The sequence below is a fragment of the Arthrobacter sp. ISL-48 genome, from assembly GCF_018613805.1.
Classification (GTDB): Bacteria; Actinomycetota; Actinomycetes; order Actinomycetales; family Micrococcaceae; genus Arthrobacter.
In genome coordinates this window covers 56,542-110,339 of the sequence record NZ_JAGGPL010000022.1, presented here as the reverse complement: position 1 = coordinate 110,339, position 53,798 = coordinate 56,542, and the positions used below count along the sequence as shown (strand labels likewise).

The 53,798-nt window shown below is 64.0% G+C and carries 51 protein-coding genes (1 of these 51 running past the window's edge); 28 read left to right on the top strand and 23 right to left on the bottom strand.

Features of this window, described 5'->3' with window-relative positions:
• The coding region (locus J7E83_RS18525; protein WP_214965123.1) for an ABC transporter substrate-binding protein at positions 1-543 on the bottom strand (543 nt) is incomplete at its 3' end.
• A gap of 211 nt (positions 544-754) precedes the next feature.
• Here J7E83_RS18525 and J7E83_RS18520 point away from each other — a divergent pair.
• The 3 genes from J7E83_RS18520 to J7E83_RS18510 all read left to right on the top strand — a co-directional run bounded on the left by J7E83_RS18520 (position 755) and on the right by J7E83_RS18510 (position 2,762).
• The gene (locus J7E83_RS18520; RefSeq protein WP_214965121.1) at positions 755-1,573 is read left to right on the top strand and encodes an HAD family hydrolase; all 819 of its coding nucleotides are present in this window, start codon (positions 755-757) and stop codon (positions 1,571-1,573) included.
• Between the two features lie 102 nt (positions 1,574-1,675).
• Positions 1,676-1,921, top strand: a complete 246-nt coding sequence (locus J7E83_RS18515) for a hypothetical protein (RefSeq protein ID WP_214965119.1) — start codon at positions 1,676-1,678, stop codon at positions 1,919-1,921.
• Between the two features lie 28 nt (positions 1,922-1,949).
• Positions 1,950-2,762 carry a glycerophosphodiester phosphodiesterase gene (locus J7E83_RS18510; protein ID WP_396020573.1) on the top strand — a complete coding sequence of 271 codons (813 nt, stop codon included), beginning with the start codon at positions 1,950-1,952 and terminating at the stop codon, positions 2,760-2,762.
• A 26-nt stretch (positions 2,763-2,788) separates the two neighbouring features.
• Here J7E83_RS18510 and J7E83_RS18505 read toward each other — a convergent pair whose 3' ends face one another.
• Complete coding sequence (locus tag J7E83_RS18505) at positions 2,789-3,211, bottom strand: hypothetical protein (RefSeq protein WP_214965117.1); 423 nt, start codon at positions 3,209-3,211, stop codon at positions 2,789-2,791.
• Positions 3,212-3,355: 144 nt separating this feature from the next.
• Here J7E83_RS18505 and J7E83_RS18500 point away from each other — a divergent pair, with 144 nt between their 5' ends.
• Positions 3,356-3,601, top strand: coding sequence for a DUF6480 family protein (locus J7E83_RS18500; protein WP_214965116.1), 246 nt, complete (start codon positions 3,356-3,358; stop codon positions 3,599-3,601).
• 46 nt (positions 3,602-3,647) lie between these two features.
• On the opposite strand, the gene J7E83_RS18495 is transcribed toward J7E83_RS18500, so the two are convergent.
• From J7E83_RS18495 to J7E83_RS18485, 3 genes are all read right to left on the bottom strand, one after another.
• Positions 3,648-4,637, bottom strand: a complete 990-nt coding sequence (locus J7E83_RS18495) for an EAL domain-containing protein (protein WP_251044088.1) — start codon at positions 4,635-4,637, stop codon at positions 3,648-3,650.
• Between the two features lie 253 nt (positions 4,638-4,890).
• Positions 4,891-6,420, bottom strand: coding sequence for a bifunctional diguanylate cyclase/phosphodiesterase (locus J7E83_RS18490; protein ID WP_214965114.1), 1,530 nt, complete (start codon positions 6,418-6,420; stop codon positions 4,891-4,893).
• Positions 6,421-6,441: 21 nt separating this feature from the next.
• Positions 6,442-8,067, bottom strand: coding sequence for an ATP-binding protein (locus tag J7E83_RS18485; RefSeq protein ID WP_311379777.1), 1,626 nt, complete (start codon positions 8,065-8,067; stop codon positions 6,442-6,444).
• 180 nt (positions 8,068-8,247) lie between these two features.
• On the opposite strand from J7E83_RS18485, the gene J7E83_RS18480 reads away from it, so the two are divergent.
• Positions 8,248-9,009 (top strand): class I SAM-dependent methyltransferase, encoded by a 762-nt coding sequence (locus tag J7E83_RS18480; protein WP_214965237.1) that lies wholly within the window; start codon positions 8,248-8,250, stop codon positions 9,007-9,009.
• 1,098 nt (positions 9,010-10,107) lie between these two features.
• A complete protein-coding gene (locus J7E83_RS18475; RefSeq protein WP_214965111.1) occupies positions 10,108-11,232 on the top strand; it encodes a glycerate kinase in 1,125 nt (374 codons plus the stop codon).
• 32 nt (positions 11,233-11,264) lie between these two features.
• On the opposite strand, the gene J7E83_RS18470 is transcribed toward J7E83_RS18475, so the two are convergent.
• The 3 genes from J7E83_RS18470 to J7E83_RS18460 form a co-directional block, all read right to left on the bottom strand.
• Positions 11,265-11,612 (bottom strand): LuxR family transcriptional regulator, encoded by a 348-nt coding sequence (locus tag J7E83_RS18470; protein ID WP_214965110.1) that lies wholly within the window; start codon positions 11,610-11,612, stop codon positions 11,265-11,267.
• 67 nt (positions 11,613-11,679) lie between these two features.
• Complete coding sequence (locus J7E83_RS18465) at positions 11,680-12,342, bottom strand: DUF6766 family protein (RefSeq protein WP_214965108.1); 663 nt, start codon at positions 12,340-12,342, stop codon at positions 11,680-11,682.
• 55 nt (positions 12,343-12,397) lie between these two features.
• Complete coding sequence (locus J7E83_RS18460; protein ID WP_214965106.1) at positions 12,398-12,910, bottom strand: DUF6328 family protein; 513 nt, start codon at positions 12,908-12,910, stop codon at positions 12,398-12,400.
• A gap of 212 nt (positions 12,911-13,122) precedes the next feature.
• Between J7E83_RS18460 and J7E83_RS18455 the strand changes: the two genes are divergently transcribed.
• The 5 genes from J7E83_RS18455 to J7E83_RS18435 all read left to right on the top strand — a co-directional run bounded on the left by J7E83_RS18455 (position 13,123) and on the right by J7E83_RS18435 (position 16,733).
• Positions 13,123-14,022, top strand: coding sequence for an SDR family oxidoreductase (locus J7E83_RS18455; RefSeq protein ID WP_214965104.1), 900 nt, complete (start codon positions 13,123-13,125; stop codon positions 14,020-14,022).
• Positions 14,023-14,070: 48 nt separating this feature from the next.
• Positions 14,071-14,589, top strand: a complete 519-nt coding sequence (locus tag J7E83_RS18450; RefSeq protein WP_214965102.1) for a hypothetical protein — start codon at positions 14,071-14,073, stop codon at positions 14,587-14,589.
• A 124-nt stretch (positions 14,590-14,713) separates the two neighbouring features.
• Positions 14,714-14,941, top strand: a complete 228-nt coding sequence (locus J7E83_RS18445; protein WP_214965100.1) for a hypothetical protein — start codon at positions 14,714-14,716, stop codon at positions 14,939-14,941.
• Positions 14,942-14,988: 47 nt separating this feature from the next.
• On the top strand, positions 14,989-15,864 hold the full coding sequence (locus tag J7E83_RS18440) for a GAF and ANTAR domain-containing protein (protein ID WP_214965099.1): 876 nt from the start codon (positions 14,989-14,991) through the stop codon (positions 15,862-15,864).
• Positions 15,861-16,733 carry an SGNH/GDSL hydrolase family protein gene (locus J7E83_RS18435; RefSeq protein WP_251044086.1) on the top strand — a complete coding sequence of 291 codons (873 nt, stop codon included), beginning with the start codon at positions 15,861-15,863 and terminating at the stop codon, positions 16,731-16,733. Before J7E83_RS18440 ends, J7E83_RS18435 begins: the two co-directional genes overlap by 4 nt.
• A 23-nt stretch (positions 16,734-16,756) precedes the next feature.
• On the opposite strand, the gene J7E83_RS18430 is transcribed toward J7E83_RS18435, so the two are convergent.
• Positions 16,757-18,109 carry a uracil-xanthine permease family protein gene (locus J7E83_RS18430; protein ID WP_214965098.1) on the bottom strand — a complete coding sequence of 451 codons (1,353 nt, stop codon included), beginning with the start codon at positions 18,107-18,109 and terminating at the stop codon, positions 16,757-16,759.
• A 269-nt stretch (positions 18,110-18,378) separates the two neighbouring features.
• On the opposite strand from J7E83_RS18430, the gene J7E83_RS18425 reads away from it, so the two are divergent.
• Positions 18,379-18,984, top strand: a complete 606-nt coding sequence (locus J7E83_RS18425) for a malonic semialdehyde reductase (protein WP_214965097.1) — start codon at positions 18,379-18,381, stop codon at positions 18,982-18,984.
• A gap of 119 nt (positions 18,985-19,103) precedes the next feature.
• Here J7E83_RS18425 and pgm read toward each other — a convergent pair whose 3' ends face one another.
• The gene (gene pgm / locus J7E83_RS18420) at positions 19,104-20,786 is read right to left on the bottom strand and encodes a phosphoglucomutase (alpha-D-glucose-1,6-bisphosphate-dependent) (protein WP_214965096.1); all 1,683 of its coding nucleotides are present in this window, start codon (positions 20,784-20,786) and stop codon (positions 19,104-19,106) included.
• Positions 20,787-21,035: 249 nt separating this feature from the next.
• Between pgm and J7E83_RS18415 the strand changes: the two genes are divergently transcribed.
• The gene (locus J7E83_RS18415) at positions 21,036-22,058 is read left to right on the top strand and encodes a nuclease-related domain-containing protein (RefSeq protein WP_251044084.1); all 1,023 of its coding nucleotides are present in this window, start codon (positions 21,036-21,038) and stop codon (positions 22,056-22,058) included.
• A 58-nt stretch (positions 22,059-22,116) separates the two neighbouring features.
• A complete protein-coding gene (locus J7E83_RS18410; protein ID WP_214965095.1) occupies positions 22,117-22,722 on the top strand; it encodes a DUF4190 domain-containing protein in 606 nt (201 codons plus the stop codon).
• A gap of 51 nt (positions 22,723-22,773) precedes the next feature.
• Here J7E83_RS18410 and J7E83_RS18405 read toward each other — a convergent pair whose 3' ends face one another.
• Together J7E83_RS18405 and J7E83_RS18400 are read right to left on the bottom strand one after the other, a co-directional pair.
• Positions 22,774-23,685: a glutaminase gene (locus J7E83_RS18405; protein WP_214965094.1), complete on the bottom strand. Its 912-nt coding sequence runs from the start codon at positions 23,683-23,685 to the stop codon at positions 22,774-22,776.
• A 79-nt stretch (positions 23,686-23,764) separates the two neighbouring features.
• The gene (locus J7E83_RS18400) at positions 23,765-25,378 is read right to left on the bottom strand and encodes a helix-turn-helix domain-containing protein (RefSeq protein ID WP_311379776.1); all 1,614 of its coding nucleotides are present in this window, start codon (positions 25,376-25,378) and stop codon (positions 23,765-23,767) included.
• A 377-nt stretch (positions 25,379-25,755) separates the two neighbouring features.
• Here J7E83_RS18400 and J7E83_RS18395 point away from each other — a divergent pair, with 377 nt between their 5' ends.
• A complete protein-coding gene (locus tag J7E83_RS18395; RefSeq protein ID WP_251044115.1) occupies positions 25,756-27,204 on the top strand; it encodes an amino acid permease in 1,449 nt (482 codons plus the stop codon).
• Between the two features lie 217 nt (positions 27,205-27,421).
• Positions 27,422-30,004 (top strand): ornithine decarboxylase, encoded by a 2,583-nt coding sequence (locus tag J7E83_RS18390; RefSeq protein WP_311379775.1) that lies wholly within the window; start codon positions 27,422-27,424, stop codon positions 30,002-30,004.
• 24 nt (positions 30,005-30,028) lie between these two features.
• On the opposite strand, the gene J7E83_RS18385 is transcribed toward J7E83_RS18390, so the two are convergent.
• From J7E83_RS18385 to J7E83_RS18350, 8 genes are all read right to left on the bottom strand, one after another.
• Complete coding sequence (locus tag J7E83_RS18385; RefSeq protein ID WP_251044082.1) at positions 30,029-30,496, bottom strand: lipopolysaccharide assembly LapA domain-containing protein; 468 nt, start codon at positions 30,494-30,496, stop codon at positions 30,029-30,031.
• Positions 30,497-30,576: 80 nt separating this feature from the next.
• A complete protein-coding gene (locus tag J7E83_RS18380; protein WP_214965090.1) occupies positions 30,577-30,936 on the bottom strand; it encodes a hypothetical protein in 360 nt (119 codons plus the stop codon).
• Positions 30,937-31,034: 98 nt separating this feature from the next.
• Positions 31,035-31,238, bottom strand: a complete 204-nt coding sequence (locus tag J7E83_RS18375) for a hypothetical protein (protein ID WP_214965088.1) — start codon at positions 31,236-31,238, stop codon at positions 31,035-31,037.
• Between the two features lie 163 nt (positions 31,239-31,401).
• Complete coding sequence (locus tag J7E83_RS18370; RefSeq protein WP_214965081.1) at positions 31,402-32,586, bottom strand: ABC transporter permease; 1,185 nt, start codon at positions 32,584-32,586, stop codon at positions 31,402-31,404.
• Positions 32,583-33,281, bottom strand: coding sequence for an ABC transporter ATP-binding protein (locus tag J7E83_RS18365; RefSeq protein ID WP_214965227.1), 699 nt, complete (start codon positions 33,279-33,281; stop codon positions 32,583-32,585). The genes J7E83_RS18370 and J7E83_RS18365 overlap by 4 nt, the downstream gene beginning before the upstream one ends.
• A gap of 11 nt (positions 33,282-33,292) precedes the next feature.
• Positions 33,293-34,519: a secretion protein HlyD gene (locus tag J7E83_RS18360; protein ID WP_214965079.1), complete on the bottom strand. Its 1,227-nt coding sequence runs from the start codon at positions 34,517-34,519 to the stop codon at positions 33,293-33,295.
• A 114-nt stretch (positions 34,520-34,633) separates the two neighbouring features.
• Positions 34,634-36,094 (bottom strand): amidase, encoded by a 1,461-nt coding sequence (locus J7E83_RS18355; protein WP_214965077.1) that lies wholly within the window; start codon positions 36,092-36,094, stop codon positions 34,634-34,636.
• A complete protein-coding gene (locus J7E83_RS18350; RefSeq protein ID WP_214965076.1) occupies positions 36,087-36,830 on the bottom strand; it encodes a peptidase E in 744 nt (247 codons plus the stop codon). Before J7E83_RS18350 ends, J7E83_RS18355 begins: the two co-directional genes overlap by 8 nt.
• A gap of 109 nt (positions 36,831-36,939) precedes the next feature.
• On the opposite strand from J7E83_RS18350, the gene J7E83_RS18345 reads away from it, so the two are divergent.
• The 3 genes from J7E83_RS18345 to J7E83_RS18335 all read left to right on the top strand — a co-directional run bounded on the left by J7E83_RS18345 (position 36,940) and on the right by J7E83_RS18335 (position 38,597).
• Entirely contained in the window at positions 36,940-37,266 is a 327-nt protein-coding gene (locus J7E83_RS18345) for a rhodanese-like domain-containing protein (protein ID WP_214965074.1), read from the top strand.
• Positions 37,267-37,311: 45 nt separating this feature from the next.
• Positions 37,312-38,289, top strand: coding sequence for a prephenate dehydratase (pheA, locus tag J7E83_RS18340; protein WP_214965072.1), 978 nt, complete (start codon positions 37,312-37,314; stop codon positions 38,287-38,289).
• A gap of 95 nt (positions 38,290-38,384) precedes the next feature.
• Positions 38,385-38,597, top strand: a complete 213-nt coding sequence (locus J7E83_RS18335) for a hypothetical protein (RefSeq protein WP_214965071.1) — start codon at positions 38,385-38,387, stop codon at positions 38,595-38,597.
• A gap of 88 nt (positions 38,598-38,685) precedes the next feature.
• Here the strand turns inward: J7E83_RS18335 and J7E83_RS18330 are convergent, their stop codons facing one another.
• Complete coding sequence (locus J7E83_RS18330; protein ID WP_214965069.1) at positions 38,686-39,747, bottom strand: diacylglycerol kinase family protein; 1,062 nt, start codon at positions 39,745-39,747, stop codon at positions 38,686-38,688.
• Between the two features lie 88 nt (positions 39,748-39,835).
• Between J7E83_RS18330 and serS the strand changes: the two genes are divergently transcribed.
• Entirely contained in the window at positions 39,836-41,116 is a 1,281-nt protein-coding gene (gene serS / locus J7E83_RS18325) for a serine--tRNA ligase (RefSeq protein WP_214965068.1), read from the top strand.
• 141 nt (positions 41,117-41,257) lie between these two features.
• Here serS and J7E83_RS18320 read toward each other — a convergent pair whose 3' ends face one another.
• A complete protein-coding gene (locus J7E83_RS18320; protein ID WP_311379770.1) occupies positions 41,258-42,616 on the bottom strand; it encodes a NosD domain-containing protein in 1,359 nt (452 codons plus the stop codon).
• 287 nt (positions 42,617-42,903) lie between these two features.
• Between J7E83_RS18320 and J7E83_RS18315 the strand changes: the two genes are divergently transcribed.
• From J7E83_RS18315 to J7E83_RS18285, 7 genes are all read left to right on the top strand, one after another.
• The gene (locus J7E83_RS18315; protein WP_214965066.1) at positions 42,904-44,184 is read left to right on the top strand and encodes an ABC transporter substrate-binding protein; all 1,281 of its coding nucleotides are present in this window, start codon (positions 42,904-42,906) and stop codon (positions 44,182-44,184) included.
• An 83-nt stretch (positions 44,185-44,267) separates the two neighbouring features.
• Complete coding sequence (locus tag J7E83_RS18310; protein WP_214965064.1) at positions 44,268-45,158, top strand: carbohydrate ABC transporter permease; 891 nt, start codon at positions 44,268-44,270, stop codon at positions 45,156-45,158.
• A 110-nt stretch (positions 45,159-45,268) separates the two neighbouring features.
• Positions 45,269-46,189, top strand: coding sequence for a carbohydrate ABC transporter permease (locus J7E83_RS18305; protein ID WP_214965223.1), 921 nt, complete (start codon positions 45,269-45,271; stop codon positions 46,187-46,189).
• A 279-nt stretch (positions 46,190-46,468) separates the two neighbouring features.
• On the top strand, positions 46,469-47,512 hold the full coding sequence (locus J7E83_RS18300) for a LacI family DNA-binding transcriptional regulator (RefSeq protein ID WP_214965062.1): 1,044 nt from the start codon (positions 46,469-46,471) through the stop codon (positions 47,510-47,512).
• A gap of 41 nt (positions 47,513-47,553) precedes the next feature.
• Complete coding sequence (locus J7E83_RS18295; RefSeq protein ID WP_214965060.1) at positions 47,554-49,131, top strand: glycoside hydrolase family 32 protein; 1,578 nt, start codon at positions 47,554-47,556, stop codon at positions 49,129-49,131.
• 51 nt (positions 49,132-49,182) lie between these two features.
• A complete protein-coding gene (locus J7E83_RS18290; RefSeq protein WP_214965058.1) occupies positions 49,183-50,523 on the top strand; it encodes a NosD domain-containing protein in 1,341 nt (446 codons plus the stop codon).
• Positions 50,524-50,665: 142 nt separating this feature from the next.
• Positions 50,666-51,526: an HAD family hydrolase gene (locus J7E83_RS18285; RefSeq protein WP_214965056.1), complete on the top strand. Its 861-nt coding sequence runs from the start codon at positions 50,666-50,668 to the stop codon at positions 51,524-51,526.
• Positions 51,527-51,539: 13 nt separating this feature from the next.
• On the opposite strand, the gene J7E83_RS18280 is transcribed toward J7E83_RS18285, so the two are convergent.
• A complete protein-coding gene (locus tag J7E83_RS18280) occupies positions 51,540-52,139 on the bottom strand; it encodes a hypothetical protein (protein WP_214965054.1) in 600 nt (199 codons plus the stop codon).
• Positions 52,140-52,399: 260 nt separating this feature from the next.
• Here J7E83_RS18280 and J7E83_RS18275 point away from each other — a divergent pair, with 260 nt between their 5' ends.
• A protein-coding gene (locus J7E83_RS18275; protein WP_214965052.1) for a phosphoketolase crosses the window boundary here: on the top strand, positions 52,400-53,798 show its 5' portion. 1,097 nt of this gene lie beyond the right edge of the window; 1,399 of the gene's 2,496 nt are visible here — the first part of the coding sequence; the start codon lies at positions 52,400-52,402; the stop codon falls past the right edge of the window.

Genomic DNA, 53,798 nt, shown 5'->3' with positions numbered 1-53,798 from the left:
GGTCTTGCCCTTGAGGTCAGCTGCAGAATTGATCTCCGGCCGGACCACCAGCTGCGCCCCGCCGGCCGCGGCCCCGGCGATGATGCTGATGGACTCGCCCTGGCTCTTGACGAAGGAGTTGATGGCCGGGTTCGGGCCGAGATAGGCGGCGTCGATCGCGCCGGCGTTCAGCGCCTCGATGGCCGCGGGGCCGGCATTGAAGACCTGCGTGCTGAGCTTGGTGCCGCCCAGTTCCTTCGCGAAGAAGCCCTTGCTCAGGCCGACCAGGGCAGGGGCGTGCGTGACATTGGCGAAGTAGCCCAGCTTCAGCTCAGCCGCAGCATTGTCTCTGGCGGGCGCGGCAACCTGCTGGGCTGCGGCGCTGCTGGCATTGTTTGCGGATACGGCCGAGGCCACGGCGCCGCCGCCGCCCACCAAGGCGAGGAGGCCGGCCACAATGCCGATCTTAAGGCCAAGGGGGCGCTTGGGGGTGGAAGCCTGGCCGGCCACAATACGGGTGGATCCTTGCTGGTTCTGGGGACTCTTGTCCTGGGGTGATGACACTGGAATTCCTTTGCTGGGCGGGTACTGGAGATGAGACTACGGAGGGGCCTGCAACGCGACAAAGGCACTTGACGCGGAAGTTCACGAAACGTCGCGGAGGCTCAACGGGGCGTAGTGAAGCGTCAAAAAGGGTCTCGGGGCGACTTATCAGGAGGCCGCGGAAGCCCATCGTCCGGGACCACTGGAGCCGCAGCCCACGTAGACTGGCAGGATGCGGCTGGTTGCAAGTGATATTGACGGAACGATTCTTGGGCACGACGGAAGGATCAGTGACCGCACAGTCCGCGCCTTCCACGCCTGCCGGGACGCCGGCGTCGAACTCGTTTTTGTCACCGGCCGCCCGCCCCGCTGGCTCCACCCGCTGGAGGAACAGCTGGGCCACACCGGGACGGTGATCTGCTCCAACGGCGCAGTGGTCTGGAACCTTGAGACGGATCAGCTGGTGTCGGCCCGCACGCTGAGCATCGAGTCGGTGCTGGAGGTCCGCCGGATCATCAAGGAGCTGCGCCCCGCCGCTCTGTTCGCCGCCGAAACCCTCGGCGGATTTCATCTGGAGCCGGGCTTCATTCAAAATGCCTCCAGTGAACTCCTCGCCGAGTTCACGCCGGCGCCGCTGGCTGACACCCTTGCCGCAGATGACGGAGTGGTGAAGTTTCTGGCGATCGTGCATGAGGGCACTCCAGACGAGTTCCTGGCCGAAGTGGCCCCCGCCGTCGCGCATCTTGCGGCCGCCACGCACTCCTCACCGGGAGCGTCGATGCTGGAGCTGTCCCTTCCCGGCGTCAACAAGGCGGTCACGCTGGCCGAATACGCCGCGTCGCTGGGCATCGAAGCCGCCGACGTGGTCGCCTTCGGTGACATGCCCAACGACATTGAAATGCTGCGCTGGGCGGGCCACGGTTACGCGATGGCGAGCGGCCACCCAGAGGCTATCCGTGCTGCCGGACAGCAAGCCCCCCATTTCGACGACGACGGCGTGGCCCAGGTTCTCGAAGCCAGGCTCGCGGCCCTGGGCGTCAAGCTCTCCTGACGTCCTGGCCGCGCCCGGAATTTCACAGCTGGCTCTCACCTGCCGTTCACCTTCGAACCCTAGCGTGGGTGGTGGCATCGATCCGCGGCTTGAGGGGACATCATGGCAAAGAATGTTAACCAGCGTGTAGCTGAGGCACCGCTGCGCGCGGCCGAGCCTGCAGCGCACTGGAAAAACCTGAGGCAGGGCGACCGCGTCAGCGTCGCGCTCACTCCCGGTTTCGTCATCGGAGGCCAGGTGGACGCCATCGCCTGGGACCACACGGCGGTCTGGGTGGATCTCGACGGCGGCGGCGGCCGCGTCCTGCTTCACTGCAGCGACGGGGTGGAGATCGTGCCACAGGACTAACAAAGCGTGGCTCCGGTACGCTTCCAACGTGACTGAGCCCTTTTTTGATGCTCCTGGCGGTGCTGCAGGTCCGGGCCGTCCCGTGGCCATGGCGCACCGGGGATTTTCCCGCGAGGGGCTGGAGAACTCCATGGCCGCGTTCCGCGCCGCCGTCGAACTCGGTTACCGGTACCTCGAAACGGACGTCCAGACCACAGCCGACGGCGTGCTGCTACTTTTCCACGACGAGACCCTGGACCGCATCACCGATGGCCGTGGCCGGATCTCCCAACTCACCGCCGCTGAGGTCGCCGCCGCCCGCATCGGCGGGACGGAGCCCGTGCCGCTGTTCGACGAACTGGTGACAGCCTTCCCCCAGGCCCGCCTGAACGTGGACGTCAAGGACTGGACCTCCGTGAGGAGCCTCGCCGCAGCAATCGAACGCCACAGCGCCCACCACCAGGTGCTCGTGGCCAGCTTCTCGGACCGCCGACGCCGGGCCGTACTGAAACTGCTCAGCCGCCCAGTGGCGTCGTCGGCAGGAATCACCACGAATGCCCTGGTTGTTGCGCTGGGTCCCCTGCTGCCGGCCAGTTGGCTGCGGCGCGTGCTCCGCCGTCCCCTGCGCGATGTGCACGCCCTTCAAGTCCCCGTCAAGTACGGTCCCATCCCGGTGGTGACGGCCCGCTATATCCGGCGTGCACATGCGCTGGGTCTGTTGGTTCATGTATGGACCATCAACGATCCCGCCGAGATGCGCCGTCTGCTTGAGCTCGGCGTGGACGGTATCGTCACCGACCGCGCCGATGTGCTCAAGCATGTCATGCAGGAACGCGGCGAGTGGGGCGGCGGCTGGTCATGAGGGTTTCCCCTATGTGCGTTTGATCGTCATCCTCGTCCCATGCCAGTGGAGGGATCCTCGTCGCTCTCGCCGGGGTCGGCACGCAACGCGTCCGGATCGCCCTCCGGCAGTCCCGCGGAACCGGGAACATCGCGGGGAACGTCCGGCGCATCCGCGGGCGAACCCGCTTCCGAGGGTCCGCCAGAGTCAGTGCCGGCACCCGGCTCGTCGCCGGGGCTGACCGGATTTCCGGAAATGGGTCCCGTGGCCGAACCGGTCTTCAGGCCGGGAGCCTTTTCTTTTTCGGCCTCCATGGCATTGGAGCCTTCACTGATGGACGAATGCACTTCAACATCGCTGTTGAGGTCTGTCGGTTCGGGGACATGGGCGTCTTCAGTGGGCTTGGATGTCCCCGCCAGGTCCTCCATGGCGTTCTCTGCTGCTTTGCCGATGCTGTCGCCGATACCCATCTGACTGCTCCTTCTTGACGTCGTCCGCCGGTTGGCTGCGTGCAGCCCTGCCAGCGCCTTACCCATCCAGAATTATCAGCATGCTTACAATTAGTCCAGAGCTGGGGAAGGAACCGCAGCCCGTCCGAGGAAGGAACCAGCACCATGAGCAGTTACCATCCGGAGAACGATCCCGCCAACCCCGATCAGCCCGGCAAAAGCCCGGCTGGAGCGGAAAACGACGAGGCAGGCAAAAACCCTGCCGGAGCGGAAAACGACCAGGCAGGCTCTCCGAATCCCGATCCCTTGGAAGGCAACATCACCGGCCTTGAACCGGGCGGGGGAGTGCCGCCGGGTGAGACTCCGCCGGCGGAGGACCAGATGAGCGGGGACCAGGGTCACAGCGAGTAACTGTCGGCGCAGCTCGACACCCGATGCAGGTGCGGCGGCAGCCAGGTCAGTGCTTGTCGCTCGCGCCTGAATCGCTTGCCACCTGGTCCGCAGCGATGGCATACCGCCCGAGCCCGTCGGGGTCAAGGGGGGTGTTCCAGGCGGCCCAGTCCTGGGGGCGCACTGACGGGCGGCCCAGCAGGTAGCCCTGGCCCGCGCTGATCCCCAGTTCGGTGAGGACGCGCAGTTCATCGGGGGTTTCCACGCCCTCGGCTACCAGGACGGCGCCGATCTGGTCGGCGAAGTCCACCATGCAGACGGCCAGGGCGTGCTGGGACGTGTCCGTGTCAACTCCGCTGATGACATTCCTGCCGAGCTTGATGAAATCGGGGCGAAGGTGCAGCATCCGGCTAAGAGCGCCTGCGCCGGAGTGTGAATCGTCGATGGCGATGCGGAGTCCGCGTTCACGCAGTGGCGAAATGGCGGAAATAAATTGCAGGTATTCCTCGTCCGGAATTCCTTCAGTCAATTCCAGGACAATGCGGCCGATGGGCAGCTCGATATGGTCGAACAATTCGGGCAGACGTGGATCAATGCAGGACGTCGGCGAGATGTTCATCGCCACGTAAAGGTGCGGCGGAAGGCTGGCCGCTGCTGCCGCGGCTGAACCCAAGGCGGAGAACTCCAGATTGGCGCCCAGCCCTACGGAGGCGGCCTCTGCGAACCACAACTCCGCGCCGGCGCCGTCGTCGCTGACGAAGCGGGACAATGCCTCTACTCCCACTACGCTCTGGGCTGCGAGGCCGTAGATCGGTTGGAATGCGGTCATTAGCATCTGGTTCTCAAGCAGGGAACTAATCCGTGACTGGCTTCGCAACATTTGAAGCTGCTCAACCAGTTGCGGCGGCATGCTCTCAAGCGGCAGGGGAGTCCGGGCTACGTCCGGCTTGCCCTCGTTAACGGCGTCCTGTTGCCGGGTTTCAAGAAGGTGTTCCAGGAGCGCCCGTTCCGGAACGCCCGGGTTTTCATCGAGGCGGTCGCTCAGACGCTGGCGCATGGCTGCACCTGCAGGGTCTGAATCTGCCAACACTCCGGCAATAATTCCCCACGCTTGTACCCGAACCGACATTAGCTACGCCCCCAGTTGACGAAGTAATGGCCCGTTGGCCCCTTTGTTGTTCAATTTCCAGACGCCTTCGGAATTCGCTACTTCTTGATTAAGCCCGATCCCTTTGGCCCTGAAAATCGGACATCGCATGATGATCGTATATCGGGATGCACAAAAGCGCAGCTTATCCCGCATTAAAGGCTCAGGTTGCCTTTGAGGACTGTGCTGCAACCAAGGCGGGAATTTGTTCGGGCGGGAGCGGCCGGCTGAAGTAATACCCCTGTGCGCTGAGGCATCCCAGGCTCCTCAGGTGCTCGGCCTGCTCTGCGGTCTCCACGCCTTCCCAGACCGCTTCCAGGCCACAGGCACGGATGAGCTGGAGGATTGCGGCCACGAGCGCAGACTGGGTGGGATCGGTGCCGAGGCCAACAATGAGCGAGCGGTCCACCTTGACCCGGTCCACCGGCAGTGTCCGGAGGTAGTTGATCGAGGAATAGCCCGTTCCGAAGTCATCAATCTCGATGCCCACGCCCAGTCCCCGAAGCCCACTCAGCGAATAGCGGTCCAGTTCGTTGCCTTTAACGATGGCCATTTCCGTCAGCTCCAGGACCACCTGGTCCGGAGGGACGGCCGTTTCCTTGAGTACGCAGCGGACATCCTCAATGAACTGAAGGCTTTGGAGATCGGTGGGCGAAATGTTGATCCGCACGGAGAACCTGCTGTCCACCACGGAGTCGGCGATCCAGCGCCGAAGCTGTTCCACGGCGTTCTTGAGCACCCAGAGGCCGAGTTCGGAGATGAGCCCTGCCTCTTCAGCGAGGGGGATGAATTCGTCGGGCATGATGAGGCCGCGGGTGGGATGGTTCCAGCGGATCAGAGCCTCGACGCCTTCGATTCGTCCGGTGGCCAGCTCCACCACCGGCTGGTAGTGCATGACCAGCCCTTCCCCCTTAAGAGCCGTCCGGAGATCGTCCAGCAGTTGGGTGCGGAGCCGGCGGACCAGCAGGAGTCCGGGCTCAAAGATATGGAGCCTGTTCAGCCCTTCGGCCTTCGAGGCGTACATGGCGACGTCGGCGTGCATGAGCATTTCCTCTGGCCCTTGCCGCGCGTCTCCGACGCTCAGCCCGAGGCTCGCCCCGCAGCGGATGCTCCGGTCATGCAGTTCGATCGGTTGCTCCAAGGCCGCCAGGATCCGGTGCCCCACAATGGTGGCCTGGTCGATGCCTGTGGCCGGCATCACGATGGCGAACTCGTCCCCGCCCAGCCGGGCAACCACGTCCGTGCTCCGGACGGCGTCCCGGAGGCGTTCCCCGACTGTGACCAGGACCTGGTCGCCGGCGGTATGGCCAAAGGTGTCATTGATGGACTTGAACGCGTCCAGGTCCAGCAGCAGGATGACAGGCGGCTCATCCTCGGCACCGTCGCCCTGTGCGGATTTCAGGGCAGAGAGGAGGGCGGAGCGATTGGCCAGGCCAGTGAGGGCGTCCTCCATGGCCATTTTTTGCATTTCAACATGGGCCTCATGGAGCAGCTGGGTGCGGACGGCCACGCGCTGCTCAAGTTCCTCATAAATGATCTGCAGGTCCTCGGCAAGCAGGTTGGTCCCCATGATAATGGCGTCGAGCTCGTCCCGGGCGGGGGAGACTTCGATGCGGGATCGGAGGTCACCGGAGGCAAGCCGGACAATGCCGTCAAGCAGCTGGGAGAGTCTGGGATCGTTCTCGGCAAACATCTGGATTCCTCCTTACCCGGGTCAGTTGGCTTGGTTCCCGCGGGTGTCCAGAGGGAGGCTGATGGTGACAGTTGTGCCTGCACCCAGCTCGGAGGCGACGTCGATCCGCCCGCCATGCCGGCTCACGATGTCCTGGGTGATGGCCAGTCCGAGGCCCGTGCCCGGAACCGCGCCGGCCATAGCATTGGAGGCACGGTAGAAACGGGTGAACACATGGGCGAGCTCGTCGCTGGAAATGCCGATCCCTGTATCGGCCACGCTGACGGTGGCCCAGCGGGTCCCGTCAGCGGCCGCATGCGACTCGCTGCCCACGTGGATCTTTCCCCCGCTGGGCGTGAACTTGATGGCGTTGGACACGAGGTTGGTAAAAACCTGTTCCAGCTGCACTTCATCCCCCATAATCTCAGGATCCTCCTGTATGGGTTCCAGCGCTATGGTAACGTTCTGGAGCTTCGCCAATGGCCTCAGGGCACCGGTGACAATATCCAAGGTGCGCCCAAGCCTCACGGGTGTCAGGTGCAGCGAGCTGTCCGTTTCGCCGTTCCGGGAAACGCTCAGCATGTCTTCTATCAGCAGCCTCAGTCGTTCGGTGTTCCGGACCACGATGTCCAGCATCTGGTGCACCTCACTCGAAACGGGATCCACCGTGCTCTCCTGAATCATGTCCAGGTACGCCATGATTGACGTCAGGGGAGTACGCAATTCATGGTTGACGGTTGCGAGGAAGTCGGTTTTGGCCTTGTCCAGTTGCTGAAGCTGCTTCACCACCTTTTGCTGGCTGCTGATCAGGTGGCTTTGAATCAGCCCGTGGGCGGCGTTGCCGGCCACGTGCTGGATGAGACCCAGCTCGGCCCGCGACCAACTCCGCGGCTTGTCCAAGAGGGCTATCCAGATAAGGCCCAGGGAAGAATCGCCTTCGCCCATGGGAACCAGGACCGACGCAGAGGCGTGTTTGGCCTCGAGCGCCCCAGGCAGCCAGCTACTGGGGGCCGTATCGGAGTTATCCCATCCGTCTGACGTAAGGACTTCTGCCCTGGCCCAGAGGAGGTCCGCCGTCCGAAGTGCCGGCTCCTCGTCCGTGAGGATGCTGTCCGGCAGGGCCTCCAGCCCGGGCCGGTTCCACTGGGCGGTAATCCGGGGCACCCTGTCGTCTTCGAACGTGGCCAGCCACACCCGGTCCGCCGCGAAGGTCTCTCCGAATCCCGACACGACGCTGTCGGCGATCTCGTGGGGATCGTTCGTTGCGCGGATTGCCGCCGAAACCAGCCGAAGCCGTTCCCTCAGTGCTTCCGCATCCCGCCGGGCCTCAGTGCGGCGCGCGACCAGGTTGATGAGGGCGGTGGCCCGTTGGACAAGTTCCTTCGCTGCCGGAGGTTTTGCGATGCAGTCGCGGATGCCCGCACGCTCCAAGGCGGCGACTTCGGCCTGGTTGTCCAGGTCCACCAGGACCAGGACGGGAATATCGGTATCCAGCATGGAAAGTGAGCTGTCCACCACGAGCACCGACGGTATATCTTCGTCGAGCAATCCGGAAATGGTCCTGGCATCCGCGGCGGTGTGGACGATGTAGCCGGCAGCACGGAGGGCTGCGCCGGTGAAGTCCCGGCGTCCGCCGTCGGGATCGGCCACGATCGCGGTTTTTTGCACAGTTGCGACAAATGGTGTGTCCCCGGCCACCCTGCCCCCTTCGCTCCTGATTGAGTACATTCTAGGGGGACACGGGGCACCTGCTCCGTTATCAAATGGGCCAGCGGGCATTCCGGGACATATATTTGGACAGTGCCCTCGCCTGTAGATACCGTGCGCTCCGCCTTGCGGAAGTACCTGATGCTCCCAAAGCTCATCCGGCTGTCCCGTTTGGCGCCCAAGGACCGGCAGGTGGCATGGGAGCGGTATTGGGCCGGAATTACCACGACAGGTCCCCTTGGGGAGGTGCTCTGGGATTCCGGGAACGATCATGAGCTACTTGGCTACCGGGAGGCCCTGCAGCGGCACCTGGACCCCGGCCTTCCGGTAGTGGATATCGGGTGCGGCCACGGAAGCTATACCCGCGGTCTCGCGGCATTCTTCCCTCAGGCCCTCGGCGTTGATGTCTCCGAACATGCCGTGGAACGGGCCAGGAGCGAATCCGCGGACACGGAAAATGTCAGCTATCTCGTGCGCGACATGACGGCGCCCGGAGCGGGTCACGGGCTGGCGGGGTCCACTGATGCCAACGTATTTATCCGCGGAGTGCTCCATGTGCTGGAGCCCGCGGACCAGGCCGCTGTGGTCAACAACCTCAGGGACATTGTGGGGACGCGGGGCACGGTGTTCCTGGCAGAAACCAACTTCCAGGGCACCCCCCTGGAGTACGTGACGCATCTGGGTGCAACCCCGCGGGACATTCCCGCCCCGCTGGAACGGGCCATCCGTGAGCTGCCAATGCCGGGACACTTCGGACCTCTGGAACTCAGCAGGGTGATGCCGCCCGAGGCGTGGGAGCTACTGGAGGATGGCCCAGCGACCATCGAAACGAACCCCATGACGGGCGTGGCGGGAGCAAGCCTGATCCCGGGATATTTCGCAGTGCTGAGGGCACGCAGCTGACTGAATACCTATCCGCGCGCTCAAAGTTCCCTTATTGAGGGCGGATCACGCTCCGCTAGAAGCTGTGGGGACCTCCTGCAAGGACTGCCTGTCCAGCCAATGCCCGACTTTAGCAACGAAGTTTCGGTCATTTGCCCGGATCGCCTCGAGCTGGGCAACAGTCATTCGGGCAGGCAACTCAAGATTAGTCTGCATCGTGAACCTACAACCAGCCGCTGTGGGTTCCAGGTCGTACGTGGTCTCAACGAACGGGTGACCTGGCGAGCAAACCGCCCTGCTCACTGCGGAGCGGCCGGGAACCTCGCTGACAACTTCAATAACTGAAATCCGCCCCTCTGCTGAGATAAAGCATTGCCGCTCGCCTACCCCATCCGGAGTGCCAGGCACTTTGAAGGCTTGGGCAGCGTTCCCGAAAAGGATGGACGCCTCGGCCGGCCGGATCAGCTCCCAAACAGTAGTCGGCGCATGTCCATACTCTGCAGAGGCAGTCGAACGAAAAGTGTATGCACGGAACGGTTTCCCTGCTGCCATCCGGCGCACGTTTCGTGCAGTCCGGTCAAGCTTCCAGAAGTAAACCACTGACAGTACGAGCCCTACTACCAAAAGGGCAAGGACGGCTATAGCGGCGGGATCGGGCCTTTGGAGTCTGGACACCGCGTACAAGCTCAGTGTCATTAGTCCAGCCAGTTGGAGGATAAAGGAATATAAATATACTGCGTTCTTCACCAGACAAACTGTGACATAGTGCCTCTGGTTGGTGGGCAAGATGACAGCGGCGCCGGTACCTTGTCGCCCTCAAGATGTGCGGATCAATGTCCTAGTTGCCTACCAATACCGGCAACCAGGGCATCAACGCCCCCCATGAAAATGAGTGAACCGCGGGTCCTCCGCACTTCTTGACCGGATGTGGCAGCAACTGATGCTTCCTGTCCGCTGCAGGAAACTGTGGGAGAACGAGTTCCCCCAGCTGACGAAGCAGCCGTGATGGCGGAAATTGACTACCAGTGCTAAATTACCTGCTTGGCATTTGGGCCCACCTCTTGTCCGCATCGCGGTTTGGCAAGCGCTTTCCAAGGAAAGGCTGGCATGATGGACGGCATGCGCATTCTCATCGCTCCGGACAAATTCAAGGGCTCGCTGACCGCCGCAGAGGCCGCGGCCGCAATGGCCGAGGGTGTGCTGCGCGTGTATCCCGACGCCGTGGCCAGCCAGTTTCCGATCGCCGACGGCGGCGAAGGGACCCTGGAGGCTGCCGTCTCCGCAGGGTATGAGGAGCGCCTCAACGCCGTGGTGGGACCCATTCTCGCGCCTGTCGGCGCCGCGTGGGCAATACTCAAGAAAGCCGACGGCGGAGCAACGGCCGTCATCGAGACGGCCCAGGCCTCAGGCCTGGCACAGATGGAACCCACCCCGGCGAATGCCCTGCGTGCCCACAGTTATGGCTGCGGCCAGCTGATCGCCGCCGCCCTTGACGCCGGGGCCACGGAAATTGTGCTGGGCCTGGGCGGGTCGGCAATGACCGACGGCGGCAGTGGCGCCCTGCGTGCGCTCGGCCTCAAACCGCTCGACGCCGCGGGAAACGTTGTGCCGCTTGGCGGCGGATCGCTGGCCGACGTTGTGGCTTTGGATACGTCAGGGCTTGACCCCCGGCTCTCAGCTGCCTCGTTCCGGATAGCCGTGGACGTGAAGAATCCGCTGTTCGGCACCAGCGGGGCAGCCCACGTGTTCGGGCCGCAGAAAGGCGCAGATGAGGAGGCCGTGGAACTGCTGGACGCCGGGCTCCGCAACTGGGCGTCCTTGCTCCGCGAAGCCACGGGCCGGGACGTCAACGTCGACGGGGCAGGCGCTGCCGGCGGCTTCCCGGCGTCATTCCTTGGCCTGGCGAACGCCCGCCTGGAAAGCGGCTTTACGCTCGTGGCCGGACTCACCGGGCTGGCCGGGCAGCTGGCCGACGCCGACCTGGTGATCACCGGCGAAGGGTCCATGGACTCCCAATCGCTGACGGGCAAGGCGCCCATCGCGCTCGCCGACGCCGCCCGGGAGCGAGGTATTCCGGTGGTCGTCGTGGCAGGACGGATCCTGGTCACTCCGGAGGACCTTGCCGAGCATGGCGTGGTGGCCGCGGCGCAGCTGTTGGATGTCGCCGCCAGCCCGGAAGACGCCGTCGCACAGGCCGCAAAGTACTTGTCCTGGGTCACTGCCCAGGTTCTGGAAGGCGCGTAGCCGGGGCTGCCGCCCTCCCAGCCACGCCGCCCCTAGACGATGGTGGTATTGCGCCGCCGGCGCCAGATCAGAATCACCACCAGTGTGACCACGGCAATTGCCCCTATCACCAGCGGCGCGTAGTTGGTGCGGGTCGCTTCGGCGTCGCCGGTTTCGCCCGTTCCGGGGTTGGCTGGACCGGTGGATGCCGGATCCGTAGGGGAGGGGCTGGTGGTTGAGGCGGCCACGCCCGACTGTCCGGTGACCGCCGTCTTTACCTCCGAGGCATGAACTGCAGCCGCGGCGGCCAGGCTTGGGGCGGCCTGGGCGGAAGCTGCGAAGAGCGGCGCCACCGCGACCAGGGCCACTGCCAAGAGGACGGTCTTCAGGATTTTTCGCATGGCATTCTCCTGCTTGGTTCAGCCAGCCAGCTCCTCCGGCTGTCCGGGTAATGGATGTCCAAAACGCTCACGCGCCTGTCTCGTAGTGTGGCTCGGCTACCGGCTTGGACTCCGGAGAGCCCTTTTCACGGAGATACACTGATGCACCCACCAGGACGGCGACGGCCAGGAATTCACTTTGCCAGTTCTGGAAAGACTCGAACCAGAAACGGCTGGTGCCCAGATAACCGAGCATGGTAACGGTGGGCTGGCCGTGGCTCTGTTGCTCCTCGTTGTAGTCCGCGGTGCCGCCGGCTGCGTGCAGAGTGAAGGATGCGAGGAACAGCACGAGCAGAAGTATGGACAGCGAGTGTTCATACAGCTTCAGCACCAGGCCCCCACGCTTCACGGGCCAGGGAGTGGCGTCCTTGATGCTGGCGTCGCGGGGGTCCTCGTCCTGTGGGGCGGATTTGCCAACGGGCTTGGACTCCGAGGAGCCCTTCTGGAAGAGAAAGACAGTCAGGACCACATACATTGCCATCTGCAGGAACTCGGACTCCCAGTTTTCAAAAGTCGCTTCCACAAAGTTGCCGGTAGTTAGGTACTCCAGCACGGAGACCTCGGGCTGGCCATGGGCTGCCTGGTCCTCGCTGTAGGCGGCAGCGCCAGAGAGGATCATCCCGCCGAAAAACACCACGAACAGGCCGATATTGGCCAGCAGTAGTCCATGTTCTTTGGCCCATTTGCGCATCTTTCCTCCATTGGTTTGTCTGGCATCAGTGTGGTCGGTTGAGGGCTTGGTGTGATCAGTCAGAGACAGAGCCGTTCCTTCCTGCAGCGCGCTTGTTCAGGTGTAGCGGGACGTAGATCATCAGGACGAGGAGAATGGCCAGAAGCACGCCGCCGGCGGTCAGACCGGCCATCCGCCCGGCCGTCACATCAAAGACGAGGGATGCCGTCCCCACACTAAGCATCCCTACCCCGGCCAGGGCTATCTTGGTGATGGAGTCGGCGCTCGAGACCAGAGTTTCCTTGAGCCGCTTCCGGAAGAGCCGCCGGTGCACGCTGACAGGCAGCAGGATGAACGCCGTGGTGAGGGTGGCTATCACCACGTTGACCAGATAGAGGCCCACTTGGAAATCATCCAGCTCCCGGAAGCGCTGCTGGAAGGGGAGTGTCAGCAGGAAACCGGCCAGGATCTGGACGCCGGTCTGCAACACCCTGAGTTCCTGAAGGAGCTCACCCCAGTTCCGGTCGAGCTGCTCCTCTCGGGTTTCATTCCGTCCGCTTCTGCTTGTGAAGTCCTCCACGTCCGACATGATGCTCCTCCCTGCACCCGGGTCTTCGCCAACCGGCGGGCATCCTGCCGGGGCCGGGTGCTCCAAAACTAGGCCGAAGTTGCGCCAACATCAACATTTGATAAGTTTACTGATTATTTCCACTAACGGTGGACTTTGCTCCTTTCATCGGGATAGTTTCGAAGGGCCGGTGAACGGCAGAGCCTTAGAAACCGACAGCGAGTAGGTGGACCATGAGCGAGACGCAGAAGCAGACGGACCAGCCCGCAGACCCCCGCGGCGGTTATCACCAGGGACCGTTTCCTGAGCAGGAACAGAAGCAGCCGGGCCTCACCGCGCCAATGGATCCCAAGCCTGACCACGGCGAGCTGAGCTACGAGGGACACGCCGTGCTGCAGGGCAAGGCAACGCTCATCACGGGCGGCGACTCGGGAATCGGCAAGGCGGCGGCTATCGCTTTCGCCCGCGAAGGCGCCGACGTCGCCATTTCCTACCTCCCCGAAGAGGAGGACGATGCGCAGGACACGGCTGAGTGGATCCGGAAAGCCGGGCAGCGCGCCCTCCTGCTCCCGGGGGATGCGCGCGACGAGGAGTTCAGCACGCGGATCGTGGAGGATACGGTAGCCGAGTTTGGTGGCCTGGACGTGGTGGTGCTTAACGCGGCCTACCAGAAGAACAGGGAGAGCCTTGAATCGCTCCCCACCGAGGAATTTGACCGGGTGTTCAAGACGAATCTGTACTCGCTGCTGTGGACTGCCCGTGCCGCAGTTCCGCATCTCAAGGCCGGTTCCTCGATCATCACTACAGCTTCGATCCAGGCCTTCAATCCTTCCCCGGGGCTGATCGACTACGCCATGACCAAAGCTGCCCAGGTCGCTTTCACCAAGGCACTGGCGCAGGAACTGGGCCCGAAGGGTATCCGGGTAAATGCCGTTGCTCCCGGTCCCATCTGGACGCCCCTGATCCCCGCCACGGAATGGCCGGACAAGCTTCCCAAGTTTGGCCAGGACACCCCGCTGCAGAGGGCCGGCCAGCCTGCCGAGCTCGCCGCGGCTTATGTGCTGCTGGCATCCGAACAGGGCTCCTACATTTCCGGAGCCGTGCTTCCCGTGACCGGGGGCAAGGGACTCTAAAAAACTTTTCCGCGTCAGATTCATCCACATCCACAACAGGAGGAACCCATGAGTCAGGACAACCAGCACGCCGAGCCCGAAGAGGAAGCGGGAGGTTACGGAACGCCGACTGCCGAGCAGGAGATGGGCGGGGCAGACAACAAGCAGTTTGCCCAGCCCCGCGAGGAAGAGGACTTTGACGCCGCCGGCCTGAACCAGGACAGCCCCACCGGCGAAACATTCGCCACCGGTTCCCCCAACCTCAGCCATTTCGGCGAGGAGGACCAGGACAGCGCGGGCGAGCCCGGAGCGGGCCGCTTTGGCGGCACCGATGAGCAGTACCACGCCGAGAGCGACACCAACGATCCCGGGTTCGAGCCCGGGGAGCCGCCGGTCCCCCGGGAAGCGGACCTGCCTTCAACCGAGGCCGGGATCAACGAATCCAACGCGGACGACGTACAAGGCTCCGAATCCTTCTCGTCGGAGCCGGAGCAGGAGGCCGCCGGGCTGCCGGATGGCAGCGGCAACGACCTTCCCCAGGAGAAATCACCGAACGACGACGACGGGGAAAGCTTCGACGCTGGCTGATTGGGCTGGTGCCGGTCGTACCCGGGCGTGGGCCAGCCCGGGGACGATATTCCCGGCCCGTTTGGGTGCAAGCCGTTCATAGCAGACCCGCCCAGGCCCATCCCGGGTACCCAGGAGGTGCGCCATGAGCAGAAGCTCAGCCAGGCCTCTCCCCGAAGCCCGGGCAGTGGGTGCCATACCGCGGGGCCTGGCTGGGTGGCTGCACCTGTACCGCCGCGACGCCCATCTTGAATCTCCCACCACGATTACGGAGCGGAAGGTGGGAGCCTTCGAAGTGATGCCCAATGGTGTGCGGGAATCCGCAGATCGGAAGATGGACGAGCATTCCCGACAGCAGTGGACGTATCCTTAGATAAGGCCTTGAAGTGGGCCGATGGGTTTCGAACCTAGGCGTGGAATATGGCCGTGGAGACCTCAGGGGGCGATAGCTGGGCACCGCTTCGTGCCCCGCAGGACGTGGTTCTCGAAAGCAACGACGTCGAGAACTTCCTCTGCGACGTGACCGATGAATTTATCAGGGACATCAAGGGCGCCCGGCGGGACATCAATTGGGCTGCCACCTTGTTCAGCCGGGGAGAGGCCCACACCCTGGCCGCAGGAAGCGCACAGGCCCTGGCCGCTGACCGGGAGCAGTGCTCCTTCGCTGACGGACCGGTCTTGCAGGCCGTGCGCTCTGGCGACTTTGTGCATGTGCCGGATCTGGCGCGGGAACGCCGGTGGCCAGGTTATGCCATCGCTGCGGCCAGCCACGGCGTGGGGTCGCTGCTGTCGATGCCCATTGCCGCCGCGGCCGTGTCCAGCGCCGCCATCAACCTCTATGCGCCCAATCCTCACGCTTTCACCAGTGATGACATCATCAGGACACGAAGCTACGCGAGGCATGTTGCCCGCTCGCTCCGTGTGGTGCTGCGCGTGGCGGAACGGGCCGAGGCCAATGCGGAACTCGCGGTTGCACAGACCTCCATGGCGCTGATGGACTTGGCAGTAAGGACGCTGATGAGCGACTACGGACTCAGCCATGAGGGGGCTTTTCAATATTTGCGGACCGTTGCGCGGCATAACAACCTTGGGCTCCGGGATGTCGCGCTGGGTGTTGTTTCGTCCGGTTCACGAAGGGACCAGGCGGGATACGTCCAGGACAACACAGATTTCCGCGGCCTGATTGCTATGGATTCCCCGCCTCCCGGTGTGCCACCGCAGCGAACTGCGTCACCGCCGGAAACTGTGCCACCGCGGCGATCTGTGTCACCGCGACGTTCAAGGAGCAGAGCATGAACTTCCGGGAGCCCCACGGCATGATGCCTGCCAGTACAAATCCTGATCCAGGGCGCGGTTCTCACCCGTGGCACCGCTTCGTGGCCCTGGGTGATTCCTTCACTGAAGGAATAGGGGACCCCGAGCCGCACAGTGAAGGCGGGCTGCGCGGGTGGGCGGACCGCGTGGCGGAGGAACTCAGTGCGGGGCAGCCGGACTTCTCGTACGCTAATCTGGCGATCCGGGGTCTGTTGCTGCAGCAGATCCTGGATCAGCAGATCGGGCCGGCCCTGGCACTGAAACCTGATCTTGTCGCGCTCTCCGGTGGCGGCAATGACGTGGTGTTCCGCCGCAGCGATCCGGACCGGCTGGCCGAAAAGATCGACGCCGGGGTGGAACTGCTGTCTGCAACAGGCGCAACAGTTGTCCTCTTCGCAGGTCCGGACTGGGGTGCAACGCCTGTCTTGGGCCAGATCCGTGGCAAGGTGGCCATCCTAAACGAGAATCTCCACACGGTGGCGGCCCGTCACGACGCGGTGATTGTTGACCTGTGGTGCCTGCGGGAGCTCACAGGCCCGGGCATGTGGGACCCGGACAGGCTGCACTTCTCCCCGCTGGGACACCACACCATCGCCCTGGCGGTGCTGAACGCCCTTAGCGTTCCTCACAGCCTGCATCCCCTTGAGCCTAAGCGGCTCCCGGCAAGGAGCTGGAAGGAGGCCCGCGGGGAGGATCTCGTCTGGGCCCGGGAATACCTTGTCCCTTGGGCGCTGCGCCAACTCACCCAACGGTCATCGGAAGAGGGGCTGACAGCCAAACGCCCCCAGCCGGGTCCTGTTTTTGGTCTCGGCAGGCCGCCGGGTCCGTTCCTGGGTGATTCCGCGGCCTGATGCCGCTCCAGCGGTCTAAACCGTCAGCGCTTCTTGGCTGCCCGCTTTGCGGCGGCGTTGACTGCTGCCTTTACCGCCGGAGGCATGCCCGCTTGTTCGCTTTCCGGCTCAGCCACCGAGCCCCGGGCTTTCGCAATGGCCTTCATGCCGTGGTAAATGGCCAGGGCGGCGGCCGAGCCCAGTGCGATGCCGGTGAACTTCAGGTCGCCGATGGTCCAGGTGTAGTCCGCAATCCCGATGATCAGTGCAACTGCAGCGGTAGTCAGGTTTACCGGATTCGAGAAATTCACCTTGTTCTGCACCCAGATCTTCACACCCAGGACGCCGATCATGCCGTACAGCATGGTGGCTGCGCCTCCGAGCACTCCAGGCGGAACAGTGGCAATCAGTTCGCCGAACTTCGGTGAGAAGCTCAGGACGATGGCAAAGATGCCGGCCACCCAGTACGCCGCCGTCGAATACACCTTGGTAGCGGCCATGACGCCGATGTTTTCGGCATAAGTGGTGGTGCCGGAGCCGCCGCCGAGGCCCGCGAGGACGGTGGCCACGCCGTCGGCCAGCAGCGCGCGGCCGGAGACCCCGTCGAGGTTCTGGCCCGTCATTGCTGCAACCGACTTTACGTGCCCGATGTTCTCGGCAACCAGCACAAGCACCACGGGCACAAAGAGGCCCAGCACGCCCACATGGAATTGAGGCGTCTGGAACTGGGGGAGGCCGATCCAGGCGGCGGCGTCCACCTTGTTGTAATGCACTTCCCCGCGCATCATGGCCGCGAGATAACCCACCACTACGCCCACCAGAATGCTCAATCGGCCCAGCATCCCCCGGAACAGGACGCTTACCAGGATGATCGTGGCCAGCGTGATCACAGCGGTGACCGGGGCGGCGTCGAAGTTCGCCTTGGCAGCCGGCGCGAGGTTCAGGCCGATCAGTGCCACGATGGCGCCGGTAACGATGGGCGGCATCAGCCGGTTGATCCAGCCCGCGCCGAACTTCTGCACGATCGCCCCGATGACGCCCAGGACGACGCCGGCAAGCACCACACCGCCCAGTGCGCCCGGCACGCCGAACTGCTGCTGGGACGCCATGATGGGCGCGATGAACGCGAAGCTGGAACCAAGGTAGCTGGGCACCCTGCCCTGGGTGATGACCAGGAAGAGGAGCGTGCCGATGCCGGAGAAGAACAGAGTGGTGGCGGGCGGCATTCCCGTGATGATGGGAACCAGGAACGTGGCACCGAACATGGCCACCACGTGCTGCATGCCCACGCCGATGGTCAGCGGCCAGGTCAGTCTCTCCTGCGGCGCCACCACGTGGCCGGGCCGGATCGTCCTGCCGTTGCCGTGCAGCTTCCATTTGGTTCCGAGCATGCTCATGGCGGAGGCCTTTCAAGGGGGGGGCCGGGGGCCGGGATCTTCCGGTGCAACAATACCGCCCAGCCTCACGCAGCGGGACCCGGCTGTCGCTCCTGGCTTGTCGCGGTACTGGAACCTAAACGACAGAAATCGCGGACACGGGCGGGTTTCCGGCTGTGCCCAACGTCACGCGCCGTCATGGGAAGAGGGCATGGTGACTTGAAGTTGCAACTATAGAAGAAGAACCGCCGCAGCCACCAGGCGTGCGGGCCCCAGCGAAAGGTAAGCCAATGACTATTGCCCACGAAGAAGCGGCCATCGATGCCGCCGCCGTCGACGCCATTTTTGCCGAGGCCCGCACGGCCAACTCCTTCACCGGCGAGGTGACCGAGGACCAGGCGCGCGCCATCTACGAGCTCACCAAATTCGGCCCCACCGCCTTCAACTCCCAGCCGCTCCGGGTGACTTACGTCCGCTCCGATGAAGCCCGCACCAAGCTGGTTGACGCGCTCATGGCCGGCAACCGCGCCAAGACGGCTTCAGCCCCGCTGGTGGCCATCCTCAGCTACGACACCTCGTGGGCCGAGCGGTGGGATAACTTCCTGCCGGGCTACAACGCTCCCAAGGCGATGTATGACGCATCTCCCGAGCTGGCGGCGACCACCGGCAACAACAACGCCCACCTCCAGGCCGGCTACTTCATCCTCGCTGTCCGTTCGCTCGGTTTCGCCGCAGGTCCCATGACCGGTGCCGACTTCAACGCCATCGACGCCGCCTTCTTCCCGGCCGGCGACCAAAAGAGCTTCCTGGTGGTCAACATTGGCCAGCCCGGTGAGGACGCCTGGGGCGAAGCGAAGCCCAAGTTCACATACGAGGACGTCGTCCGCACCGTCTGACGCTCTCTCACATCCTGCCGCTTTAACGCCAACGCTCTCTCACTTTCCTCAGGAAAGTGAGAGAGCGTTGTTCGTTTTAATGCAGGAAGTGAGAGAGCGTTGGTGTTTAGGCGGCCAGGTTAGGCGATGACACCGTCCACGAGCGCCTTGGCTTCCGCCTGGACCTGCTTGAGGTGGTCCTCGCCCTTGAAGGATTCGGCGTAGATCTTGTAGACGTCCTCGGTGCCGGACGGGCGCGCCGCGAACCAGGCGTTCTCGGTGACCACCTTGAGCCCGCCGATGGACGCGCCGTTGCCGGGCGCCTCAGTGAGCTTGGCGGTGATCGCCTCGCCCGCCAGCTCGGTGGCGGTGACGTCCGACGGCGATAGCTTGCCGAGTGCCGCCTTCTGCTCGCGGGTGGCCGCTGCATCGATACGTGCGTAGACATGTGCGCCGAACTGGTCCGTCAGGCCCTTGTACAGCTGGGACGGGGACTTGCCGGTCACGGCCGTGATTTCCGAGGCCAGCAGTGCGAGCAGGATCCCGTCCTTGTCAGTTGTCCAGACGCTTCCGTCCAACTTGTTGAAGGAGGCGCCGGCCGATTCCTCGCCGCCGAACGCGCCTTCACCGGAGAGAAGCCCGGGAACGAACCACTTGAATCCCACGGGGACTTCCACCAACTTGCGGCCCAGGCTCTCGGCGACACGGTCGATGATGGAGGACGAGACCAGGGTTTTGCCCACCACTGAGCCGGGGTTCCAGCCGCTGCGGTTCCGGTACAGGTAGTCGATGGCGACGGCGAGGTAGTGATTCGGGTTCATCAGCCCGCCCACACCGTCGACAAGAGGTGTCACGATGCCGTGGCGGTCGGCGTCGGCGTCGTTGCCCGTGGCGATGTCAAAGGCGGCACCAGACGCAGAACCAGCGCCAGCGTCGGACATCCTGTTGATGAGCGAGGCCATTGCCGACGGCGACGAGCAGTCCATCCGGATCTTCTCGTCCCAGTCAAGGGTCATGAAGGCCCACTGCGGGTCCACCGTGGGGTTCACCACGGTCAGGTTCAGATGGTGGCGTTCACCGATCTCGCCCCAGTAGTCCACGGCGGCGCCGCCCATGGGATCGGCCCCGATGCGGACGCCGGCGTCGCGGATGGCATCAAGGTTCAGCACAGACGGCAGGTCGTCAACATAGCTGCTGAGGAAGTCGAACTTTCCGGTGGTGTCGGCGTCCATGGCATCTGCGAGGGGAATGCGCTTCACGCCGCGGAGGTCGTTTTCGAGCAGCTCATTGGCGCGGTTTGCGATCCACCCGGTGGCGTCCGAGTCAGCCGGGCCGCCATGCGGCGGGTTGTACTTGAAGCCGCCGTCCGCCGGCGGATTGTGGCTGGGCGTGACCACAATGCCGTCGGCCTGCGGCGCGCCGGCGGGAGCTTTCCGGTTGTAGGTGAGGATGGCGTGGCTCAGAGCCGGTGTGGGCGTGTAGCCGTGCCGGGCGTCGATCAGCACCTGGACGCCGTTGGCGGCGAGCACCTCAAGGGCCGAGTTTTGCGCCGGTTCACTGAGCGCGTGCGTGTCTTTTGCCAGGAACAGTGGGCCGGTGATGCCCTGCCCGGCGCGGTACTCCACGATTGCCTGCGTGATGGCGACGATGTGCTTCTCGTTGAACGACGCTTTGAGGCTGGAGCCCCGGTGTCCGGACGTGCCAAAAGCCACCCGTTGGCCGGGATCGCTGAGATCCGGCGTGACGTCGTAATACGCGTCAAGGAGGGCAGTGATATCAACAAGGTCCTGGGGTTGGGCAACTGTGCCCGCGCGGCTAGCCATGGCACCAGCATGCCAGACGAGCGCCGGAGGAAAAACGACGTGACCGGATTACTGCCCCTGTGACGGAAGATTTCCACCCGAGGCGGCGGGAGCAAACGTTGGAACAGACGTGAGAACTTGCGGCCGGAAACAAGTAGTGAAACTGAGTACTCCGCCCAAAAGTACCTATATACCACCGGCCCGCGCCGCTGCTACTTTCAAGAAAACTCCGGAAAGACCTTGGAATGATTCAGGAAATAAGCCGGGGATTTGGGGGAGATCAAGGACGACGGCGCCGAGCACCGCCGTCGCGGACGTCAGGAAAGCAGGGGGCGTGGCATGGTGGCAGGGGAAGGCGCGGCGGAACAGTCCAGACTAGCTGCCGAGCGGGTGGCGCGTCTTAAGTGCCAGTTCGACGAGACCGAGCTGGCCACAAAATCGTGGGACGCCGCCGCCGCCGACGAACGAATAGTGGCGGACAAGCTGAGTCAGCTCATTCCACACGGCTGGTACGTGCTGCATGATGTCCACTGGCCCGGCAGGCCCAAAGCCTACCTGGACCATGTGCTGGTCGGACCGGCAGGTGTGGTGGTTGTTGACGCGAAGAACTGGACGGGCGAGGTCCGCGTCTCCTCCGGTGTGCTGTGGCAGGGCCGCTACTCGAGGACACAATCAGTCGAAGGTGCGCTTGCCCAGTGCGCCGCCGTGGCGTCGGTGCTTTCACCCCGGCTTCGCCGGTTTGCCCGCCCCCTGATCTGCATGGCGACCCAGCCGGACCTCTTTGGAATCACCGGCTCGGATGTGGCCGTCGCAGGCACCGACCGCGTTGTGGACGCCATCCTGGCGCTGCCCGTGGCCCTTGACCAGGAGACTGTGGTGGGGCTTTATGCCCAGTTGGGGGAACAACTGACCCAGGAACAGGGCGAGGGTATGCGAGTGGTCAACCCGGCGGGGACGGCGCCAGGAGTTGGGGGACCGGGAGTTGGGGGACCGGGCGCTGAGGGACCGGTGAGCCACGTGAGGGTGCCCCGAGCGCGTGCACCCAAGTCGCCTTCAGTTGAGTTCCCGTCAGTTATGTCACGGCGGCCTGCGGTGTCGCCGGATTCAGGGCCAGGTCTCCCTGAGCCGGCCCTGGGGATCGGCGTGGGAAGGGGCGCCCGCGTGCGCAAGGGCATCACCACCGGGACGAAGGCCGGGGCCCACGAGCATGCGGGGACTGGAATGGGCAAGCTGTTTTTTCTGGCGGCCTTTGTGACATTTGCCGTCTATGTCCTGCCGTATTGGGGGCGGTAGGGCGCTTGACAGGGACTACGGCGGTAGGCTGGGAGCAAAGACTTTGTAGGGGGAAACCATGACTGACCAGCCGACCCAACGCCCTGACCCAGAGGGACCAGACGGACAAGGCCTGGGCGAGACGCCCGCGGGCTACCAGCCGCCGCAGTTTGTCCCTCCGCAGGGCTCCGAGATTCCTGCACCACCGGCCTATGAACATGGCCAGCAGTATGGTGGCCAGGACCAATACGGCCAGCCCGGCGGGCAGTACGGCCAGGACCAATACGGCCAGCCCGGCGGGCAGTACGGAGCGCCCTATGCCCAGCCCGGAAGCCCGTATGCCCAGCCGGGGAGCCCTTACGGCCAGCCGGCGGGAGCCTACGGCCAGCCTCCCAGCCCGTATGGCCAGCCCGCGTATTACGGAATGCCTGCGGAGCCCAAAGGCCTCAGCATCGCCAGCATGGTGTGTGGCATCGCCTCCGTCATACTGGGCTGGTTCCTGCTCCCGCAGATTGCCGCGATCATCACCGGCCATCTGGCGCTTCGGCGGGAACCTTCAGGCAAGGGCATGTCGATCACAGGCCTGGTCCTGGGGTACCTGTGCCTGCTCGGCTACGGGGCCTTCTGGGTTTTCGTCATCGTCGCGGCGGCGATGTACGGTACGAGTTCCAGTTACTCGTACTAGGACGTCCGCCGCACTGCCCCGGCCGTAGGCCCAGAGCACACAGCGGCCGTTTCAGAAGATCGACAGACCGGTTCTGGTGGTGAACTCGTCCAGCGCAGCGACTCCTGCGACGGAATTTCCGGATTTTCCCAAGCCGGGGCTCCAGACGCAGACGGTGCAGTTGTTGGGTACCACGGCGATGATTCCGCCGCCCACTCCGCTCTTTCCGGGAAGTCCCACCCGGTAGGCGAATTCGCCCGCGGCGTCATAGGTGCCGCACGTCAGCATTACGGCGTTGATCCGTTTGGTCTGCGGTGAGGACAGCAGTGCCGTGCCATCCACCCGCACGCCGTTGTTCGCCAGGAACCTGCTGGCCAAGGCGAGGTCCGTGCAGCTCATCTCCAGTGAGCACTGCAGGATGTAGTTGTCCAGCACGTCCTGCACGGGGTTCTCGAGATTGCCGCAGCTCGCAAGGAAGTGCGCCAGGGAAGCGTTCCGGTTGCTGTTCCTGGCCTCGGACTCGGCCACCACGGCGTCAACCCCGATCGCGCTGTTGCCGCTCTCCTGGCGCAGCAGGTCCAGGACTGCTCCCGAGGCATCGCCGGTGATGCTCAGGAGCTTGTCGGTGACCACCAGGGCGCCTGCGTTGATGAAGGGGTTCCGCGGAATTCCGTCCTCGTGCTCCAGCTGCACCAAGGAGTTGAATGGGTTGCCGGAAGGTTCGCGGAACACTCGCCTCCAGATGCCGTCGCCGTCGCCGGCGAGAACCAGGGCCAGTGCGAATACCTTGGAAATGCTCTGGATGGAGAACGGCACGGCGGCATCTCCAGAGGCGTAGACCTCGCCGTCCCCCGTGGCTACGGAAATGCCGAACTGGCCGGCGTCCACTGCCCCCAGCTGGGGTATGTAGTTGGCCACTTCGCCTTGCCCCAGCCGGGGTTTGATGGATCCGACGATGTCGTCGAGAAGATTTTGGATGTCCATGGATCGTGTGTTCTGTTCTGTCGAGTTGGCAGGGTCTGTCGAGTTGGGAGGGTTCGGGTCGGGAAATCGGAACGCTGGGTCAATGTTGTCGGGACCGGGTCCACAGCCGGATCTGCAGGTGTGCCAACAGGCGTTGTCCGGGATCCTGGAGGTCGATCCCGGCCACTTCGCAGGATCGGCGCAGCCGGTAGTGGACGGTGTTGCGGTGGATCACCAGGTCCTCGGCGCACCGGTTCACGTCGCCGAACGATTCCAGGTAGGCAAGCAGTGTTGTGGCGAATTCCGGGTATCGGTCGCAGAGCTCCGTGATGCCCTTGTGTCGGAGTTCGTGCCGGGATCCCACCAGGTCAAGCAGCTCATTGACCAGCACTGTGGTTTCCACTTCGCTGAACGACGCCACCTTGCGGGCCGGGTCCGTGCGGAGCACTGTCAGTACGTTCCTCACGTGCTCCAGTGAGGTGTGGAGCTTGTCCAGACGGTTAACCACGGGCCCGATGGCGGCCTGCACCTGCAGGTCCAAGTGGGCTCCGGCGTCGCGGACGATTACGTTCACCAGCCTGCTGATCGCGGCCGGGGACTTTACCGGATCCAGGTCCGGCAGGATGATGGCTGTTTCCAGTCCGAGGGCCCCGACCACGGCACCGGGCCGGTAACCGGCGGCATGGATCGACACGAGGTTGGCGAGTTCGCCGCGCTGGAGCTGAAGGCCCGGCGCCGACTGGTGCAGGCCGCCGGAGGAGACCAGCACCAGTGCGGCCGGCCTGGAAGGATCCAGTCCGGCAGACTGCGCCTGGGAATGGATCTGGGCCGTCCCGCTGAGAAGACTGGACACCCGGTCCCGGCGCATGGACTGGGACTGTTCGTTGCGGTGCCTCACCAGCTCGATGGCGGCGTGCCGGGCGGAACCCACCATAATCCTGTCCGTGTTGGCCGCAAGGCGTTCTGTCCCCTCCTGCAGCCAGATGTAGCCCAGGATCCTGCGGCCGGCGAAGATGGCGATTGCTACCCGCTCACGGAGTCCTTCCTCCGGGTTGGCCGGTATGTGGATGGGGACTTCACCGGCCTGCAGATGCTTGTACACGCCGGATTCCTTGAGCAGTTTCTGGTACCGCTCGGGCCCCCGGCGGGCCAGGATGGACAGCCTGCGCAGCTCGTCGACGTCGTTGGAGGCCGGGGAGTAGGCCAGCACCCGGTTGGCCGGATCCTCGATCACCACGTGGCCGCCGGTTAGGGTGGCAGTGGTCTGGGCGATGCCAAAAAGGTCACGCTGCATCAGCGTGGACGTGTCGGCTGACGGGAGTGATTCGCGGAGGCGGTCAGTCGCGATCCCTTCAAGCTGGTCCCACCGTGCCTCTGCGGCAACGGCAATGAGCCCCGTCCCGGTTCCGTCCAGGACCTCCCGGACGGCCGCCAGGTCCGCCTCGGAACCTTTGATAGCTATAGCCACGGGTCCGTCGGCCAGCAAGGCCCGCACTTTGGGCAGCGAAGCCCGCCCGCGGGCCCCGACCAGAAACACCAGGGCGCCGGGATCGACGGCGGCGCCGTCCTCCGGATCAACAATCACAGTTTCGCGGACCTGTTCATTCTCCGGCCCCGGAGCCATCAGCAGCCCGGCATTGTCGACGCCGAGGTCTTCCAGGATGTCGCTGAGCGTGACACGGATGGCGTCGCCGGGTTGCTCTTCAGGCCTCACGTCTTTGTTCAGACCCTTTCTGGTGCTTATCAAGTTTGATGCTCCGCGGAGCCGGCGGCTATTGCCACAGCCATGTACGTTACTCGCGTTCGCCCTGATCGAAATTGGTTCCCGGCACAATTGGGCCGACCTGAATTTGGCGGCCATCCCAAAACAAAGCTAGCCCTGGATCCCTAGAGTTGGATACCGGCCTTCCCGGCAAAGATGCCTGGAGGCCGCAGAACGCACCGGACCGTCCGCCGCACTGGACGGCGCAAGGAGTCAAAGGAGACCCCACGAATGACTTGTTTCAGCAACTGCGGGAAGCCGTCGTGAAGGCGGCCCCGGCCGGGACACAAACCACGGACACTGCAGCGGCCCTCGACAACGGCAGGGAGCTGCTGGCGGACAGGACGATTGCTGCGCAGGATTTTTCCAGCGAAGAGGCCGGCTACCACAAAACCCTCTCGCCGCGGCAAATCCAGATGATCGCCATTGGTGGAGCCATCGGTACGGGCCTGTTCATGGGTGCCGGAGGCAGGCTGAACGGGTCCGGCCCGGCCCTGGTCCTGGTCTACGCCGTCTGCGGCTTCTTTGCCTTCCTCATCCTGCGCGCACTCGGCGAACTGGTGCTCTACCGCCCGTCGTCGGGCTCCTTCGTGTCCTACGCCAGGGAGTTCTACGGCGAAAAGATGGCATACACGGCCGGCTGGCTGTATTTCCTCAACTGGGCCATGACCTCCATCGTTGACGTCACCGCCGTCGCCCTTTACGTGAAGTTTTGGGCGCCGTACTGGGGACCGGTGCGGGACATTCCGCAGTGGGTCATCGCGCTACTGGCGCTGGTGGTGGTGCTGGGCCTGAATCTGGTCTCTGTGAAGGTGTTCGGCGAAATGGAGTTCTGGTTCGCGCTGACAAAGGTGGCGGCGCTGATCCTGTTCCTCATTGTGGGCGTCTCCTTTATCGTCTTGGGTGGCAAAACGGACGCCGGAACGCCGGGAATCGGCGTCCTGCTGGACAACGGCGGAGCCTTCCCCACCGGGGCAGTGGCGCCGCTGCTGGCGATCAGCGGCGTGGTCTTTGCCTATGCAGCGATCGAACTGGTCGGCACGGCCGCCGGCGAAACGGCAAATCCCGAGAAGGTGATGCCGAAGGCGGTGAACACCGTGGTGGCCCGGATCGCCATCTTCTACATCGGTTCGGTGCTGCTACTGTCACTGCTCCTTCCCTTCACGGCCTACAAAGCGGGCGAGTCCCCGTTTGTCACGTTTTTCTCGCACCTGGGCTCGCCGGAGTCGGCGGCGGTGTCGGCGTCGGTCATGAACTTCGTGGTGCTCACGGCGGCCCTGTCCAGCCTGAACGCCGGTCTCTACTCCACCGGGCGCATTCTCCGGTCCATGGCCGTCAACGGGTCCGCGCCGGCGTTCACCTCCCGGATGAGCCACAGCGGGGTGCCATACGGCGGAATCCTGCTCACCGCCGTCGTCACGCTGCTGGGGGTTGGCCTCAACGCCCTGGTGCCTTCCCAGGTCTTCGAAATCGTCCTGGAGATCTCCGCCGTAGGCATCATCGGCGGCTGGGCCACCATCATGCTCTGCCACATCAAGCTCCAGAAGTGGGTCCGGCAGGGCAAGGCTGTCCGGCCCTCGTTCAGGCTTTTCGGTGCGCCATTTACGTCCTACCTGACGCTGGCATTCCTCGCATTCGTGTTGGTCACCATGGGCTTTTCCGAGACGGGACGGTGGGTCCTGCTCTCCTCGCTGGTACTGGTTCCGCTGCTCGGCCTTGGCTGGCACTCCACACATCGGCGCCGGGCTGAAGCAGCACTGGCGGGTGGGAAAGCATGAAAACCCAAAGCTCCGCGGAAAACGGAATGAGAATCGGAACGAAAAACAGCATGAAGTACGACGCCGTGTCCCCGGCTGTGCGGGTCCCGCCGGCGGAACCGGAGATCGGAACCCCAGCCGCGCATGGCGGATCCGTGCGGATTCATGGGAGTTCCTGGGCTATGCGCTAAAGCAACTTACCAACCGCCCCAGTCCAGCGGGCACAGGGGAGTCCGGTTTGCTGGGACAGATACGGCGCGCAACGGCCCTGCTGGGCTCGGTGGAGTCCTACTGGGCGTTTCCGGGACTTGGCACCGTTGGACGCCTCCGCGGCCTCATTCATGCCGGACTGTACCAGGAGGCCCTCGAGCTGGTGGACGGAGCCCGGGCGGGCATGTGGCGCCCCAGGCGCGGGCATGAGCAGCCCACACCCCGCATTTCCGGTTCTGCCGATCCAGGAGTCCAGGAGGCAGGTGAAACGACAGTGGTGCGGCCGCGCTTTGAAGTGCTTGTGGTTGATGATATTCCGGAGCGGGACGCCGAGGCGCTGAAAGGCGACATGCTGGCCCAGCAGCGGCCGGCCGACACCTTCAGCTACGACGTGAACGTCGTTTCTTCCTACGAGGATGCACTGGTGGCACTGCTGCTCAACCCGGATATCCAGGCCTGTGTGCTTCGGCCGGGGTTCGCCATTACGGCCTCCAGGCCGATGGGCTCGGACCTCAAGAGGTTCGTCTCCCGTTACGTGGAAGACGGTTTGGAGCGTCTGCGCCCCATCGACCGCATCCTGCGGCTGGCTGAACGGATCGAGCAGCTTCGGCCGGAGCTGGACGTCTACCTCGTAGCAGGTGTTGCCATCGAAGGGCTGGCCGGTTCACTGACCCGCCGCTTCGCGCGGATTTTCCGCCGCGAGGACCGGCTGGACCTGCATCTGTCCCTGCTCGCGGGCGTGACGGCCCGGTACGAAACGCCCTTCTTCACTGCCCTGCAGGAATACAGCCGGAGGCCCGCCAGCGTCTTCCACGCCCTTCCGATTTCCCGGGGCGGTTCAGTGGCGAACTCTCCCTGGATCCGGGACATGGCAGACTTCTACGGTCAGAACCTGCTGCTCGCGGAGACGTCCGCGACATCCGGCGGGCTGGATTCCCTGCTTGATCCACACGGCTCGATCAAGAAGGCCCAGACCCTCGCGGCGCGCGCGTTCGGGGCGCATAAAACGTTCTTTGTCACCAACGGCACTTCAACGGCGAACAAGGTGGTGCACCAGGCCATCGTGGCCCCAGGCGACATCGTCCTGGTGGACCGGAACTGCCACAAATCGCACCACTACGCACTGATGCTGTCGGGGGCGCAGGTGGCTTACCTCGACGCCTACCCGCTGGACCAGTATTCCTTCTACGGCGCCGTTCCGCTGGAGAGCATCAAGAAGATGCTCCTGGACTACCGGCGCGCGGGCCGGCTCGACCACGTCAAGATGATCACGCTGACCAATTGCACGTTCGACGGCGTTGTCTATGATCCCGAGCGCGTCATGGCGGAATGCCTGGCAATCAAGCCCGACCTCGTCTTCCTCTGGGATGAGGCCTGGTTCGCCTTCGCCACGTTCCATCCGGTGTACCGGCGTCGGACGGCAATGGCCGCGGCAGCGAGGCTTGAGGAGCAGTTCCAGGATCCTGGCTACAGGCTTCAATTCGCAGAGCAGTCGCAGGAACTCACGGATCCGGCGACCGGGGAACGTGCCGCTGACGAGGCGTGGCTGCAGACCAGGCTCGTTCCGGATCCGGCGAAGGCCCGGCTCCGGGTCTACGCGACGCAGTCGACCCATAAGACCATGACGTCGCTGCGCCAGGGATCGATGATCCATGTGTTCGACCAGGACTTCGAACAGCTCAACGGCGAGGCCTTCCGCGAGGCCTACATGACGCACACGTCCACGTCGCCGAACTACCAGATCCTCGCGTCCCTGGACATCGGCCGGCGGCAGGCGGAGCTGGAAGGGTTTGCCCTTGTGCAAAAGCAGGCCGACCTGGCCGTCAGCATCGCCCAGGCGGTGGCACGCAACCCGCTGCTGAAGAAGTACTTCCAAATACTGGGCGCCCGCGAGCTGGTACCGGAGCAGTTCAGGGTGACCGACTGCTCCATGCCGCTGAACCACGGGCTGTCCACCTTCGACGAGGCGTGGCGCCGCGACGAGTTCGTGGTTGACCCGAGCCGGCTCACGCTGGATATCGGCCTCACCGGTGTCGACGGGGACACCTTCAAGCACGACCACCTCATGGACAAGTACGGCATCCAGGTCAACAAGACTTCGCGGAACAGCGTGCTGTTCATGACCAACATTGGCACTTCACGCAGCGCCGTGGCCTACCTGGTGGAGGTGCTGGTGAAGCTGGCGGAATCGTTCGAGACGGAGAAGCGCACTTTGGGTCCACGCGGACTCGGGGCGCTGGAGGCGCGGATAACAGCACTCAGCAGTTCCCCGCCTGCTCTTCCGGACTTTAGCCGTTTCGCCAGCCGTTTCTGTTCGGGCGCCACCCCGGACGGCAACCTCCGGGCCGCCTACTTCGAGACCTACAAGGACGGGGCCACGGAGTACCTGGAGCCCACCGAGCTTGCCGCGCGGGTGGAGGCCGGCCAGGAAGTTGTTTCCGCCGGTTTCGTCACGCCGTACCCTCCAGGCTTCCCCATCCTGGTGCCGGGCCAGGTGATCACGGGAAACGCCCTGGCCTTCATGGCCGCGTTGGACACCCGGGAGGTCCATGGTTTCGACCCTGCCCTGGGCTACAGGGTCTTCTCTTCGGCCTGGCTTGCCGCGGACTGATCCGGCCAGAGGCGTGCGGCTGTCCTAGGAGCGGGTTTGTCCCAGCCTCGACCGGTGGGCGTTGTACCTGAGCTGCAGGATCCGGGCACCGCCCGCGATGGCCACCAGGACGCCACCGGTGACGCTGGCTATGAACAGGGCCATGCCCAACGGGACGGATCCTTCCAGCCCCAGGTATCTGACGGCAACCTGCTCCTGGTTTTGCAAAATGAAGATGATCAGCAGGATGAGGAGCACCAATGCTGCAACCACCGCTGCCCACACCACCCCGGCCCGCGTGACCCGCGGGGCTGCCGAAGGCGCGGCTGCTGGCGGGGGCGCGGCCGGTGTGGGGGTTGCCGGGGCGGCCGCGGTGGTCCCGGGGGCGGCTGGCCCCTGGGTTGCGGGAGGATTGGCCGGGCTGGACTTCGCCACCGGCTGCCCTGCATATTCCTCACCGGTCTGAGGCTGCCGCTCTACACCGCCCGCAGGCATGGATTGTCCTGTACTCATCTCGCCACCTCTTTAGTAAGCATACTTATAGTCCCACCATAATGGCCGTCCGGCAGCGGTGTATAGCGGCGGAGCAGAAGTCAGCCGTCGGCGAGCCGGCGGGCGTGCTCACGTTCGGCTTGCGCCAGTTCCCCGGCCCCGCTGGCCTCCAGGACCCAGACGGTCACCACGCCTTCCGGCCCGGCGACGGATTCCGCGCTGAGGGCGTCTTCCATCCTGCGGCGGACCTCGGCCAGATGCTCCGGCTCGGTGGCGAAGATGACTTTCACGCGGACGGTTCCGCCGGTCCGCTCAGCGCTGGTGTGGTGCCCTGCAAGTGGACAGGGCGGCTTGTGCTCCCAGCTCCCGCAGAGTGCAAGCGTGATGGCGGCGCCCGGAGCGCGGAGGTCGGCATCAGCGTCCATCCGGAGTCTGGCGTTGTGCGCATAAAGTCCCCGCATGGCTCCATTGTCCGGCATCGCCCCATCCGGGCCCAGCCGGAAGGGCCTCGCTCAAACGTGAACGGGGCCCTTCCCGGATATTGGGTCATGCCAGCTTGTCAGACCTTCTCGAAGGTGTGGTCAGCAGCAGGCTCCTGGACCGTTGGTGCCTTCCGGCGGGGGGCGAAAGCCCAGAACTTGAATTCGGGTTCGGTCAGGTCCGGCTCCGGACCGGCCGGCTGCTTTTCCTGCTTTGCCTCTGGCTCGCGTTGGGTTTCCTTGCGGATACCCCACCCGAAGTCCTTACTCGATGAATAGCACATCACAACCTCCTAATAGTGATTGCCCTTTAATCGTCCTCCGTATCTGCCTCCGAGTCGACACCCCGCCCGAATAGTCCAATTCGCGGCTTTCCAGGGTCACCGGTTTTCGGTCATCAGATGCCAGGCCTCCTCAGGGTAGGGCCACGGGGACTTCCTGAGGCAGCTAGAAGCGAATGGCGTCAATCACCTTGATCCGGACGGCAACCAGGGCCGGGATGGCGCCCGCCAACGCGCCCACGAGCACCGCGGAGCCCAGGCCGAGTATTGCGGCCTCAACCGGAAACCCCGGGTACTCCTTGAGGCCCGGTGCGATATGGGCCTGGATCCACGGGTTCTTCACGACTGCCACGGAAATCATGACCCCCACGATCCCGGCTACTGCCGTAGCCACAACGGATTCCATCATGACGCCGAGGAAAATCCGCTGTGAAGTTGCGCCAAAGCTGCGGCGGATGCCGATTTCACGCACCCGGTACCGGACAGTGACCATTGAAATGTTCAGCATGCCCACCGCTCCCAGGAGAAGGACAAGCCCGGCAATGCCACCGACGGCAAGCTGGACAGTTGCGAACGGATCCCCGTAGCTGGCGTAGTCCATCCGGTCCACCTGCACCTGCATGCCGGGAAATTGCCGCTGCAGGTCTGAAGTGATGGCAAGTTTGAGCGCTTCGGCCTGATCGTCCCCAACCCAAAGTTTGAACTGGCTGAACCCTCCCGAGGAAATATCCGCGCGGTCCGCTGCCCCGGTCAGCATAAAGGCCGACGGCGGTGCCTGGGGGAACTGATCGGGAACCACCCCGATGATCACCGCCGTCGTCTCCTGAGTTCCCAGCAGCTGGACTTTTGGATTTGTGGTGAGGTTCGGCCGTCCCGCCGCGTTGTAGAAGCCCTCTGAGACAACCAATGCCGGGGCCAGCCGATTTTCGTCGTCGGCAGCAAACCATCCGCCCTGGCGGACGTCCAGGCGGTGGATCACCCCATAGCCGGGATCCACAAGTTGCAGGTTCACCTGCTGCACGCCGTAAGGGGACTGGAAGGAATGCTGTGCCTGGTCTGAATGTGAATAGTAGGTGATCCCGTAGCGGTCGATGACGCCCTGGTACGCCTCCTCAAGTTTTTGCTGATCCGGCGGGGTTGGCCCAAAGACCCCGATGCCAAGGGTTGCGGCGCGCCCGCCGTTTTGTTCTGAGGACGCTTTGAAACCTTCACGTGCCAGGTTTCCTAAACCCACTACCGAGGTCAGGGCGGCCACGGAGAGTGCCACTCCCACGAGCGCCAGAAGAATGCGGGTCTTGTTGATCCGCAGTTCCTGCCAGGCTTCCACGAGGGCAGAAATAATCCCGGTCACGCGCTCACTCCCATCGGTACGTCGGTAACGGAGAGGACGCCTGTTTCCAGCCGGTAGCAGGCCCGCGCAAGGGACGCGACGTTGACATCGTGGGTGATGGTGATGAGGGCCGCGCCGGATTCGGTTGCCACAGTGTCCAGCAGCGCCATGACTGCTTGTCCTGTATCCACATCGAGGGCGCCGGTAGGCTCATCCGCAAGGATAAGGCGGGGTCGGCGGACCAGTGCACGGGCGATGGCAACTCTTTGCTGTTCACCGCCGGAGAGCATGTTGGGCAGCGTCTGGGCGCGGTGGGCAAGGCCCACCCGGTCAAGGATGTCCATGGCTATCTCCCTGCGCCGCCAGAATTGGGTACCGCGGGCGTAAAGCAAAGGTGTGATGACATTGTCCAGTGCGCTACGGCCCGGCAGCAGGTTGAACTGCTGGAACACAAATCCCACGGCCTCCCCGCGGAGCCTTGCCCTGGCGCCGCCGTTCAGTTGCTGCACCGGCGTTCCCTGGAAGTTGAGTTCCCCGCTGGTGGGCACGTCGAGGAGCCCGAGCAGGTTCAGCAGGGTGGACTTGCCGCAACCGGACCGTCCCACCACTGCTGTGTGGTCGCCGCTGTGAACAGCGAGGTCAACTCCGCGGAGAATATGGAGCTCCTGGTCATCAGGCAGCACGACCGTCCGGGTCACGCCTTTGAGGGCTACCAGTTCCTCCACGGTTAGCCACCCATCGGAAAGCCCGGCCCGCCGAACTGCGGCCCCATGGGCGCTTGCGCGGGTGCGCCGGGAATGAACTCAAGGACCGCTTCGCCTTCGGCCAGCCCCGAGACCACCTCCACCAGGGAACCATCGTTGAGGCCCAGTTTGACCTTGCGCTGCTGGGGTTCGCCCATAGGGCTGCCTGGCGGTGTTCCATCAGCCGGTGCCGTGCCGGCAGGCGCGCCGGCCGCAGCGCTGCCGGCGTTGGGGGCCATGCCTGCCCCTGCGAGCCAGACGATGCCTTCCTTGACGCTGCCTTCCACGGACGTGAGCGGCACCGTGACAACGTTGACGGCCTCGCCGGCAGTGACGGTCATAGTGGCCCCCAGTCCCGCAAAGACTTCAACATCTGTCGGGACAGCGCAGCTAAGGGTTCCAGTGGGCGTTCCACCCTGCTCGGGCGCCCCGCCGGAAGCTCCGGGACCCGCTGTGGCGTAGGGGACCGTGCGGCTTACGCCCCCGCCAAGACCCCCGGCGAGACCGCTGGTGACGGCAGCCTCTCCGGCTGCGCCGGTCACGCTCTTCAGGTCCACAGCGGGACAGGTGAACGGAGCGGGACCGCCGACAAGCGAGACTTGCGCTGAGCCTGGCTTGGCCAGGAGCCGGTATTGCTGGGCAGCGTCTACAGAGCCGCTGACAGTGTAGGTTCCGGGGTCGACTGATCCGGCAGCCTGGCCGACGCTGACCTGTTGGTCGATCAGTACGTCCAAGGTCTTGAGCTGACCGCCAGCCGGTGCCAGCACATCGGTATAGGTATACGTGGGCAGGGCCGTCGTCCGGGATGGCTGCGGGACCTCGGAACCCTGCACTCCTGTTCCGGTTGCCGCCTCAGCGCTGGCCTCAACTTCCGGCCGCGCAGGCTGAACTTCACCCCGGACCTGGTACAGGGCATCTCCGGAGCTCACCTTCGCGCCGGGCTCCACGAAAATGTACATCACGACGCCGGCCACGGTGTTCCGCACGCCAACCGCGGCGTCATTTTGGACGGTCGCCTTGATCTCCACTTTGTTGGTGACCGTCGCCCGGGAGGCCTGGACTACGGGAATAGCGACTTCGGCCCCTGGGCCAGCCACCGCCGGTTCCGGTTCCATCCCATCGACGAAAGCGATTTTAATCAACGACACCGCAATGACTGCGAAGACTGCCAGCCACGCTGTCGGCAAAATGACACGCCTGAAAACTCTCATTCCTGCCCCCATCAGTAACTTCGAGAGCACCTCTCCTGGAGATGCATACTCAGCATATAGTCAGCCAACTCAAAAACTGGGAAAGGCTTGTAGTTGACTGCTCCGGATGTGCGGCTAGAAGCCGAGCTGTGCCGCAACCTGAAGCAGGAGGAGTTCCGATCCCATGGGCCCCACCAGCTGGATGCCCATCGGCAGGCCCATTCCCGGCTGACCGCCCGTCCAGTGCACGGGAACGGTGATGGCAGGGAGGCCGCAGACGTTCACCATGGAGGACCAGGGCGCGAATTCACACTGCTTGCGGTAATCGCCGTCGGCGTCTCCGGCCCACTCCTGCGCAGGCCAGTGGCCGTCCCCATGGGCCGCCCCCGTAAACCAGCCGACAGGTCGGGGCGTTTGTGCAAGTGCGGGCATCAGCATCAGGTCCCACTGCCGGTACTGCGTGACGGTGTCGCGCTGGAACTGCCGCAGGAACGCGACGGATTCGTTGAGCTTGGCGGCGCTGCGCTGCTGCGCGCGACGCCTGAACGTCCGGGTCAGCGGTGCCAGCAGCGCCTCGCGTTGGGGAGTGATCCTGGCCGTTCCGACGGCGGCGGTCCATGCGGTGGTGAAAGCATCCGGGTAGCGGTTGTCGTAGCCGACGGACGCCTCCGCGACGGTGTGTCCTGCGTGTTCCAGCAGGTGTGTTCCGGTGCGCAACGCGTCCAGGGCTTCCTGCTCCGGGGTGAAGGGGAAGGTGGTGGACCAAGGGCTGTCCAGCGTCAGGCCGATCCGCAGCCGGCCCGGCACCTGCCGCAATTGTTCCAGGTAACTGGCGGCAGGCTGTGGCGCCAGTGCATCCATCATGAGGGCCGCGTCCTCGGCGGTCCGGGCGAGGGGGCCCGCCACGACCAGCCGCGCCGGATCTCCCGAGCTCTCCCCGGAGGGGACCAACCCGCGGCCTGGCTTCAATCCGACGAGTCCGCAGGCCGCAGCCGGGATCCGGACGGAACCGCCGCCGTCGGTCCCTGGCGCGAAAGGAAGCATTCCTGCAGCGACCGCGGCAGCGCTGCCCCCTGAAGAACCGCCGGAGCTTCTGCTGGGGGCATACGGATTTCGCGACGGCGGGGCGATACGGTTTTCGCTGTAAGCCGTCAGTCCGAACTCCGGAACCTGGGTTTTACCGAGGGATACAGCGCCCGCGGACTTCAGAAGCGCCACCAGTGCGCCGTCGGTAATGGCAGGTTTGTGGTCCACGGCGGCGCTGCCGTGGGTGGTCACCACGCCCGCAACGTCCGTGAGGTCCTTGAAGCCGAGTGGCATTCCGTGGAGGAGGGGGAGGGCTTCAACGTCCCGGCTGCTGAGCGGCTGCATCGCTAGCCGTCTCCCGGGCTCCCTTCGGAGCCGGGCGTACCGCGCGTCGGCAGCGCCGGCATCGGCAATTGCCTGCTCTGCAGTCACTGTAACGAAAGCGCCCAGCAGCTTGTTTTTGGAATCAATCCGTGCCAGGTAGTGGGCGGAGACCTCCCTGGCCGAGAGGTCTCCCGCCTGCAGTGCGGCGCACAACCGGACGGCAGAAAGTTCGTGGATTTCAGCCAAGGAAGCGCGGTTCCAGTCGCAGCTCTGAGGCGGAAGTCCCGCCGTCATCCGCGTCCTGTGCAGTGACAATGAAGGCGCCCTTGCCCGGCACTTCCGTCACGGCCTCCATCAGTTCGGTGCCGTGATAAACCAACCCCACGCCGTCGTCCGTGCAGTGTGTTTCCCCCAGTGTTCCGTTAGCGACGAGCCGATGCACCAAGGGGCGGCGTCGCTCCCCGGAATCGTAGTGGACGCCATTGGCGCAAGCGAGGAAGGCCAGGCCGTTGTTCACCGCGCGCAACTCCGGCCCGAATGAGTCTGTGGTGCCGCCCTGGAACCAGCAGATGGAACCCGCAGAGACTCCTGCCAGCACCACTCCGTGCTGCCACGCACGGTGCAGGATGTGGTCCAGTCCGTGTGCACGCCACACAGCGAGCAGGTTCACCACTGATCCGCCGTTCACCCACACCACGTCCTGCTCGAGGAGGTGGGCCTCCGGATCCGCATGGTTGGGCATCGAAAAAAGGTTGAGGTGGCTGAAGTCGAAGCCGGCCAGCAGGGCTGCCTGATCCAGTTCGGCGTTAAACCAGCGCTGGTCGCCCGATGCGGTGCCCAGATGGACTACCCGCGGCGCCCGGCCACTGACCCCGGAAAGCTCCACGGCGTGATGCACCAAGCCGCTGAACTCCAGCCGCGTTCGAAATCCGGGCTTGTAGCCCCCGGATGTGGCCAGGATGGTGGGTTGCTCGGCGGGCATGCGTCCTCCTAAGTTCATTCAGAAGCGTAACTTGTCCACGTTTCCAAAGCGGGGTGAGGCGCTGGCGCTAGGCTGGGAAGAGACCATGATTTTCCGAAAGAGGACTTCCGTGAGCGATTTCGATACCGTGCCAGTCAACGACGTCCCTGACGACGCCGTGATCCTTGACGTCCGCGAAGACTACGAGTGGGTGGCCGGGCATGCAGAGGGCGCCGTGCACATCCCACTGGACCAGCTCCCGGCCCGACTGGACGAACTTGACCCTGACGAGGACCTTTACGTCATCTGCCGGACGGGCGGCCGCTCGTTCCGCGCTGCCGGCTGGCTCACAGGCCAGGGCTACGCTGCCATCAATGTGGCCGGTGGAATGGACCAGTGGCTCGAGTCAGGGAAGCCGCTCGTCTCCGATAACGGACTCAAGCCCCTGGTGCTCTAAACCCCGCCGACCCATTCGTCCGTCCATCACCACAAAGGAACCATCATGCCGGCGTCCCCCGTTACGTACACCTTTCTTGGGCCTGAAGGGACCTTCACCGAGGCGGCGCTGATGCAGGTCCCCGACGCCGCCCAGGCCACCCGTATCCCGGCGTCCAATGTGAACGCCGCGCTGGACAAGGTCCGGGACGGTTCGGCGGACGCGGCCATGGTCCCCATTGAGAACTCAGTCGAGGGCGGGGTGACGGCCACCCTCGACGCCATCGCCACCGGCCAGGAACTCCGCATCATCCGCGAAGTCCTGGTGCCCATCAGCTTCGTGCTGGTCGCCCGGCCCGGCGTGGCGGTTTCCGATATCCGCCGAATCTCCACGCATGGGCACGCATGGGCGCAATGCCGGCTGTGGGTGGAGAACAACATTCCCGGTGCGGAATATGTGCCCGGATCCTCCACGGCAGCGTCGGCGGTAGGGCTGCTGGAGCAGGACGCGCACTACGACGCCGCGATTTGTGCACCCATCGTCGCCCAAGAGCAGCCGGGCCTGTCGGTCCTGGCGGAGAATATCGGCGACAATCCTGGCGCGGTGACCCGGTTTGTCCTGGTCAGCCGGCCAGGGGTCCTGCCGGAACGGACCGGGGCGGACAAGACCACGGTGGTGGTGCCGCTCCCGGAGGACCGTCCCGGCGCCCTGATGGAAATCCTGGACCAGTTCGCCACCCGCGGGGTGAACCTCAGCCGGATCGAGTCCCGGCCTACCGGACAGTACCTTGGCCACTACTTCTTCAGTATCGACGCCGACGGGCATGTGGGTGACGCGCGCGTGGCTGACGCTTTGGCCGGGTTGCACCGCATTAGCCCGGCAACCCGCTTCCTCGGTTCCTACGGGCGGGCGGATGCGCAGACGGCCTACATTGCGCCTCACACATCTGACGAAGCATTCAAGGCCGCGCATGAATGGGTGGGAGCCATCCTGCAGGGGGAACCTATAGCGGAAAGCGTTTCCGGAGCTTCGCCCACAGCGTAGGTAAATGCCATCCGGAGTACTACCGCACGCCTGGTACTGTGCGTATGCTTGCTTGATCCACATTGGGGGATGGCCCCTAACGAAGGGAGCGGGTCATGACTACCAGCAGCAGTGATAATGACGGCCAGGGGATGATCGTCAATCCCAAGCCGACTGCCGACAACCAGGACTGGGACGGCGACGAAGCGGACCGCGCTGACCGCCTGCGCTTCGAAGAAGAGCAGGCCATGATCCGCGAGCAGTCCGAGGCCCGGGCAGCCGCTAAAGCCGCAGCCGAAGCCGAAGCAGCCAAGAAGGCCACCGCCTGAATGGTCCTGCCGGTCCCCAGATGCGCTGGCCCCATACCTGACCCCATCCCCTGCCAGATCCACTGAACTGACCAGATCTACTGAACAGTCACATCGGCCGCTGAGCCCTGACCCGGATCAGGAGTGAGCGCGGTTCCACCCGGACACTCAGTCTGGTGGCCTCTCCGGAGGTGTCCCCGTCGAGCTGTGTCGGCATCGGCTCCGGACACTTGATGACAATCTTCCCCGAGTGGTACATGGTCATGATCGGCAAGTTCCCCTTGTGCTTGAAAATGACCTTGGCGTACATGGCCAGCCAGCCAATGGCGCTGCGGGGGCTCATCACCACCACGTCCAGCATCCCGTCGTCGATCATTGCCTGGGGAATGAAATCTATGCCTCCCGGGACGAGCCCGCAGTTGGCAAAAAGCACGCTGCGGATGTTCCGCACCTGCTCCGCGCCGCCATCCAGGGAAATGGACACTTTCTTGCGCCGGCCAGGCATGTGCCGCATTCCGGCCTCGGTGTAGGCCAGCCAACCCACGGCTTTCTTGAGGCCGTCATTCGTGTCCGCCAGCACCTCGGCGTCCATGCCTATTCCCGCGATCACCAGGAAGGCGTGTTCGGAGGAGTGGCCGGTGCGTGAGTTTTCGATGCCCATCCTGCCGGTGTCGATATATCGCTGCTGGCCGAACAGTGCGGTCTGGACGTTCGAGTGGAGGTCGTAGACGTCCAGGTCCACATTGCGGGCCAACAGGTTCCCCGTCCCCAGCGGGATGAGGCCCATGGCGACACCCGTATGCGCGAGGGACTCGGCAACCACACGCACTGTACCGTCACCGCCGCCCACCAGGACGACGTCGGGCTTGCAGTCCAGCGCCGAGCGGACCTGAGAGAATCCAGGGTCCTCCGCCGTCGTCTCGAAAAAGAGAGGGGCCTCCCAGCCCGCCGTGAGGCAGGCGCGTTGGATGGCTGCTTTGGCCTCGGCGGAGCGTGCCTTGATGGGGTTCAGGACCACTGCCACCCGCTGCAGGCCGAGGCCAGTGTCGTGGGCATCCCCACCGACTGCGCTCCTGACATGCAGCGCCTTGAGCTTGCGCACGCCCCACCAGCTGGAAACGGCGAAAGCCAGTGCCGAGGCACTCAGGAGGTAAAGCAGCCAGTCGCTCATGGTGCTTCAACAGTATCCCGGCGAGGGCCTCCTCGTTCCCGCCTCCTGCTGGCCGCCCCGCCCCCGCCGGATTGGATACTCTTATCTGGTGATCGACGTAAAAGACCTCAGCGAAAACCCGGACAAGTTCCGAGCCAGCCAACGCGCCCGCGGCGCGGACGAATCAGTGGTGGACGCGATCATCTCCGCAGACTCTGCCCGCCGCGCCGCCCTGATCCGGTACGAGAACCTCCGGGCCGAGCAGAATGTCTTCGGCAAGAAGGTGGCACAGGCTAAGGGCGACGAGAAGAAGGCCCTCCTGGCCGAGGTTAAGGAACTGGCCAACACGGTAAAGGCCGCATCGACGGAGGCTGATGCTGCCCAGGCCAAGCAGGACGAACTGCTGCGCGTCATTCCCAACCTCATTGAGGATGGTGTCCCCGCGGGCGGCGAGGACGACTACGTTGTGGTCAAGACCGTGGGTACGCCCCGCGAGTTCCCCGATTTTGAGCCGAGGGACCACCTGGAGATCGGCGAGCTGATCGGCGCCATCGACATGGAGCGCGGCGCGAAGGTGTCCGGCTCCCGCTTTTACTTCCTGCGCGGTGTGGGGGCAAGGCTGGAGATGGCACTGCTGCAGATGGCCATGGACCAGGCCATCGAGGCCGGCTTTATCCCCATGATCACCCCCACTTTGGTGCGCCCCGAAACCATGCAGGGCACAGGTTTTGACGTAAAACACGACGCCGAGATCTACCGCCTCGCCGAGGACGACCTTTACCTGGTGGGCACCTCGGAAGTGGCACTGGCGGGTTACCACGCCGATGAGATTCTGGACCTGTCCGCGGGCCCTATCCGTTTCGCCGGCCAGAGCTCCTGCTACCGCCGGGAGGCCGGTTCGCACGGCAAGGACACCCGCGGCATCATCCGCGTGCACCAGTTCAACAAGGTGGAAATGTTCATCTACACCACTGTTGAAGAGGCCGCCGCGGAGCACCAGCGCCTGCTGGCCTGGGAAGAGGAGATGCTGGCCAAGTGCGAGATCCCGTACCGGGTGATCGATACCGCAGCAGGCGATCTTGGGATGTCTGCAGCCCGTAAGTTCGACTGCGAGGCCTGGGTTCCCACCCAGGGTGCCTACCGCGAACTCACCTCCACATCCAACTGCACCACGTTCCAGGCCCGGCGCCTGAACATCCGTGAGCGTGTGGTCAATGAGGAGGGCGTGTCCAAGGGAACCCGTGCCGTGGCCACCCTGAACGGCACGCTCGCCACCACCCGCTGGATCGTGGCCATCCTGGAGCACCACCAGAACGCTGACGGTTCAGTCAACGTCCCCGCCAAGCTGCAGAAGTATCTGGGCGGCCTGGAAGTCCTCCCGGTGCTCTAATTTTGGCCCAGCCAGTCCAAGGCCCCGCCTAGGATTGGCGGCGAGGGCGCCGGTGCCTCCCAGCCGACCTTCTCGCGCGCCTGCCGATGGCCCTGAGTGCCCAGGAGCGAAGGTGAAGGTGACCTCCGCTCCTGCGGCTTGTCAGGGAGTCGGCCGGATCGCTGTGTCCGAGCTGTAGGAGGTGATGGCAGAGGCCGCACCGCTGTCCAAGACCTTTGAGTGGCTGGTTGACCCGTCGAGGACTACGTGCTGGGCAGGAACATTGGCGACTACATGGTTGAGGCCCACGATGTTACTGTCGCCGCCGGCGATGAGGATGATGGTGGGCCGGGCGTTCTGGGGAATGACCTTATTGGGAGCAACGTCGTAGGCGAAGATGTTGTTCGAGATGAAGTTGTTGTCTCCACTCACGTGCAGAACGCCGTACAGGTCGTCCAGGCCATTGTTCTTGCTCAGGAACGGCGGAAACCCTTCCGTTCCCCTCCTGAAATGGTTGGCCGTCACCAGGTTTTCTTTACAGCCACTGAGAAGGCGCATCATTCCGGGATAGAAGCCCTGGAGCCGGTTGGACGTCACCGAACACCTGTTGCACCCGGTGAACTCAATAAGGCTCCGGCCTCGCGGAAAGAAGTTATTTCCGGTGACCAAGAGCCCTTCATGGTTCTCCGCAAGGAGAGTGACACCGTCCGGGCCGGCGCCCATAAGGTTGTCGCTGACGATCGTCGCCTGGCCCGCCCCCGTAAGTTCGACGCAGTTTCCGCATTCGGCGATCATGTTGTCATGTACACGCAGCGCGTCGGCGCCTCGGACGATCAGTGCGTGCTCGAGGTAGACGAATCCCATCCCCGTGATGTGCAGTGAGTCGTTGTCCGAGGCCACTTCGATTCCGGTCCGGCCGTTGTGGTAACTGTTCTCGTCGGGTGTGAAATCCATTCCGTCAAGGCAGAAGTCGCGGAATACGATTCCGGACAGGCGGGGGCTGCCGGTTCGGCGCACGAGGAATGCCTGGGGTGTGGCCCCGGGAGTGAGGACCCGGATGTGGCTCCCCCCGGGTTGGAGTTCAAGCCACCCCGTGGTGTCCACGTTGCCGGCGATGCTGCGGGAGAAGAAGCCGTGGCCGAAGCCCGCGATTGTCAGATAGCTGATGTCGATGACTACCTGGGTGTGCAGGTCGTAGTCGCCCGGTGGAACGAAGATGACTGCGCCGGGTTTCGCATCCGGGCTGGTCTGGCGATGCTTGATATCGGCGATGATGTCGTTGATGATGGCGCCAATATCGGACTCGGCCGTGATTTCCGGGTGCCCCTTGATCTTCCAGGCGGTCACATCGTAGGCGTTGGGTGAAGCAAACACTGCCCCTTTGCCCCCGTCGTCGGCGTTCGCGTTTTGTGTGGCTCCAAGAGTCAGGGCCGCGGCCAGGGTGCCGGCGGCACCGGCTCCGATCAGGCGGCGGCGGCTCGGATTCGCCGTACTCAGATTCTTTTCACTTAGTCGTTCCACTGGTTCTCCTCCATGCGGTCAAAGATTGCTTCCTTGGATCTTTTCGCCCAATGCCAAAGTCAGACGCCAAAACGATTTATCATTAGGTTGGGAAGAAGCCTATGAGTGCGCTCGCCGCCCTGTCAACGCCAAAATGCCGTCGCCCTGTTTTGTCAAACGCACGGCCAAAGTGACGGTTGACACACGTCGCTCACAAGTTCTAGTATGTTGCCAAGTCGTTTTGGCAAAACGATTTGTCATTTACTTCCCATTGCCCTTCCATTCAACGAGAAACGGAGTCGACAGCGATGTCCTCTCGAAACAGAATCTCCAAGCTCGCCACCATCGGTGGCCTGTGCACCGCCGTCGCGCTGGTTGCAACGGGCTGTGGTGCGGGGGGCCCCACGTCCACCGACGGTGCCGGCTCCAGCTCCATCAACGTCCTGGTTGAGGCCGGCGGCCACGCAGAACTGCAGCCCATCGCCGACCAGTGCAAGAAGGACACCGGGGTCAACGTCAACTTCGTTGAGCTCCCTTACGACGGCCTCTTCAACCGTCTCTCCAGTGAATTCTCCTCCGGCACCGTCTCCTTCGATGTTGCCGCCCTCGACTCCGTCTGGCTGCCCAGCTTCAAGGACGCCCTGCAGCCCATCGACGAGCTCTTCACCGACGAGGCAAAGAAGGACATCTTCCCTGCGCTGGTCAAGGAAGCCAATGTTGACGGCCACTTCATCGGAATGCCGGCCTGGACCAACGCCGAGATCGTCCTTTACCGCAAGGACCTTTTTGAGGATGCCAAGAACAAGGCCGACTTCAAGGCCAAGTACGGCTACGAGCTCGCCGCACCCAAGACCTGGCAGCAGTACCAGGACATCTCGGCGTTCTTCACCAAGGACGGCATGTTCGGAACAGACGTCAAGGGCGGCGTCGAAACTGAATACCTCACCCACGTGCTGCAGGCCGGGTCTCCGATGGTCCTGGACAGCAACAACAACGTAGTCATTGACAATGCAGCCCACAAGCAGGCGCTGGACTTCTACACCAGTCTCGTCAAGGACGCTCCGGCCGGCGCGGCACAAGTGGACTGGGCCGCCGCGCAGAACCTGTTCAACCAGGGGAAGACAGCCATGACCCAGTTCTGGGCCCATGCATACCGGCAGATCCCCAAGGACTCCCCGGTGTACGGCAAGGTCGGAACGGCCCCGATGATCGGCGGGTCCGCTGGTGTGGCCGGTGTTCCCGGCCCTTGGTACCTTTCAGTACCCAAGGCCACCAAGAACGCGGACGCTGCCAAGAAGTTCGTCAGGTGCGCATTCGACCACAATGACCTGGCTATCCAGTCAGACCTTGGCCTGGCAGCACGAATCTCTGCGTTCCAGAAGTACCAGGACCAGCCCGGCTACGAAAGCTTCAAACCGCTGATCGAAACACTCAATGCTCCCGGGACGGCAACCCGCCCGGCAACGGCAAAGTGGCAGCAGATTGTCGACACCGTGCTCGTACCCATGCTCCAGAAGGCCGTCGCTGGCGGAGACAGCGCGAGTTTGCTCGCTGACGCCAAGACCAAGATCCAGGCCCTCATCAAGTAAGACTCCGCGGCCGGCACCAGCCCACCTGGCACTACCAGCAAAGGCAGTGCCGGCCGCGGCCCCAACCAACGGAAGAGAATCCCGTGCGCATCCCTGATCGCCGCTTCGCCCTCTACCTGATGACTCCGGCGGCACTGTTCCTCGCAGTCTTTGTTGCCTACCCGCTGCTCCGTCTAGTCACGGACAGCTTCTTCAAGATCTCCCCGATCGTCGGAGGTCCCCGGGACTTTGTGGGGCTGGACAACTACGTCCGCGCCTTCACCTCCGAGGCCTTCATCGGGGCCGGCTGGCGGACCCTCGGCTACACCCTGATGGTGGTGACCCTCGAGTTCGCCTTGGGCCTCGGCATGGCCCTGCTGTTCACCACGCTTGGAAAGGCTTCGGAAATCTGGCGGACCATGTTCCTGTACCCGCTGATGATCGCCCCGATCGTGGCCGGGCTGCTGTGGAAGTTCCTGATGATCGACAACTTCGGCCTGCTCGGCACGCTGCTGAATCAGGCGGGCATCCTTCAGGATCCCAACCAGATCGGCTGGCTGTCGAACCCGGACATCGTCCTGTTCTCCGTCGCCATCCCGGACATCTGGCTGACGACGTCGTTCATGTGCCTGGTGCTCTTTGCAGGCCTGCAGAACATCCCCGGAGACCTCATCGAGGCGGCCAGGCTCGACGGCGCCCGCGCAGGGTCGCTGTTGTTCCGCATCATCCTCCCGTTGCTGCGGCCGGTCATCGCCGTCGCACTGGTGGTCCGGGGAATCGACGCCGCGAGGGCCTTCGACACTATCCTGATCCAGACCAACGGCGGGCCGCAGTCCGCCTCCGAAACCATGAGCCTGCTCGTCTACCGGACCATGATCCGCTTCGGTGATCCCGGCCTTGCAAGCGCCATGGGGACCATCTACCTGCTGGCCATGCTGGCCATCGCCTTCGTTGCCGTGAGCACCATCTGGCGGCCAGGAAAGGACACCCGATGAGCACTGCAGAAGCCCACGACGACGGCGGCAGGACGGCCGCCGTCGTCCCCTCCCGGCCGCGCCACGCAGGCGAGGCGTACCGCACGGCGCCGGACGCAACGGAGAGCACCATGGCAAGCCAAACAGCCCAGGCCCAGCAGACCATCAAGGTGCCGTCGCCGGCAGGCGGACGCAAGCGCCGCGGCGTGAATCGTGAAGGACTTGAGGCTGGCAAGCGCAGCACGAGGACCATCTTGTGGATCCTGCTCGCGGCGTCGCTGATCCTCTACGGCTTCCCGTTCCTGTACTTGCTGCTCACGTCCTTCAAGACGCCCATCGACACGATCGCCGTCCCGCCCACCGTCCTGCCCAGGGAATGGACGCTGCTGAACTACGTCAACGCGCTGGGCCGCAGCGGAGTGCTGGCATCATTCATCAACAGCACCCAGACGGCCGTGATCAGCACCGCACTCTCGCTGATCCTGGCCGTGCCCGCAGCCTACGGCATCACACGCTACAAGACCCGAAGCGGCAGGGTGTTCATCATGGCCGCGCTGGTCACCCGCATGGTGCCGCCCGTGGCCATCGGCATCCCGCTGGCATCCATGATGGCCTCGGTCGGTCTGTCTGATACCCCGATCGCCCTGTCCATCGCCCACACCACCATCTCGCTGCCATTGTCCATCTGGCTCATGTCCAGCTTCTTCGAAGCCGTACCCCAGGACCTGGAAGAGGCAGCAACAGTCGATGGCTGCAGCAGACTCGGAGCCCTGTGGCGCGTCGTGATCCCTGTGGTCTCCGGAGGCATCGCAGTCACCGCGATCTTCGCGTTCCTGGCGTCCTGGAACGAATTCCTGTTTGCGCTGCTCATGACCGCCGTCCGGTCACAGACCACCCCAGTGGTGATCGCAAACTTCCAGACCCAGTTCGGGCTGGACTGGGGATCCATGACCGCCCTCGCGGCTGTCTACTCGATCCCCGTCATCATTCTCACGCTCCTGTTGCAGCGCAAGATCGTCGCAGGCATGACGCTCGGCGCCGTCAAGGGCTAGACACCTACAACGAAACGAACAACAACCCGCACGGGAAATTCGAAAGGTACGCAGGAAAACATGGAATTTCGGCAGCCACATAGCCCGCTCAACGGCTTGGCACAAGGGCGGCGGCTATTCCTCGATAGCCTACTGGTACCAGACCGGCAAGCACTCGCACCACGAAGAGCCGCGCGCGGTCCGGGAACGGCTTCCTCGCCGCTGGCCCGAACACGACCTCTGGGACGAGTAAACCCCGCCCCTCAAGAGCATCACCAACCATAAGGACGTGGGAGACACATGAGCAACAAGAACATTGGTATCAAGGACGTGGCCGCCGCCGCCGGCGTCTCCGTGACAACTGTCTCCCACGTCCTCAACGAGGTTTCCTACGCCCGAATCAGCCCCGAAACCAGGGACAAAGTCAGGACCGTTTCGGAGCAACTAGGCTATGGCCCCAACCGCCTTGCCCAGGCCCTTCGCACCCAGAGGACCGGCATGCTGGGTTTGGTCAGCGAAGATATCGCCACCACACCCCACGCGGGAAGGATCATCCTCGGCGCAGACGACGCAGCCCGGGCACGGGGCTACAACCTGATGATCATCAACACCTCAGGTGCTGCGAGTGAGGAATCCAGGGATGCCGACGTCGAGGCGCTTCTGGAGCGGCGTGTGGACGGCATCCTGTACGCGACCATGTATCACCGCCAGGTCACCCTCCCAGCCAACCTGAGCTCCGTCCCTGCCGTTCTCGTGGACTCTGAGAGCCTCAATGGCGCCGTCACCTCGGTCATTCCGGATGAAGAGGGCGGCGCCCGGGTTGCCACGCGCAGCCTCCTCGACTCCGGCCACACCCGCATCGGATTCCTGAACAACACCGACGACGTCCCGGCCACCAGGGATCGTCTGCGCGGCTTCCGTGCGGCAATGCACGACGCCGGGCTCGACGGCCGTGCCGCTCCTGTCGAGGCGGAGCTGTCCGAAGTGGAAGGTGGCTATGTTTCTGCCCTCCGGATGCTGCGCGGACCGGACCGTCCCACCGGGCTCTTCTGCTACAACGACCGCATGGCGATGGGCGCCTACCGGGCAGCCGCCGAACTGGGGATCCGGATCCCGGAAGACCTCTCCGTCGTGGGCTTCGACGATCAGGAGCTGATCGCCGCCAACCTCCACCCCGGACTGACCACCGTGGCCCTGCCCCATTACGAGATGGGGGCCTGGGCCGCCGAGCATCTGATCGATGCGATCGAGGGCAGGACCGACCTGGCCCTCCTTGCATCACGTCCTACCATCCTGAACTGCCCCCTGGTGTCCCGTGCGTCCGTTACGGCTCCCCAGGCTTAGGCAGCAGCCAGCCCTTCAAACACACACGAGGACCGCCAACCATGTCCAGTCGCCTTGATGATGCACGCCCCGAAGCCGGTGCAGCCGGAACCCCCGGATTGCGGCCAGCCATCCACTTCACGGCAAGGGATACCTGGCTGAACGACCCCAACGGCCTGGTCTACCACGACGGCCTGTACCACCTCTTCTATCAAAACAACCCCTTCGGCAACGTCTGGGGCAACATGTCCTGGGGGCACGCAACCTCTACGGACCTGCTGCACTGGACCGAACTTCCCGTCGCCATCCCGTGCGACGAAGTGGAGGATATCTTCTCCGGCAGCATCGTGGTGGACCACGGCAACACTTCCGGGTTCGGCACCGAAAACGATCCTGCCCTTGTTGCGATCTACACCAGCGCGTTCAAGCCGGGGTCAGAACACAGCGGGACACAGGCCCAGTCGCTTGCCTACAGCACCGACAGCGGCAAGTCCTGGCGCAAGTATGAGGGCAACCCCGTGCTCACCCGCGGCACCGCACATTTCCGGGACCCCAAGGTATTCCGCTACGAAGGGCCTGCTGGCGACTGGTGGGTGATGGCCGTCGTCGGGGCCCAAGACCGGCAGGTTCTCTTCTACCGCTCGTTCGACCTCAAATCCTGGGAGCTCCTCAGCGACTTCGGTCCCGCCAACGCCGACGCCCTCGAGTGGGAGTGCCCGGACCTGTTCCCCCTTGCCGTGGACGGCGACCCGGCAAACATCAAGTGGGTGCTGATCGTGAGCATCAACCCCGGGGCCATAGCGGGCGGATCCGGCAGCCAATATTTCGTCGGTGACTTCGACGGCACCACCTTCACGCCCGACCCGTCCTCCCTGGTGGACATGTCTGGCGGCACCGCGGGTGAAGGCTCGCTCGCACAGGCGCTGCGGAGCTGCCTGTGGCTGGATTGGGGACGCGACTGCTACGCCTCCGTGTCCTTTAGCAACGTCCCGGATGGCCGGCGCATCATCATTGGCTGGATGAACAACTGGGACTACGCCAACGAGCTGCCCACCGCCCCATGGCGGTCCTCGATGACCCTCGCCCGCGAAGTGCGACTCACAGCGGTCAACGGCTCCGCCCGTCTGGTCCAGCAACCGGTCCTGGCCGAGCTGGCAGCAGGAGAAGAGCTGCCGGCTGCCAAGGACCAAATGAACGCAGACACCTTTGAGCTGCGAAATGCAGCCCTCCGATTGCCGGACGCGGTACCCGGCAGCGCCCAAATCATCGAGGCGGAGATACTGCCCGGAAGCGCCGACCGTTTTGATTTCCGACTCTTCGGAAGCAGTGACGGGAGCAAGGGCACCATTCTCAGCTACAACACAACCAGCGCCCAACTCATCCTTGACCGCAGACAATCAGGAAACACCTGCTTCCACGGGAAATTCGCGTCGGTCGAGTCAGCGCCAGTTGACCTTGAAAACGGTGTGCTCAAATTGCTCATCGTCGTGGACCACTGCTCGGTCGAAGTATTTATCCAGGGCGGCAAGGTCGTCCTGACTGATCTCATCTTCCCCGAACCCGAAAACACGGAGAACTGGCTATCGGCTGAGGGAGGCCCAGCAACGATACTGAAGCTCGCGGTCTCAACACTCACCTAGCCGCAGGTTGAAGGCAACGGCGGAGAAATCACAACACAAAGGAAAGAACGCATGGCAAGCAACAACTACTACGACGTGACTACGTGGCCCGTCGGCAATCCGGCTGAGGACGTCGGTGAAGTAATCAACAGCATCATCGCTGACATCAAGGACCGGCAGACCGTCACGGATGCGAACAATGGAGGAAAGCCGGGCGCTGTGATTTACATTCCGCCTGGGGACTACCGCCTTCGTACGCAGGTGCTGATCGACGTCAGTTTCCTCACGATCCTTGGCTCGGGACACGGCTTTACGTCGTCGAGCATCCGCTTCAACGTTCCCGAAGACGAATGGCCCGACTTGCATGAGCTGTGGCCAGGGGGGAGTCGCATTCTCGTCGACATTCCCGTCGGAGGAGACGCGGAGGAATCCAAAGGAGCCGCCTTCTACGTTGAGCGAAGCGGGAGCCCGCGGATCAGCTCGGTCGAGTTCTCCAACTTCTGCATCGACGGGTTGCACTTCAATCCGGATGGCTCGGGGATGCATCCGCAGAACACCTATGTCAACGGCAAGACCGGTATCTATGTCGCAAACGCCAATGACTCATTCCGCGTTAACGGCATGGGGTTCGTTTACCTTGAGAACGCTCTCACCATCTACAACGCGGACGCCCTCTCCGTTCACGACAACTTCATCGCTGAATGTGGAAGCTGCATCGAGCTGCGCGGGTGGGGACAGGCATCAAAGATCACCGACAATTTGGTCGGAGCAGGCTTCAAGGGCCACTCGATCTATGCCCAGAACCATGGAGGGCTCCTGATAACCGCGAACAACGTTTTCCCCCGTGGTGCGAGCAGCGTCCATCTCGACGGCGTCACGCGTTCAAGCGTCACCAACAACCGTTTGCATTCGTTCTACCCTGGGATGGTGATTCTCGCAGCGAACAGCTCGGAAAACCTTGTGGCGACGAATCACTTCCTGCGTGACCATGAGCCCTGGACGCCCTTCCTGGGAGTCGACAACGGACTGAACGACCTCAACGGACTTCTCTGTGTCAGCGGCAACAACAACTCTGTCATCGGCAACCACTTCTCCCAGATCATCGACTCACAGAGCATCCGGCCGACAGGTGCGACGCCTGTCATCATCCGGCTGATGGCGGGGGCCGGCAATTTCGTCTCCAACAATCACGTGGTGGCGATGGACGTTCAGTCTACGTCAAGTGACTCCTGCTTCGCGGCTCAAGTGGACGCTCTGCTGACCACCGAGGCTTCGGAGGGCCTCGCCGTTACGGCCGTCATGGTCGATTCAGAATCAGCTCGGAATACGATCCTTGATTCCGGAAGTGACGCCCAAGTTATCGCAGATAGGGCTGTTAACGCCGTGAGGCCTACACCCACGATCGGTTTCTAGGCAATCGCGAACAAGCCTAGGAATCATGGACCGCAGGGTTAACACTCACACCGGGGATAACCTGTGAATATTAACCCGGCGTTCATCGGTGCTGTGGCCTGCGTCCTAGCCGGTTCTGCGGGGGATCTGCTCTACTAGATGAATGACTACCTTGACTGAAACCTCAGTCGCTGGCAACGATGACCGGCGAGAGAACGAAAAGACAAACACCAGCACGAAGCTCATGATCGCCCTTGACGTTGACGGCACGCTGGTGGACCATGACGGCCATATGTCCCCGGGCGTACGGGAAGCTGCCCAGGCCGTTGTCGCGGCCGGCCACGAGGTCATGATCGCGACGGGCCGCTCCAGAAACGCGACCCTGCCCATCATTGAGCAGATCGGCATCGAGCGCGGCTACGCCGTCTGCTGCAACGGCGGCGTGACGCTGCGGCTGGACCCGGAACTAGCCGACGGCTATGAAGTCATCCGCAGTGCAACTTTCGACCCCGCCCCTGCGCTTCGTGCCCTCCGCGAACAACTCCCGTCCGCAAAGTACGCGCTGGAGGACGAGGAGGGTAACTTCCTCTCCACTGAGCGCTTCCAGGACGCCAGCTTCGGGGTGGAGGCCATCGGCGTGGAGTTCCACACCATGCTGGAAGCCACTGCCGTGAGGGTAGTGGTGTTCAGCACGGAGAACACCCCGGATGAATTCCAGCAGGCCATTAAGAGCGTCGGCCTTGCCGGAGTCACCTACTCAGTGGGCTGGACCGCGTGGCTGGACATCGCCGCGGCCGGGGTGACCAAGGCCAGCGCGCTGGAGCACCTCCGGAGCAGGTTGGAGATTGCATCGCACCGGACGGTGGCTATCGGTGACGGCCGGAACGATATCGAGATGCTCTCCTGGGCAGGCCGGGGAGTCGCCATGGGTCAGGCGCCCGAGGAAGTCATCGCCGCCGCCGACGAGGTCACCCACTCCGTGTTCGACGACGGCGCGGCGCACGTTCTTCGCAGCCTGCTCTAGGCGGCTTCGCCGCTCAGCGCACCTCGAGGATCAAAGCCAGCAGCCGGGCCGCGGCAGGGCGGGCAGCGTGCTCTTCGTTCCACTGCGCCCGGGCCACCGCCTTGCTGACGGCCTGTGTCGTAATGCCAAGTTCGTGGGCCACCGCCTTTTGCTGGCCGCGGACGCCCGGAGTCAGAAGGTCCAGGACACGCCACTCGGCACCGGTTCTTCCCCGAACGATATGACCCATCAGCCGAAGTACGGCCTCGGCCTCGCTGGCCACGTCTGCCAGTGGGCCTTCCACAGCCACAGGCACCCGGTCCTTGCCGTTCCGGAGGCGGTCCACAGCCCGCCGGGCGTAGACCAGGCCATGCCCGGACGCATCCTTGATCTGGTTGGGCAGGGGCTCATTGACTGGGCCTACGCCGATCCCCACGTACCAGGAGCCGCAGCGCAGGGCAATCAGGGCAGACTCCACCGCCTGATGCGGGCAGTCCACGATGCCCTGCACCTCATCCTCCACCGACCTGTCGAAATCAAGGCGCGCCGGAATGTGCCGCAGGTCCTTCAACAGTTGAGGGACGCGGTCGCCGTCGCGCCGGCTATCCGTTTGGTTGATGGTCAACGTGAACATTGTGGTCAAAGACTACCGGGTGGCAGATAAGAGGCAAGGCGAGTCCAGCGGCCCGGTCCAGGCGGCTCAATCCAGCGACATCGCGGCGTGGAGGACGGTGGGCGCCTGCAGTTGGGAGCCGGTGCCAGCGCCTGGGACACCGGCCTGTTGGAGGCCGTTCTGGATCAACTCCCCGCCGACGGGTTGTCTCGGGCCCAGGTATCTGTTGCGATGGGGGAGGACGCTGCCAACCGGTGGCATGACGTATCGGGAGGAATGCCATGGCCAACGGCCCGGACGAGGACCCACACGGTGGCGTCACGACACGCGGAGCCGCAACGGGGCTTGCGGGAAGCGATGAACTGGAACAGGTGGACCGCTGGTGGCGGGCTGCAAACTACCTTTCCGTGGGTCAGATCTACCTGCGCTCCAACCCGCTCCTCCGCCGAGCGCTCAGGGCTGAGGACACCAAATCCCGCCTCCTGGGGCACTGGGGAACCACGCCCGGACTGAACTTCATTTATGCCCACCTCAACCGGCTGATTCGTAGGGATTCCCAGGAAATGCTGTTTGTCGCGGGCCCCGGTCACGGCGGTCCGGCAGTGGTGGCCAACGCCTGGCTGGAGGGGACCTATTCCGAGATCTACGGCCATGTGGGCAACGACGAGGCCGGGATGGCCGAGCTGTTCCGCCAGTTTTCGTACCCCGGCGGCATTCCCAGCCACGCCGCGCCGGAGACCCCGGGCTCCATCAGCGAGGGCGGTGAGTTGGGCTATTCGCTGGCCCATGCGTACGGTTCAGTGTTCGACAACCCCCAGCTGATCACGGCCGTCGTGATTGGAGACGGCGAAGCCGAGACCGGGCCGCTCGCGGCGAGCTGGCATTCGCAGAATTTCCTCGATCCGGCGGCGGACGGTGCCGTGCTGCCCATCCTGCACCTGAACGGTTACAAGATCGCCAACCCCACCGTGCTGGCACGCATGCCGGAGGAGCAACTGGACCAGCTCCTGCGCGGTTACGGCCACGAGCCATACTTCGTGACCGTCTCGGATCCGGACAACATTGCCCAGGCGCACCGCGATTTTGCGGCGGCGCTGGAAGATTGCCTGGCCGGTATCCGCACCATCCAAAATTCGCGCCGGGGCGTTGCGGACACTCCGGGCACGGAAACCGGGGAAACGGAAACCGGGGGCACGGAAACCGGGGGCACGAAAACGGGCACCGCGGCCGGCGCCGCACCGCGCTGGCCCATGATTGTGCTGCGCTCGCCCAAGGGCTGGACGGGACCGCGCACTGTGGACGGACTGCAGGTGGAGGGCACTTGGCGGAGCCACCAGGTCCCGCTGGCCGAGGTCCGCACCAACGCGGAGCACCTGAAGCAGCTGGGGGAGTGGCTCCAGTCGTACCATCCGGAGGAACTGTTCGACGGCGGTGGCCGGCTACGGCCGGACATCGCCGAGGCCGCGCCCACCGGGAACTTCCGGATGAGCGCAACTCCGCACGCCAACGGGGGCCTGCTGCGCCGGGCCCTCGATCTGCCTGCCTATGAAGACCACGCGGTGGAAGTGGCGGCACCTGGAACCGTGCGGGTCAGCCCGATGCTCACCCTGGGGTCATGGATGCGGGATGTCATTTCGCTGAACATGGAGACGTTCCGCCTCTTCGGGCCCGACGAAACAG

Coding starts and splice junctions, on each gene's coding strand:
- J7E83_RS18440 (WP_214965099.1), top strand. CDS start 14,989: ATGGCCGTGGAGACCTCAGGGGGCGATAGCTGGGCACCGCTTCGTGCC.
- J7E83_RS18445 (WP_214965100.1), top strand. CDS start 14,714: ATGAGCAGAAGCTCAGCCAGGCCTCTCCCCGAAGCCCGGGCAGTGGGT.
- J7E83_RS18330 (WP_214965069.1), bottom strand. CDS start 39,747: ATGAGCGACTGGCTGCTTTACCTCCTGAGTGCCTCGGCACTGGCTTTC.
- J7E83_RS18385 (WP_251044082.1), bottom strand. CDS start 30,496: ATGAGTACAGGACAATCCATGCCTGCGGGCGGTGTAGAGCGGCAGCCT.
- J7E83_RS18300 (WP_214965062.1), top strand. CDS start 46,469: ATGAGCAACAAGAACATTGGTATCAAGGACGTGGCCGCCGCCGCCGGC.
- J7E83_RS18405 (WP_214965094.1), bottom strand. CDS start 23,685: ATGGACATCCAAAATCTTCTCGACGACATCGTCGGATCCATCAAACCC.
- J7E83_RS18495 (WP_251044088.1), bottom strand. CDS start 4,637: ATGCGCCAGCGTCTGAGCGACCGCCTCGATGAAAACCCGGGCGTTCCG.
- J7E83_RS18335 (WP_214965071.1), top strand. CDS start 38,385: ATGACTACCAGCAGCAGTGATAATGACGGCCAGGGGATGATCGTCAAT.
- pheA (WP_214965072.1), top strand. CDS start 37,312: ATGCCGGCGTCCCCCGTTACGTACACCTTTCTTGGGCCTGAAGGGACC.
- J7E83_RS18500 (WP_214965116.1), top strand. CDS start 3,356: ATGAGCAGTTACCATCCGGAGAACGATCCCGCCAACCCCGATCAGCCC.
- J7E83_RS18460 (WP_214965106.1), bottom strand. CDS start 12,910: ATGTCGGACGTGGAGGACTTCACAAGCAGAAGCGGACGGAATGAAACC.
- J7E83_RS18350 (WP_214965076.1), bottom strand. CDS start 36,830: ATGCCCGCCGAGCAACCCACCATCCTGGCCACATCCGGGGGCTACAAG.
- J7E83_RS18295 (WP_214965060.1), top strand. CDS start 47,554: ATGTCCAGTCGCCTTGATGATGCACGCCCCGAAGCCGGTGCAGCCGGA.
- J7E83_RS18475 (WP_214965111.1), top strand. CDS start 10,108: ATGCGCATTCTCATCGCTCCGGACAAATTCAAGGGCTCGCTGACCGCC.
- J7E83_RS18455 (WP_214965104.1), top strand. CDS start 13,123: ATGAGCGAGACGCAGAAGCAGACGGACCAGCCCGCAGACCCCCGCGGC.
- J7E83_RS18315 (WP_214965066.1), top strand. CDS start 42,904: ATGTCCTCTCGAAACAGAATCTCCAAGCTCGCCACCATCGGTGGCCTG.
- J7E83_RS18450 (WP_214965102.1), top strand. CDS start 14,071: ATGAGTCAGGACAACCAGCACGCCGAGCCCGAAGAGGAAGCGGGAGGT.
- J7E83_RS18425 (WP_214965097.1), top strand. CDS start 18,379: ATGACTATTGCCCACGAAGAAGCGGCCATCGATGCCGCCGCCGTCGAC.
- J7E83_RS18520 (WP_214965121.1), top strand. CDS start 755: ATGCGGCTGGTTGCAAGTGATATTGACGGAACGATTCTTGGGCACGAC.
- J7E83_RS18505 (WP_214965117.1), bottom strand. CDS start 3,211: ATGGGTATCGGCGACAGCATCGGCAAAGCAGCAGAGAACGCCATGGAG.
- J7E83_RS18380 (WP_214965090.1), bottom strand. CDS start 30,936: ATGCGGGGACTTTATGCGCACAACGCCAGACTCCGGATGGACGCTGAT.
- J7E83_RS18430 (WP_214965098.1), bottom strand. CDS start 18,109: ATGAGCATGCTCGGAACCAAATGGAAGCTGCACGGCAACGGCAGGACG.
- J7E83_RS18490 (WP_214965114.1), bottom strand. CDS start 6,420: ATGTTTGCCGAGAACGATCCCAGACTCTCCCAGCTGCTTGACGGCATT.
- J7E83_RS18360 (WP_214965079.1), bottom strand. CDS start 34,519: ATGAGAGTTTTCAGGCGTGTCATTTTGCCGACAGCGTGGCTGGCAGTC.
- J7E83_RS18285 (WP_214965056.1), top strand. CDS start 50,666: ATGACTACCTTGACTGAAACCTCAGTCGCTGGCAACGATGACCGGCGA.
- J7E83_RS18290 (WP_214965058.1), top strand. CDS start 49,183: ATGGCAAGCAACAACTACTACGACGTGACTACGTGGCCCGTCGGCAAT.
- J7E83_RS18515 (WP_214965119.1), top strand. CDS start 1,676: ATGGCAAAGAATGTTAACCAGCGTGTAGCTGAGGCACCGCTGCGCGCG.
- J7E83_RS18375 (WP_214965088.1), bottom strand. CDS start 31,238: ATGTGCTATTCATCGAGTAAGGACTTCGGGTGGGGTATCCGCAAGGAA.
- pgm (WP_214965096.1), bottom strand. CDS start 20,786: ATGGCTAGCCGCGCGGGCACAGTTGCCCAACCCCAGGACCTTGTTGAT.
- J7E83_RS18435 (WP_251044086.1), top strand. CDS start 15,861: ATGAACTTCCGGGAGCCCCACGGCATGATGCCTGCCAGTACAAATCCT.
- J7E83_RS18305 (WP_214965223.1), top strand. CDS start 45,269: ATGGCAAGCCAAACAGCCCAGGCCCAGCAGACCATCAAGGTGCCGTCG.
- J7E83_RS18280 (WP_214965054.1), bottom strand. CDS start 52,139: ATGTTCACGTTGACCATCAACCAAACGGATAGCCGGCGCGACGGCGAC.
- J7E83_RS18410 (WP_214965095.1), top strand. CDS start 22,117: ATGACTGACCAGCCGACCCAACGCCCTGACCCAGAGGGACCAGACGGA.
- J7E83_RS18470 (WP_214965110.1), bottom strand. CDS start 11,612: ATGCGAAAAATCCTGAAGACCGTCCTCTTGGCAGTGGCCCTGGTCGCG.
- J7E83_RS18480 (WP_214965237.1), top strand. CDS start 8,248: ATGCTCCCAAAGCTCATCCGGCTGTCCCGTTTGGCGCCCAAGGACCGG.
- J7E83_RS18465 (WP_214965108.1), bottom strand. CDS start 12,342: ATGCGCAAATGGGCCAAAGAACATGGACTACTGCTGGCCAATATCGGC.